This is a genomic window from Streptomyces sp. NBC_00448 (assembly GCF_036014115.1).
Classification (GTDB): Bacteria; Actinomycetota; Actinomycetes; order Streptomycetales; family Streptomycetaceae; genus Actinacidiphila.
In genome coordinates this window covers 9,453,817-9,511,487 of record NZ_CP107913.1, presented here as the reverse complement: position 1 = coordinate 9,511,487, position 57,671 = coordinate 9,453,817, and the positions used below count along the sequence as shown (strand labels likewise).

Here is a 57,671-nt window from a genome sequence, read left to right as displayed (position 1 = left end):
TTCAAGGCCGCCCAGGCCGCCGCCCAGGCCGCCCTCCGGCAGCTTGTCGGGGCCGTGCAGGTCGGGAAGATCCGGGACGTCCGGCAGGTGGAAGTCGAAGTCGTCGACCTTCGTCGGGTCCCCGCCGCCACCGCGCCGCTTGCCGCCGCCCCCGGCGATCGCACCTATCGCACCGGCCGCGCCGCCGAATCCGAGGTCCGAGGGCTCGCCGCTGCCGAACAGCGCGTTCACGGCCGCGGTGCTCGCCACCCCGGAGGCCCCGCCGAGGAACGCCTTGCCGATCAGCGAGCCGGCGAACTTCGGGACGAACGCGTCGCCCAGCCCGAAGGTGAGGCCGCCGATGGCACCGCCGATCGCCCCGCTCTCGATGGCGGAGATCGTGTTCTCCACGCTCCACGACGTACGGTCGCCCTTGAGCATCTGGATGCCCTGGATCACCGCGTCCATCCCCACCATCATGCCGATGCCGGTGGCGATCGAGGTGAGCAGGCGGCGCAGCAGCATCCGGACGATCAGCCGCGCGGAGGTGATCAGCGCGGGGATGGCCTCCGGTGCCCAGAACGCCATCTGGGCGATCTCGAAGGCCAGCCAGACGAGTTGGGCCAGGATCATGTACTTCGCGTACTCCAGCTGCACCCCGGTGTTCCGGCCGAGCTTGCCGAGTTGGCCCGACGCCTCGGCCATGTCCGGCACGTTGGACTGGAGTTGGCGGACGAACGAGGCGAACTCGTCCGCGACCGAGCCGCCGACGCTGTTGAGCACGCCCCGGGTGGCGGGGGTGATCTCCCGGCTGATGGCGGCGAGCGCCTGCGCGGCGTCCTCCCAGGCCAGGCCGAGGCTGTGCATCTTGTCCTCGTCGCCCTTGGGCCATGACTGGCCGACGGCGAGGCGGGCGACCCAGCCGAGCTCGGGGGGCAGGTTGATGCTCACGGGCGGCCGGACCCCTTGTGGCTGCCGTCGCCGCCCTCTCCTCCGCCCTGTCCGCCGCGCACGCCGCCACCAGGGACCGAGCCCGGTTCCAGCGACGTCCCGAGTTTCCGGGCGGACTCCGAGTTCTGGGACTCGATGTTCTGGTACCCGCGGGCCATGGTCTGCAGGCCGTCGCCGGTGCTGCGCAGCACGTCGCCCGCGTCCTCGGTCGCCTCGAGGATCTGCCCCTTGGGCTTGGTGTACTGCCGCAGGAACGCCTCGCCGGACGCGTCGTCGCCCCAGCACTCGCCGAGCGCGCCCAGCCGCGCCTCCAGCGCCTCGTGAACGTTCCGGAACCGCTGGGCCAGTTCCTGCATGTACGGCATCTGGGCCTGGAGACCGTCGGTGTCGACCGAGAACGACTCGCCTGACATGGGAACCCCCTGGGGTGGGCACGGTGCTGACGCGTGAGCGGACGGACTTGAGCGGACGTGAACGGACCTACGTGGAGCGGTTGTTGGGGCAGTGCGCGGCGGAACGGGTGACGGCTACGGGCGACGGGCGGCTCCTTCAGGGCGGCCGTTGTCGATGTAGTCCCGCACCGCGTCCGGCATCGGCGGGTCGTCGGGCAGGATCGCCGCCGGGTCCACCTCGCCGCGCAGCAGATCACCCACGGTCACGCCGGGCGGCAGCGCCAGCGACGTCAGTTCGACGACCTTCTCCATGGCTTCGGCCCGCGCCTCGCGGATCGTGGCCAGCAGGACGTCCGACAACTCCTTGGGCGCCATGCGGTGATAGGCGCCGGTCGGGAAGTCGATGGCCGTCACGTCGCCCTGCGCGCCCACGGTCACCTTCACCGTCTGGCGCGGCGCGGTCGCCGTGCCCGTCACCTCGTTGATCCTGCGCCGCGTCTCGACGGCCTCCTCCCGCTGCTTGCGGTAGAGCTCCAGCAGCCCTTCGATGTCCTGGTCGTACGGCGTGCTCACGGCTTCCTCTCCTCGCGTCGCCCTCGTGCCGCGCGATATCGGTGGCGGTTTCGGTGGCGGTGGCGGTGGCGACCGCCGTCGTACGGCTCCGTACCCCACCGGTCCGCGTGCGCGCTCCTCCCGGCGGGGGCCACTCAGAACACCCCGTTCGGGCCGTCGGCGACCGGCGGCGAGCCCCACGTGTCGCCCTCCTGCACCAGCAGGTCGGCGATGCCGCGCGCGGCGGGTTCCCCGTCGGCGGACTCGTCCTGGGCCCCCTCCGGTTCCTCCTCGTCCCACTCGTCGTCCGCGGACGCCGGGGCGCAGGACAGCGGCTGTTCGGCCGGTGCGAGAACGGCCGACTCGCCGTTCGCCGCGGGCCGGTTGGGCCGCCAGGTGGCCAGCGGCTGGTCCTCGCCCTCCGCCTGCGCGGCACCGTCCGCCCCGCGCGGGGCGCCCCCGGGGCTCGTGCCCCAGGTCCCCTCGTCGGCGGTCGCGTACCCGGGCGCGGAGATCTCCGCCTCCTCCTCGGGCCGCGGCGCCCACAGCAGCGGTACGAACGACGCGCCCGCCACGCCCCAGGCCGCGGTGTCCTCCTCCGACAGGTCGTCGTCGGCCGGCCGCAACACCACCAGCGGGTCGCCGAGTTCGCCGCCGCCCGAGGGGTCGTACCCGTCGTACGCCGCGTACTGCGGGTCGCCGCCGTGCGCCGGGGGCTCCGGTACGACCGGGGCCGGCGACGCGGTGAGGCCGGCCGCCAACGCGTCGGCGGCCAGGGCCTCGGGGACCGCCGGTTCCGCGAACGCCTCGCCGGTCGGCTCCACGAGGGTGCCGCGGTCGTCCTCGTCCCGGCGGCCGGGAGCACCGGCCGCGCTCATGCCGCCCATCGGCAGGAACGGGGTCGCCGCGGGTACGGCGGAGGCCTCGGCCGCGGCGGGCACCGCGAACCCTTCCGTGGTCCCGTCGGCCCCGCTTTCCTCGGCCGCGGCCGGTACGGGCGCGGCTCCGGTGCCCGTCTCCGTGCCGTTCGGCAGCCCGGACAGCGTGGCCGCTCCGGTACCGGCCGGCGCCGATCCGGACACCTCGGCCACCGGCGCTCCCGGTTCCGTCCACGGCTCGGCGCTCGGCGCGAACAGCCCCGACGCGTCGGACGACGCACCCTCCTCCCGACCCGCCGCCCCACCCGGCGCTCCGCCCATCCCCGGCATCATCATCCCGGGCATCCCGCCCTGCGCGGCCGCCTCCTGCTGCTCGGGCAGAGCGCCGGGCAGGTCGAGCCCTTCCTGCCCGCCGGGTACGGTCCCGGCTGCGGCGACCTCACCGGACGCCGGGTCGTCCGCCCCGGTCCACGGCTCGGCTGTCGGATCGAGCAACCCCGACGCGTCGCTGCGGTCCGCCCCACCGGCAGCCGCCTGCGCACCCCCACCCATCCCCGGCATGAACGGCGTCCCGCCTCCGGTGCCACCCAACTCCGACGAACCCGGAAACTCCGACGACTCAAACCCCGGCAGATCCAACCCACCACCCGCACCCACCCGAACACCACCCGACGGCAAAAACCCCTCCCCCGCCGTCCCCACATCCCCCGACCACGGCTCAGCATCCCCCTCCAACAACCCCGACGCATCACTACGATCCAACCCACCACCCACACCCGCCTGCGCACCACCACCCATCCCCGGCGTAAACGGCGTCCCGCCTCCGGTGCCACCCACACCGGCACCCTCCCCACCCAACCCCGACGAACCCGGAAACTCCGACGGCTCAAACCCCGGCAGATCCAACCCACCACCCGCACCCACCCGAACACCACCCGACGGCAAAAACCCCTCCCCCGCCGTCCCCACATCCCCCGACCACGGCTCAGCATCCCCATCCAACAACCCCGACGCATCACTACGATCCAACCCACCACCCACACCCGCCTGCGCACCACCACCCATCCCCGGCGTAAACGGCGTCCCGCTTCTGGTGCCGCCGGTGAGGCCGCCGCCGTTCGCGGACAGGCCGGTGGAGCCGGGGAAGGCGGACGGGGAGAAGCCGGGGGTGTCCGTCTCCAGGCCGAGGTCGGCGGCGTTGGGTGCCGAGCCGCCCGTGGTGGTGCTGCCGGGGAAGGCGGACGGCGAGAGGCCCTTGGTGTCGCCGAGGCCGCCGAGGCCGGAGCCGTCGCCGAGGCCCGCGGTCCCGCCGATGCCGGTGTCGCCGGGGAAGTCGGCCGCGGTCGCGCCGTCCTTCCAGGTGCTGGGGTCCTCGGCGAGGTCGGACTCGGGCAGGGTGCCGGTGCCGCCCAGTCCGGTGCCGCCGCCGAACGCGGACGGGTTCGCCAGGGGCAGGCCGCCGAGGCCGCCGCTGTCGCCCCCCAGGCCACTGTCGCCGCCGAGGCCGGTGTCACCGCCGAGGTCGCCGCTCCCGTCGACGCCCGTACCGCCGCTGAACGCCGTGGGGTTGAGCATCCGGTCGAAGGCGTTCGGGTCCAGCGTGCTGTTGTCCGTGCCGAGGCCGCCGTCCGGTCCCAGGCCACCCAGCCCGCTCAGGTCGCTGTCCCCGCCGAGGCCGGAGCCGGGCCCGTTGCTGTCCAGGCTGCCGGAGTACGGGCTGGGCATCGCGTCCTGGGCGGGGTCGTATCCGGCGGCGCTGGTCAGCGCGGCGTCGGGCGCGAGCGTGTCGAGGCCGCTGCCATCGGAGTTCGACAGGCCCGCGGGATCGGACGGGGTGTAGTCGGCGGGCTGGTAGTCGTCCGGCGGGGCGTCCGCGGGCGGCTCGTCGACCGGCGGCGGGTCGGTCGCGGCGGGCCCGGTGATGGTGCCGGGCGGGCGGACCGAGTCGATGGTGACCTGGTAGTCCGCGGCCAGGTTCTTCAGCACCGCGCGCATGTCGTGGTTGAGCATCTTGACCAGTTCGGGCTTCTTGCTCACCGGGATCAGGCCGTTGCTCATCGGCGTGACGCCCATCAGCGTGGCCTGGTTGGCGTACCAGGCGTCGATCTCGCCGATCTTGTTCTGCGCGTTGAGGAGGTTGACGGAGTTGTCCGCGAGCTGCTGCGGGACGGAGTTGCCCGAACCGCTGCCGCCGTCGGCGGTCTTGCCGCCGGACAGCACGTCGGCGGTCGCGGCGACCTGTTTGGAGAAGGTGCTCATCATGTCGTAGAAGGCGTCGGCGGCGTCGCCCTTCCACGGGCCGTCGTCACCGGCGAGCGCCTTGGCCTGGTCCTGGAGGGCCTGGGCGACGCCCGACAGCACCACCTGGACGTGGTAGAAGACGTTCGCCGCGTCCTGGAGGCTCTGCGGCGACGCGACGGACGCGGCACGGTCGACGTTGTCGGGGTCGTCCGTACCGGCGGACATGCCACGGATCGCGGCCTCGATCTGCTTCCAGTCCCAACTGTCGTAGTCGGAGATCTGGCCGGTGTCGGACGGGTCGCCGTAGATGGCGCCGTCGTCGCCCTGCGAGAAACCGTTGCTGTCGTAGTCGGTGCCCATGTGAGCAAGTCCTCCGTCATTGCGCCGTCGCTGGTCGCCGGTCCTGGCCGGCGGGGCGTCAGGTGATCCGAACCGCCCCGCCGGACAGGACACTTGCGCACGACCTGTCGTCCTCGACCCGCCGTGCCATCCGCTGGGTGACGCGTGTGCTGCCGCGTGTGCCGCCGCGTACGGTGAACGCGGCTTCTGCCGCGTGCGGTTACGCGCCCCCGCCGGATGACGCCCCGCCCGAGTCCGTCAGCAGGACGGAGAAGTCGCCGTCCGCCGACTGCATGGCCGTCTGCAGATCCTGGGACGTCATCTTGTTGGCGTCCTCCAACGTGGAGTAGCGCGACGCCAGTTGCCTGACTCCGTCCCGCAGGTCGCCGAGCCCCTGCACCAGATCCGCCAGGACCTTGCCGTACTGGGCCTTCAGCCCGGAGTCGGCGTTGAGCCCGTTGACCTTCGAGCGGATCTGGTCGGCGTGGTAGAAGGCACCCGGAGCCGTGCTGACCGGGTCCAGCTTCTTGGCTGCCGCCTGCGTGGGCGCGATGAGCTTGTCGATGTTGTCGGCGAACACGTCCATCGACGGGGTGTCCACGCTCGTCCCCTTGCCGCCGTCGGTACCGCCCGGCACCGACGGCGGGGTGAACGGCGTGTCGTTGCTGTACGTGCCCTGCCCGGCCGGCAGCGTCGTACCGCCGTCGTACGCCTGGGCGGTGTGCTTGGGCGCCGGGGGCGACGGGGGCAGGGTGCCGTCGAGGGTTCCGTAGGTCATGGCGGGTCAGCCCCAGAGTTGGACGCCTGCGCGCTCGCCCAGGGAGTAGTACTCGTTGATGTTGCCGAGTTGCTGGGTGGCCAGGGCGGCCTTCTGGGTCATGTCCGCGGCAGCGGCGTCCCACTGCGCCTTGACCTCGGCGTAGGTGGCCTGCGCGTCGCTGGTCCACTCGCTCAGGTTGATCCTGGCCTGGTTGTCGAGGTCGGACAGGGCCTGGTTGATCCGCTGCGTGATGGCGTTCATCTCGCCGACGATGACGTCGACCTGCTCCATCTGGACGGTGTACGTCGCCACGGGGGGCTCCTTGGAGGAAAGAGGGGGAACGGGCGGTGGTGCGGTGCGGCCGGTGCGGGTCAGAAGCCCGGGAGGCTGGTGACGCCGGAGGCGATGTTCTGGGCGACCGTGTTGGCGGTCTGCTGGGTCTCCTCATGGGTGTTGGCGTAGACCTGCGTGTTCTGCTGGAGCTTCTCCAGCATCGTCCGCAGCGCCTGGTTCACCTTGTTGAAGTCGTCCAGCCACGCCTGCATGGCGTTGCCGTAGATCGTCGAGGCGTCACCGGTCCAGCTCCCGCGCAGGCCGTCGATCTGGCCGGCCATCTGGGCGTAGGAGGTGGCGCCGTCGTCGAGGGCGGTCTGGAAGGTGCCCTGGGCGGCGGTCATTCCCTGCAGTTCGACTGATGTCAGTGCCATGGTCGGGCTGTCCTCTCGTCGGTGTGCGTCTGCTCTTCCATCCCGGTCCGCCGCGGGTGCCGCTCGAGGTCACGGCGGGCCGGAAGCTCACAGCCGGGCCAGCGGTTCCGGCCGCTGGTACGGGGGTTCGGGGGATTCGGGGGGCACCGCCGGGGGCGGGGCGCTCTCGTCCGGGGCGAGCACCGCCGCCCGCTCGGGGGCCTGGCGGGGCAGGTCGGCCGGGGTGACGGTGCGCGCCCGCGCGCCGGCGGCGAGGCTTTCGGCGAGTCGGTGCGCGCGGTAGGCGCCGGCTTGTTCGGGCGAGCGGGCGAAGGTCTCGGCCAGTGCCTGGGCGACGTCCTCGTCCATCTGGAAGCCGTAGCCGCGCAGCCGGCGCCGCACCAGTTCCACGGTCTGCTCCGGGGTGTACGGCTCCAGGCGGGCGTATTCGGCGAACCCCTGGGCGACGTCGGTGCGTTCGCGCATCAGGCCCATCAGGTGCTCGGGGGTGCCGATGAGCGCCAGCACGGTGTCGCCGGGCACGATGACGATCCGGGCGAGCGCGTTGAGCACGGCCTCGCGGGACTGCGGGCTGCGCTGCTCGAACGCCTCGGTCCACTCCAGTACGAGCACCCCGCCGGCGTTCTCCTCCAGCGCCGACGCCAGCCGCAGCAGGGGCTGTTCGGCCCAGCGGGCGGGCAGCGAGGAGAGCCGGATGTGCCGGGTGGCGCCGGTGGGCAGCAGCCCCAGCTCGGCCAGGCAGCGCCCGTAGAGCGCGGCGAGGGCGCGGCGGCCGCTGCCGGGCGGGCCTTCGAGCACGACGTTGGCCCGGGCGGACAGCGGTTCGGGGCGCGTGCCGGGCCGCTGCTGGGCGGCCGCCAGGGCGCGCAGCCGGGTGCGCAGCGCCGAACGGGCGGTGTCCAGGCCGGTGATGGCGGCCAGCCGGCGCAGTCCGGGCAGCTCGGGCAGCTCGGGGTCGCCGTCGCCGGCGGCCGGGGTGCCGGGCAGCTCGGTCACGTCCTCGCCGGTCAGGACGCTCAACGCGCTGTCGTCCTGGTGGGGTTGGGCGGACAGCCGGGTGGCCTGGCGGCCGATCATCTCCTCGAAGATCTTGCGGGCCACCCGGCCGTTGCCGAAGGTGTCGCCCTTGGGCACGTCCACGAAGTAGCGGTTCAGCGCCTCCAGGGCGCCGTCGTCGAGTTCGTAGTAGTGCTTGCCGCACAACCCCCGCACGATGGTGACGAGTTCGTCCGGTTCGTAGTTGGGGAACTCGATGGTCCGCGCGAAGCGGGACGCCATGCCGGGGTTGGAGGCGAGGAACTGGTCCATCTGCGCCGAGTAGCCGGCGACGATGACCACGATCTCGTCGCGGTGGTCCTCCATCAGCTTCATCAGCGTCTCGACGGCTTCCTGGCCGAAGTCCGGTCCCGAGCCGCGGGACTGGTTGGTCAGGGTGTACGCCTCGTCGATGAAGAGCACGCCGCCGAGTGCCTTGGTGAAGACCTCGGTGGTCTTGATGGCGGTGCCGCCGATGATCTGCGCGACCAGGTCGGCGCGGGCCACCTCCACGATGTGGCCCTGCCGCAGGATGCCCAACTCGGCCAGCACCGCGCCGTAGAGGCGGGCCACCGTCGTCTTGCCGGTGCCGGGCGGGCCGGCGAAGACCAGGTGCCGGCTCATCGGCGGCATGGGCAGGCCCATCTCCATCCGCCGCTTGGTCATCTTGTTGAGGTCGATCAGGCCGGTGACCTCGCGCTTGACGCTCTCCAGGCCGACCAGCGACTGGAGTTCGGCGAGCGGGCCGGCGCCCGTGCCGCCGGTGGCCGTCACCGCCGGACCCGGGCCCGCGGCGCCGCCGCCGGCGGCCGACGTGGCCGTCAGCTCCTTGCCGCCCGCGCCCGGGCCGCTGCCTCCAACGCGCCCGGTGCCCGAACGGCGTTCGCCCACCGCGGAGTTGTCGCGCACCTCGCAGTCGTGGACGCCGACCGGCTCGGCGGTCTCCGAGCGGATGCCCTCGCCGGCGTTGTCGAAGACGGTGCAGTTGCTCAGCTCCGCGCGGGAGGCGGCGGCGAGGTGCACGCCGTCGCCCCGGGCGCCGTGCACCCGGCAGCCGACGGCGGTGAGCGTGCCGCCTGCGACCCGCAGGCCGTCCCCGTCGGAGCCGCTGAACTCGCTGTCCCGGGCCGTCAGTTCGCTGTCCGCGCCGATGACGACGCCGCCGCCCTCGACGGTCGAGCCGTCCAGTTCGGCGTGGGCGGAGTCCGCCAGGGCGAGCGCGCAGCCGCCGCCCACGCGCAGCCGCACCTCGGACAGCCGGGCCCGTACCCCCTGCCCCAACTCGATGCCTACGGTCCCGCTCGCGGTGGCGTCGGCCTCGTCGACGTCCAGCCGCGCGCCGCCGAGCGCCTGCACGGCGGGGCCGCCGTCGGCGACCGACAGCCGGGTCAGCCGGGCCGCACCGCCGCCCAGCCGCACCGCGGCCGTCGCGGCGTTCCGCACGGTCAGTTCGGTCGCGGTGACCTCGGCGCCGTCCTCGGTCAGCACGCCCACCGGGGTGGCGTCGATCCGGCAGCGCTCCAGCACCGGCCGGGCGCCGGCCGCCGCGTGCAGAGCGACCTGGGCCGCTCCGGTGATCACGCAGTCGCGCAGGATCGGCGCGCACTCCTTGACGTACACCGACTCGCCCCGGGACCCGGTGAACACGCAGTCGGCCAAGGTGACGTCGGCGGTGCTGGCGAGGTACGCGTCCAGGCCGGCGCTGCCCGTCACCTCCACACGGCTCAACTCGGCCCGGCCGTCCTGCTCGACGGCGAGCGCGGGCTTGCCGCTGCCGGTGATCCGGGTGGCCTCGACGACGACGGCGCCACGGCCGTTGACGCACAGGCCGTTGCCCGCGGCGCGGTCCAGGGTGGACGAGCGCAGCGTGAGCCGACCCTGCTCGGCGACGACCACGGCCGACGAGCCGGCCTCGGAGATGGTGGTCCGCTCCACGACGTTGCCGCCACCGGACGTCAACACCACACCCGCGCCAAGGGAGTTGGTGACCTGGCAGTCGCGCAGCGCCACCGTGCCCGCGTCCCACGCCAGCACCGCCGTCCACGCCTCGCCCGCCACCCGGCAGCCGTCCAGCGCGGCCTGCCCGCGGCGCACGTCGAGCACCGGCGCGTCCGGGTCGGCGCCGCTGAGCAGCAGCCCGGACATCTGCACGGCCTCCGCGTCCACGACGACGGTGCTGCCCGCTGGGGCGTGCACCTGGGCCGTGCCGCCGGCGCCGTCGGCGGCCAGGGTGACCGTGCGCACCAGGTGCAGGGCCTCCTCGTAGCGGCCGGGGCCCACCGTGATCAGCGCGCCCTCGGCGGCGTCCGCGAGCGCCTCGGTCAGCGACCGGTACGCGCCCGGCCGGTCCGGGGAGACCACTAGCACTTGCCGGTTCACAGCGTCGCTCCCTCGTGAGTCGCGCCCTGCGCGGGTGCATTCGGGCCGGCTCCGGCGCGCGGCCGGGGCGCGGCGGCCATCAGGCCGGGCGGAGTCTGCGGCTGCGGGGTCCGCGGCCCCGGGGCCCGGCCCGCCTCGGCCGGGGACTTCGGCGACGCGCCTGCCGGCGTACTCGCCGATGCCTTCGCCAGCGCGGCGACGGCTCGCTCCAGGCTCTCCAGGGCGAGGTCGTCCAGCGCGGAGCGCCCGGGCTTCACCCGTCCGTCCGCGCCGATCTCGGTCGCCGCCATCTCCCGGATCAGAACCGGGTCGCCCGCGGTGCCGGCCGGGCGCAGCACCTTGAACGTCGTGCCGGGCAGGAACACCACCCGGTCGGGCACCGCGGCGTCCAGCAGGCCGGTGCGCCGCGCGGTCATCGACCAGATCACGAACCGCGGCTCCGCCGGGAGGTCCGGCGACGGCAGCGCGAACGCCGGGCAGAACGACCACTCCGTCACCAGCCGCCCGTCCCGGTACCAGCTCCGTTCCGCGTCGGTCAGCTCCGCACCCAGCACGGCCGCGCCCCGGTACGACGGCAGCCTGCGCAGCCCCGAGGCCACGCAGCGCGCCAGCGGCACATGCGGCCCGACCCGCGCGGACCGCACGGACTCGTCCACACCCGCGCTGTTCCCGGTCAGGTACAAGCGCACGGCGACCAGGTCGATCAGCGCGTCCGACGCCTTCTCCCGGCTCGCGCTGCGCAGCCCGGGCACCTCCGACATCACCCGCGCCACCGTTCCCGCGGCCACGTCGTACTGCGCCCGGAACGTCTTGCGCACCCAGTCCCGCTCCCGCTCGATCCCCCGCTCCGGCGGCACCGCGCACGCGGCCCCCTTCGGCACGGGCTGCACGCGAACCCCCACGGGCGCCTGCGCGGCGGGCGGTTGTACGGGGGCGGCCGCGACGGTCATCTGCGGCGCCAACGCGCTGACGGCGGGCGGGGGTTCGGCCACCACCGGAGCCGCCGCGTACACCCCCGCGGACTCCAACCGCAGCCCGACCGGCCGCGGCGCGGCAGGCGGCGGTACGGGAGCGGGCCCAACGGCGCCCGACGGCGCCGGAGTCGGCGCGCCGCCCGATGTGGACGGCGCGGGCTGCGACGCCCCCGGCGCCACTGGGACCTGCGACGGCGCACCGGACACGGACTGCGGCAACCCCGGCGGCAAGGGCGCCGCCACGGACGGAGGCACGGCGCCCGGCCGCGGGCGCAGCCCAGCAGCGGCTGGCGGCGGCGCAGTTGACGTCCCAGGCGGTGCGGCGGACGCCGGCGTGGGCCCACCGGCGTCGGGAGCAGACGGCACGGGTGCCGCGGCTGGCGGCACCAACGGCGCGACCCGAGACTCCGGGCCAGCAGCGGTCGGCGGCAACGCAGTTGACGCACGTGCCGGTACGGCCGCTGACGACCCCGACCCACCGACGTCCGAAGCAGCCGGCACTGGTGCCGCGGCCTCCGGCGCCACCCGAGGGGACCCAGCGGCACCTGGCAGCACGGCAGTTGGTGTACCCGGCGGGGTGGGCTCCGGCGGCGGTACGAACCCGGGCGCGGCACCCGGCGCGGGCACTGCGCCCCGGGACGTACTCACGGACGGGCCCGAGGCCGGGGGCACGGGTGCGGGCGCGGCGCCAGACACGTGCAGCGCACCGGAAGTCGAAGGCGCTACAGGGGGGACGGGTGCGGGCCGCGGGGCCGGCGCCGGCTGGGTCGCCGAGGGCATCGCGGGAGGCATGGGTCCAGCGGCGGCGGGCGGCGGGCTGTCGCTCGACGGCGGGAAGATCGTGGTCGGATGGGCCAGCGGAAGAGGGAGCCGGCGCACCGACGGGTGACCGTCCGCCCCGGATGCAGCGGGCAACGGCGCCGGCGGTACGGAGGCGGAGCCGTTTGCCGGGCGGGCGGGCCCCTCGGGCCCAGCGCTCCCCTCCACACGCGGCCCCCGTTCCGAGCCCGACGAGCGCGAAACCGCGACAGCACCAGCAGCCCGGCCCGCAAACCCCTCGGGCCCAGCACCCCCACCCGCAAGCGACCCACGCTCCGAATCCGCACCGACCCCCGCGCGCGAACCCGACACCGCCTCCGACTCCGTCGCAGCGGAACGCGGAATCCCCGCCGACCCAGGCACACCCCAACCGTCAGCGCCGGCTACGGTCGCCAAGGCGCCCGCTACACCTGACGCGTCCGGCTCACCCGAACCCGCGCGCCCCGCAAGGAGAGGCGTTACCGAAGCTTCCGGCCGTATGACCGTAGGAACGGGAGAAGCGGCAGCCTGCTGCGGCGCCCCAACTTCCGCTCTTCCAGTGCCTGTTGGGTCAGCCGACACGGAAGTGGCCGTCTGAAGAGCCCCGTCGGCGGTCGCGGCGCCCGAAGAGGTCGCGGCGGCCCCGGCCGTCACCGTCGCCTCGGCGCGCGCCGCGACGGGAGGCGCGGAAGGCATCGCCGGGATCGCCCCCTCGGCCGTGGCGGACTCGGTGGCGGTCGAGGTGACCCAGCCGTCGGGCAGGGCGAGTTCGGCGGTCAGGCCGCTCAACGGCCGCGGACTCGACGGCTCCTCGGCGACGGCCCGGGACGCAGATGCGGACGCGGGTGCGGACAGATCCTCGGCAGCGGACGCCCACACCTCCGCCTGGAAGGGAGTGGCCGGAGCGGCCGGAGCGTGCCGCGGCTCAGCGGCAGGAGCCACGGCGGACTCGTTCGCCACAGCCCCAGGAACGCTCTCGCCGGCCCCGACACCGGCCCCGACCCCGAGCCCGCCACCACCACCACCACCACCGACAACGTTATCAACCGCACTGCCCACCGCACCGGTTGCCGCCTCCGCAGGCGCCCAGGGCGCGGTGCCGGCGGGCCGGGTGGTCGGCGGGATCGCCGCCGTCACCGCTTCGTGCGGGTCGGACACGGCGATCGGCTCGGCGTACCAGGCGCCGGTGTCGACGGCAGGGTCGTCGGCGGGCCGCAGGACGAAGTCGCCGCGGGCGTCGGCGCCGAGCCGCCACAGCGCGTCCTCGGCCAGCGCCCGCATGCGCGCGGCCATGTCCGGGGTGCCGCGGTGGTAGAGGAAGAGCCGGTCGCCGGGGGCGGCGGCGATCCTGCGGACGTCGTCGCCGTCGTCGGGTTCGGTGTGCGGGCGCATCCACAGCCCGCTCTGGACGACCTCCAGCACGGCGTCGAAGGCGTACTCGTAGACACCGGGGGCGACCGGCTGGAAGCCGGGCAGCGGTTCGCGCACTCCGACCAGCGCGGGCGGCGGGGCGCCTTCGGTGCCGCGCGGGCTGTAGAGGAGTTCGCGGACGAAGGCGGAGCGCCCGCCGGTGCGTTCGGCGCCGTCCGGCGCGGCACCGTTCGGCGAGGTGCCCGACGAATCGGACGGGCCGGCCGGGTCGGACGGCGCGCGGTCGTCGTCGGTCATGCCGGTGTAGAGGACGACCTGGTGCTCCAGCGCGTCGGCGAGCTGCTGGCCGAGGGCCTCGCCCTCCTGGGGCAGCGCGACGGGGCCGAAGTGCACGAAGCGGATGCGCGAGCGGGTCGTCGGCATCACGGTGTCCCAGAACCGTACGACGTCCGCCAGCGGTACGGCCGGGCCGCCGGGGCAGCCCAGGACGACGGTCATGACGTCGGGGTCGATGGCGAGGCGGCCGAAGAGCCGGCGGCGGTTGTCGTCCGCCGCGTCCGGCAGCGCGCCGCGCACCCACACTCCGCAGGGCAGCGGCTCGACGACGGCGTACGGGCTGGTCACCCAGGGCCGGTCCATCATCGAGAACTGCCAGCGCGGCTTGGGGAATCCCATGGAGTCGTGCTCGAAGGGGCGGCCGGGCCGCAGCCGCAGCCAGCCGGAGCCGTGGCCGCCGGGGATGTAGAGGCCGCCGCCCGCGGTGGGCAGCACCTCGCCGTCGGGGACCACCACGACCGTGCCGAGTTCCTCGGCGATCCGCCGGCCGGCCCTGCGGATCTCCGCGGAGGTGCCGCCGCCGAAGACCAGGCGCAGGCTGCCGGTGCTGTCGGCGAGCGCCCGGGCCATCGCGTCGGCCGCGGTGTCGGGGGCGACGCCGGGGACGTCCACGACCACGACGGTGTGCTGGTCGTCGCGGGCCAGGGCGTTGGCGAACCGCCAGGCGGACTGGTCGGTCCTGCCCCTGGGCTGGATCAGCAGGGCGTCGCCGACGGCGCGGCACTGGAGCGACTGGCCGGGCGGCAGCAGCGCGCGGATGCCCTTAAACACGGCCGCCTCCCGCGCTCGTCGAGCCGGGCATCGTCAGGAGGGGGCCGGTCGGCAGCAGGGCGATCATGTCGTCGGGGAGCAGGGAGACCAGTCCCGACAGTCCGAGGGCGGCGGTGACGTCGTCGCTCGCCAGCCGGTAGGCGGTGCCGTCGTCGGTGACGAGGTAGGTCCTGGGGTGGGTGACCTTCCTGAGCGTCTCCTCGCGGCTGCTGACCACGAGGCCGTGGCCGGGCGCGACGAGGACGGCGCGGCTGCCGGTGGCGGCGTCCCCGCGTTCGAGGACGACCTGCGTGCCCAGGGCGCTGCCGTCGACGTGCTGGGCCAGGCACACCGTCTGGCCGTCGGTGGACACCGCGGGGGCGCCGGTCACGTCCGGCAGCGCGCCGGCCATCTCGGGGTCGTCGGTGAGGCGGACGGCGGCCAGTGCGGAGGAGGGCACCTGGAGGGGTGGGGGAACGTGCGGCTCGGCGGCGAGCAGCGCGGACTCGGTGGCGTTGGTACGGGCCACCCCGCCGCGGGTCATCACGTAGTAGTGCCGCTCGCCCGCCGTCGTGGTGGTGGTGAACAACTGGCCGACGGTGACGCCGTGTCCGGCGACCGTGCCGGCGGGCTTGCCCTGTCCGGCGGGGCGGACCGCGGTCAGCGCGCGGCCGGTGGGCACCGCGGCGAGCCAGTCGCCGGGGGCGGCGGTCGGCTGGTCGGTGTCCAGGCCGAGCGCGACCAGCGTCGCCTGGTCGGGGACGCGGTACTTGGTGCCCTTCCACAGCAGGTAGCGGGTGCCGTCGGCGGCGACGAGCAGCGTCTGCCGGTCGGCGGGGAAGGCCGTGGTCCGGCCCGCGGGGCTGAAGTCGATGCTCTGCCCGCCGGCGAACTGCGGCCGCAGGCAGCGGGTCCAGGCGTCGCCGATCACCTGGGAGGGGGCGGGGACCTCGTCGGGCGCGCCGGGGATGCCGACCGCGGTGCCGTGCGGGATGCCTTCGAGGTCCTGGCGGGAGACGGTGTGCGCGGTGGGGTTGCGGGCGAGCAGCAGCACCGAGGAGTAGTTGCGGACCGGGCGCAGCTCGCCGTCGACGTACAGGTAGCGGTTGCCGGTCTCCTTCTCCACGATGTACGCGCCCGAGGCGCGCCAGGAGTGGTCGGGGGCCGGCGCGATCAGGCCGTAGACGCCGAAGCCCACGCACAGCAGGATGACGATGCCCACGCCGAAGAAGGTGCCGAGCGACGCGCGGCGGGTGGGGCTGTCGCCGCGGCCGGGGTCGCCGCTGACGAGTGCGGTGGCCAGCCGGCCGACGGCGAACTGGTACGCCTGGACGTGGTCCCGTCGGGTCTGCATGGGGGTCCTCCTCTCGGTTCCGGTCCGTCAGCTCGTCAGTCCGCGCACATGCGAGTAGACGTGCAGGAGTTGGAGGAGCAGGGGCAGCAGCGACATCGCGACGAGCATCTCGGTGATGTCGCCGCTGTGGCCCCAGACCGGCAGCAGGCGGCTGGAGGGCAGTCGCCAGGCGCCGGCCAGCAGGGCGACGGCGGTGAGCACCAGGAGCGCGGCGGCGATGCCGCGCTCGCCGGGGCCGCCGGTGGTCCACTGCTGCAGGAGCAGCAGGGCCAGGCCGACGCCGCCGGCGATGACGGTGGGCACCCGCTGGAGGGTGCCGGCCAGGCCGCGGGCGCGCAGCAGCACCGCGGCGCCGAGGACGAGCGGCAACGCCCAGCCGATCCAGCCGTGTTCGCGGATCATGAACCAGAAGACGACGGCGAAGGCGAGCGAGAACCCGAGGCTGAGCGCGTCCAGGTAAGACGTGGCGGCCCGCACCCGGCGCTCCACCCGCTCCTGCGGCTCGGGGTCGACGTCCTCCTGCAACTCCGCTGCGTTGTGAGGGAGTTGGGGCACCCGCAGCCGGGCGGCGCGCAGCGAGAGCCGGGGGGCGAAGTGGCCGAGGACGAACAGGCCGACCCCGACCACGGCGACGGCCTGGCCGGCCCGCCAGTCGAAGGCGGCGCGCAGCCCGATGGCGGCGGCCGCGGCCGCGGCGACGACGACCGCGGTGCCGGGCAGCAGGAACGGCATGGCGCGCAGGGCGACCAGCGCGACGGCGACGGCGGTGACGCAGCCGGTGGCGACCAGCAGGCCCGGCACGCCGGGGTCGAAGCCGCCGTGCGGGCCGGCGCGGAAGGCGAGTCCGGCCAGTCCGCCCATGGCCATCGCCGCGATCCCCGCGGTCACCACCGCGGCCCGGTCGGCGGCCAGCCGGGCGCCGGTGGCGCAGGCGGCGGCGAACAGCACCGCGGCGACGCCCGCGCCGTAGCCGGCGAAGTCGCCGGGGCCGGCGCTGAGCAGGGCCAGCGCGAGCATGACGACGGCCAGGGCGGCCATGGTCAGGGCCAGCGCGCGGGTCAGCTCGGGCCGCCAGCGGCCGGGCAGCGAGCCGACGACGTGCGCGACGCCGTCGGCGACGTCGTCGAAGTGCAGGGTGGGCAGCGGGTCGTCGGCCGGGCGCAGGTGGAGCACGTCGCCGTGCCGCAGGCCGAGCCCGGCGGGGGTGCCGTCCGGGTCGAGCGGTGCCTCGCCGAGGCGTTGCAGCGCCCATGGCGCACCGCGGTCGCGCACGTCGGAGACCACGTGCTCGACGAGGACGGGCAGCAGCGCCGACACCGGCAGCGTGACCGGGATCGCGAGGTCGGCCTGTCCGCCGGGGCCGACGACGGTCACCCGGCACACCTCGGTGCCGGTCCCGGCTCCGGGAACCACGGAGGCAGTGGTCATCGGGTCGCTCCTGTGCGGTGGGGGGCTCGGTCGCGCGCGGCGGCGGTACGGCCGCCGCCGGCGCGCCCAACGGTGGTACGGGCAGCGGTGGTTCGGGCGCCGGTCGTACGGACAGTGGTCGCACGAACGGTGGTCGCACGGGTAGCGGCCGTACGTTCGCCCGTCGTCCGTTGACCGGTCGTACGTTCACCCGTCGTACGGTGACCGGTCGTACGTCCGGTGGCGGCGCGGAACCCGGCGGCGGCGGTACGGGATCTCATTCCGCGGCCACCAATCCGGTCTGCATGAGCTTGACCGAGCGGCGGGTGACGAGCTGGGCGCGGCCGGGCGGCAGGGTGCGCGGCTTCGCCTCGCCGATGAACTTGCCCTCCTCCTTGGGGTAGGAGAAGAGCAGGGCCGGGTTGCCCAGCTCCCACAGGCGGCGCAGCACCGGGTCCATCATCGCCCGCATCGCGCCTGAGGTGCTGCGGGACAGGACCAGGTGGAGTCCGATGTGCGGGGCCTGGGCCAGCAGCGGCACCAGGGGCGTCATCGGGGACGGCGAGCCCGGTGCGCCGGAGAACAGGTCGAAGTCGTCGATGAGCACGAACAGCAGCGGGCCGCTCCACCAGTCGCGGCGGGCCAGGTTCTCCGGCGAGATGTCGGCGCCGGGCACCCGCTTGCCGACCGACACCGCGGCGCTGGCGGCCAGTTGGCCGAGCGCGTCGCTGTCCACGACGTAGCCGACCCGGTACGCCTCGGGGACCGCGGTGAGCAGGCCGCGGCCGGGGTCGGCGACCATGATGCGGGCTTCCTCGGGGGTGTAGCGGGAGGTGATGGCGGCGACCATCAGCCGCAGCATGTTGGTCTTGCCGGTCTCGTTGTCGCCGAACACCATCAGGTGCGGGTTGACGGAGAAGTCGTGCCAGGCGGGTTCCAGGCGCTGCTCGTCCCAGCCCAGGCAGACCCGCAGGTCGCCCTCGGCCGGCGGGAGTTGGGCGGTCGACAGCCGGCCGGGCAGCAGCCGCACGCCGGGCGCGGGGCGGCCTGTCCAGAAGGTGTCGATCTCCGCGACGGCCTCCTTGGTCGCCGCGGTGAGGTCCTCGGTGTGCGGGGAGCTGTCCAGCCGGGGCAGTGCGGCCAGGAAGTGGTGGCCGGTGGAGGTCAGGCCGCGGCCGGGCTGGTGCGGCACGGCCGCCGCGGCCCGCGCGCCGACCTCGGACTCCAGCGTGTCGCCGAGCCGCAGTTCGAACTTGGTGCCCAGCAGGTCCCGCAGCCGCGGCCGGAACTCCGACCAGCGCACCGCGGAGCCGATGACGTGGATGCCGAAGGACAGTCCGCGGGCGGCCAGGTCGATGACGCGCGGCTCGATGTCCTCGTAGTCCTGCCGCAGCGTGCCCCAGCCGTCCACAACGAGGAACACGTCGCCGTACGGGTCGTCCAGTTCGCCGGTGGCGCGCTGCGCGCGGTAGCCGGCCATGGACTCCAGTCCGCGCGCGCCGAACTCGGCCTCGCGGCGCTCCAGGAGCTGGGTCAGCTCGGCGACGGTGCGCTGTACCCGGTCCCGGTCGAGCCGGGTGGCGACCGAGCCGACGTGCGGGAGCCCGGAGGTGGACACCAGGCCGCCGCCGCCGAAGTCCAGGCAGTAGAACTGGATCTCCTGCGGGGTGTGGGTCAGCGCGAGGGACAGCATCAAGGTGCGCAGCATCGTGGACTTGCCGGTGCGCGGCGCGCCGACCAGGCCGACGTGCCCGTCGGCGCCGGACAGGTCCGCGGTGAGCAGGTCGCGGGACTGCTCGTAGGGCTTGTCCACCATGCCGAGCGGGAAGCGCAGCGAGGCGAGCCGGGGGTAGTCGGCCGCGCTCATGCCCCGGTCGGGGTCCGGCACGATGGCGGGCAGCACCTGGTCGAGGCTGACGGAGGAGTCCAGCGGCGGCAGCCACACCTGGCGGGCCGGCGGGCCGGCGTCCTCCAGCCGGCCGACGAGCACCTCCAACAGGCTCTCCTCGCTGAGGGGTTCGCCGTCGGGGCCGGTGGTGGCGGCCGCGCCGCGGTCCGCCTGCGCGGCCTGGGCCGCCTCGGCGAGCGCCGCGGTCTGCTCGGCGCGCGCGGAGAGCAGTTCGCCGCTGCGGTCGAGCCCGAAGACGGTGACCTCCTGGGCGGCGCGCTGCTGCTGGGCCGGGTCGTTCTCGGCGGCGGGTTCGGGCGCCGGTCCGGAGACGTAGGCGGCCTTGAAGCGGACCAGGTTGGTGGTGTCGACCTTCAGGTAGCCGTTGCCGGGTGCCGACGGCAGCTCGTAGGCGTGCGAGACCCCGATGACACTGCGGGACTCCATCGAGGAGAAGGTGCGCAGGGCCAGCCGGTAGGACAGATGGCCCTCGACCTTGTGGATACGGCTCTCGTCCAGCCGCTGCGAGGCGAGCAGCAGGTGGACGCCCAGGCTTCGGCCGAGCCGGCCGACGGAGACGAACAGGTCGACGAACTCCGGTTTGCTGGCGAGCAGTTCGGAGAACTCGTCCACGATGATGAGCAGCGAGGGAAGCGGGGCGAGGGTGGCGCCCGCGACGCGTGCCTTCTCGTAGTCGAAGAGCGAGGAGTGGCCGGACTCGCGCAGGAGTTCCTGGCGGCGGATCATCTCGCCGTTGATGGAGTCCCGCATCCGGTCCACCAGGTGGATCTCGTCGGCGAGGTTGGTGATGACGGCCGAGGTGTGCGGCAGCCGGTCCATGTTGAGGAAGGTCGCGCCGCCCTTGAAGTCCACCAGCACGAGGTTGAGGACCTCGGAGGAGTGGGTGGCGGCCAGTCCCATCACCAGGGTGCGCAGCAGTTCGCTCTTGCCGGAGCCGGTGGCGCCGATCAGCAGGCCGTGCGGGCCCATGCCGCCCTGCGCGGACTCCTTGAGGTCAAGTTCGACGACCTCGCCCTCGTCGGTGACGCCGAGCGGAACGCGCAGCCGGGCCGACTGGGTCTGCCGGGGGCGCCACTTGGCGGCCACGTCGAACGTGCGGGGGTCGCGGATGCTCAGCAGCGACGTCAGGTCGAAGTCGGACTCCAGCGGGCGTTCGGTCAGGTCCACGCTGCCGCCGGTGCGCAGCGGGGCCAGGCCCCGGGCGAGGGTCTCGGCGGCGATGGTGCTGAGCGCGTCGGCGGTCGCGGACGCGGAGGCGTCGTCGCCGGCCGGGAAGCTGACGGTGCCGTCGCGGACGGTCAGCCGCAGGACGTTGTCGCCGCCGCGCAGGGCACCGGTGGCGTCGAGCAGCAGGGTGTTGCGCATCCCCTCCCCCAACAGCCGTGAGCTGTCCGGCAGATGGGCGCCCTGGGCGATGACCACCAGGTAGGGCTCGGTGACGTTCGGGGAGGCGTCCGGGTCGTGGTCGGGGCGGTCGCGCACCTCGGGGCCGAGCAGCGCCATCAGTTCGTCGTGGTCGCCGGCGGCCAGCCGGAGCGCGCCGGCGTCGTCCTGCTCGTCGGGGTGGGCGTTGTGCGGCAGCCACTTGACCCAGTCCCACTCGGCCCGTGCGCCCGGATTGCCGAGCACCGCGACGCGCAGTTCGTCGGGGGCGTGCAGCACGGCGAGTTGGGCGAGCATCGCCCGCATCAGGGCCAGCGCCTCCTGACCGTCGCCGGCGAACTCCACCCGGGTGAAGCGGCGCAGCGCCACCGGGATGGGCAGGTCGGGAACGGTCTGGTGGGCCTTGGTGAAGCGGCGCAGCGAGATCGCGGTGAGCGGTTCGAGGTCCTCGACGGGCTTGGTCTGCGGCGGCAGGAAGACCAGTTCGGCGCGGCGGATGCCCATGCCGATCCGGACCCGGCCGAAGTCCTCGTGGCTGGGGCGGCGTTCCCACAGCCGCGGCCCCATCGCGAACGCCCACAGCTCGCGTGGGTCGGGGTTGTCCCACAGCAGGGCGGCCCGCTGCTCGGCCGCGGCGGTCCGGGCCTGGCGGCGTCGCTGCGCCAAGTACCGCAGGTAGTCGCGGCGTTCGGCTTTCATCCGGCGGCGGCGCTCCGAGCTGCTGCGGCCCACCTGGGTCAGCGTCATGCTGATCATGGCGACGCCCATCATCCCGGACATCATGTAAGTGGTCGGGCCCATGCTGCGGACGCTGAACATGAGCACCATCGCACCGGCGCCCAGCCCCATCGGCAGGTACAGCAGCGCGGAACCGAAGTCCACGCCGGCGGGTTCACCCAGTACCGGCGGCTCGGCCAACTCCACCTGCCCGTCGGGCATCGGCGGCCCGTCGCGGCGAGGTGAGCGCTTCACCGGCTTAATGCTCAAAGCGGTGACTCCCGATGCAGTGTGCATGTCACTCGTTACCGCAGCGACTATAGGGAATCCTCCCCGCCTTGCAACAGCCCCCATTTTCCTTTCCGTTCGCCGCGCCCGGCCACGGTAACCGGTCGCGGGACCGCTTCCCCGATCGTCGAGCCGCACCGGCACAGCGGCATCGGGCCGAAGGAACGCCATTCCCTACGGTCCCGTAGGTTAAGACCCGCCGTTTGCGGCGGTCCATTATTCCCCGGCAATTCATCTTTAGTCCTTCACGCGTCGGTTTTCTCGGAGCCTCCCGGTAACGAAGCGGACACGATCCGCCGTGCCCGGCGTCGTCCGCGGCCCCGCCCGACGCGTCGCCGCAGGTGGCGGGCACGGCACGGCGAGCACCGCGGCGCGGGACCCGGGCCCGCACGGCGCCGCGAGGGCCGGCGAGGGCCCCGCGACGGCCAATGCCCGCCGCCGCGCGGCCCGTCGGCGCCCGCTGTTTCATCGACCGTTTCATCCTGCAACCGGTCAGCCGGGAGGAGTGGAACGGGCACCCCCGGGCCCGAATCGGGTGAGATCGGCCGAGCCCCCGTCACCACTCCCCCGCCTGTCGCGCACGCGGGATGATCCGCCGAACGGCATGTTCCCCGACCAAGGCCGCAGCCAGGACAAAGAGGGGCGGTCCGCGCGATCGGTGTCGAAGTGGTCGGAGCGGCTCGAGCAGTCCCGAGCCGTCGGGGCGGACTCGCGTAGGGCCGCGCGGCGGCGGGGCCCCCGGCGGCGGCGCTCGCACCGGGGGCGGGCGGCGGTACGAGATCGGAGCCGAGCACCGTTACAAGGCAGCGCCCCGCCGTCCGCGACCCGGCCGCCCCGCGCGGCGAACGGCGCCGTCACCCCCGCGCACCTCGAATTCCCCTTCACCGAATGCCGGAACGCCCCAACAGGACACCATCGGGGAACGCCACGACGGCCGGGAGGTCACCGTTTCCGGAACAACGCGCTTTTCCTTTCCGATAGGCTGTCAGGGTCGCCAGTGGATTCCGCACCCCACCCCCGTACGTTCCGCATTGCGTACGGAATTCGGCCGCCGTCAATGCCGGGATTTCACGGTGCCGGCCACCGCCCGCCGAGATGCCGCTCCCGGGAACCGTCACCGCGCGGCGAAACGGCAAAGCTCGGGCGTCCTCGCAGGCAGCGGCGTACCGGCCGGTATCGGAACGCGCGCCCGGGCGCCGCACCGCTCCACCGCGCCGCGCCCGCCCGTAAGGCCGCCGTCCGGCGGGCGGTCCGTACCAATTGCCGTGCACCGGGCGGCCGGTGAGGAGCGTGTACCGTCAACCGACTTTCCTGACGACCGGACGTTTGGTCGGGCGGCGGCAATTCGCCGACCGGACGGCGACCGCGCGATCGCGGATGGTCACCGGAATTGTGGGCGGACGCCGAAGAGCGGAGCAAGCCACCGGACCGATATCCGGAGGCGGAACGGGCGGCCGAAACGGAGTCGTCCGTGGAAGGCGGGGCCGAAAGCGGAATCACGGAGGGCCGGTTGGCGCTCGCGCGTGGCTGCTGCGGCGCCCGGCGTATCGCGGTGGCGGTGAGGTCGCCGAACCGGGTGGTCGTCGATCAGGTGTCCGAGGCGACGCCGACCCGTTCCCGGGCGGAACCGGAGTCCTCGACGCCCGCGGCGGTCCCGAGGGTCGAGCCCGGTCGGCGGTCACCGTGCCACGCCTCGGGAGCGTGCAACAGCCCGTCGCCCCAGGCCGGTTCGGCGGGGACCCGGCAGTTCAGCGGGGACCCGGAGCTCAGGGCAGGCCCGTCAGCCCGGCGCGAACCGTCATGGTGCGTCGCGCCGTTGGAGGAGGTACACCGCGGTCAGTGCGACGGCGCGGTCCGCGTCATGCGACAGCTCCATCAGCGCCGCGGTCACCGTCGTCCCGGGGATGCCCGCGAGCGCCTGGGTCAGCCGTCCGCGTGCGGGTGCCTGCTCCGTGCCCGGGGCGAGGCGGTCGACGAGGCCGGTCGCGATCCGGTCGGCCGTCGCGGTGTCGCCCGCGCCCATGCCCATGCCCATGCCCGATGTGCTCAATCTGCTCAGCGCGTCGGCCGCGTCGGTGTCGTTGCGGCCCGCCACGATCATGTCGACGAGCGTCGGGACGGCATCGGCCACACCACGTGTGCCGAGTTCCAGCGCCGCATGCCCGCGGACCGCCGGGTCGGGGCTCGCCAGGGCCTCCCGCAGCCGGTCGGTGGCCTCCGCTCCGGGCAGCTCGGCGAGGGCCCGGACGGCGCGTTCCCGCACCGCGGCCAGCGGCGAGTCGAGGCCTTCCGCCAGCAGCGCGGGAGCGCCGTCGTCCGATCGCGCCAGCGCCCATCGAAGGGCCCCCGCGACGTTCGGGTCCGTCTCGCTCAGTACCGCCTGGACCAGGGCCTCCACCGGCACCTGGACCTCGCCGGCCGAGGAGAGCGCCGCGCGTTGGCGTGCGTCGGCGCTCTTCGAACCCAGGGACCGCAGGAGCGCGATGACCCGCAGGACGTCGTCCCAGCCGGCGGGCTCCGCGGCATCGATCCGGCGCAGCCGGGTGAGCAGTTCGGTCTCTGCCGCGATGCGTTCGCGGGTCTGGCGGATGAGGTCGCCGACGAGCGCGGAGGGGGTCAGGCCGGGGTCGTCGAGCGCGCGGCCGACCTCGCGCAGCGGAAGGCCCAGCGAGCGCAGGCTCTCGATGTCGAGGACCCGCCGGACGTCCTCCCGGGAGTACTCCCGGTAGCCGGAGCCGGTACGGCCCGTCGGGCGCAGCAGCCCGAGCGACTCGTAGTGCCGCAGCATGCGGGCGCTCACCCCGGAGCGCCGCGCCACCTCACCGATCAGCACGTCCTACGGTCCCTCCTGGCCGGCCCGACCCGAGGCGCCGGAGTCGCCGGCATCACCGGAGTCGCCGGAGTCGCCGGAGTCGCCGGAGGGACCCGACCGGCCCGACGGACCGGCCTCGACGGCCTGGCCGGCCTGGTCCGCCTCGCCGAGCGCCACCGCGCGCTTCGCCTCCTCGACCGCGAACTCGAACCCGGATTCCGGGTCGCGCAGCAGCCGCTCCGTGGCGAGGGCGTGCGTACGCGTGCGCGGGTCGGGGTCCGCCGTCGCGACGCGCAGCGCCGGCAGCGCCGCTTCGTCCAGCGCGACCAGCGCCCGGCTCAGGCTCAGCCGGGTCTCCCGCCCGCCGCGCCTCAACTGCGTCACCAACACCGCGGCCAGCGCGGCCTCCTCGCCTTCCGGCACGAGCACGACCGCGGTCCGCCAGGCGCACCGCGCCACCTCGTCGTCGGCGTCGGACAGGACCTCGCGGGTGATGGCCGGCCACGCCCGCCGGTCGCCGATCTTGGACAGCGTGTGCAGCGCCTGGCTCCGCGCCTGCGCACGCTTCGAGCGGAGCTCGCGGAGCAGCCCGGGAAGCGTCAGGGACACCGGGTGCCGGGTGAGCGCCCAGGTCAGCATGTCGCGGACGAAGAACTCGGGCTCGACCGCGCACCGCTCGACGAGCGGGCCGACGAAGCGCGGGTCGGGCGTCGTGCCGGCCGCGAGAGCGGCGCGCAGCCGCACCGACGAACGGTCGTCCGCCAGGCCCTCGATCGCTCGTACGACATCCGCGTCCCCTGCCGTGATCGTCATCGCGACCACCTCCTCGGCAAGGAGTGAAGACCTTGTCACCATGTCAAGGTCAAACCGTCCGGGCCGAACGGGCCCCGCGGCGCGAGCACCCGCCGACGCGCCGGGACGCCCGGGTGCCGGGGCGCCTGCGTGCCGGGCGCCGTCACGACTCCGCATCCGGGTCCGGGTCCGGGTCCGCGTCCGGCAGGGCGAGGACGCAGAACTCGTGACCCTCCGGGTCGGCCAGGCACGTCCACGGGACGTCGCCCTGCCCGAGGTCGAGGTCGGTGGCGCCGAGCGCCCGCAGCCGGGCCACCTCCGCGGCCTTGTCGTCACCGGGGTACGGCAGCAGGTCGAGGTGGAGGCGGTCCGGCACGGTCTTGGCGTCGGGCCCGCGCAGGAACTCCAGATACGGGCCGCCGCCCCGGGCCGAGCGCAGCACCGCGTGGTCGTCGTCCACCTCGTGCACGGCCCAGTCCGTCGCCGCGCCCCAGAACCCGGCCATGGCCCACGCATCGACGCAGTCGACCACCACCGCGGCGATCGGGCCGGTGTCCCGGTAGACCTCCCGGGGCTCCAGCACGCAGAACTCGTTGCCCTCCGGGTCGGCGAGGACCGTCCACGGCACCTCGCCCTGGCCCACGTCGGCGGGCGTCGCCCCGAGCGCCCGCAGCCGCGCGACCAGCTCCGCCTGATGGGCCGCGGAGGTGCTGGCGAGATCGAGGTGCACGCGGTTCTTCGTCGCCGTCTTGGGTTCCGGCACGGGCACGACCTCGACGCCGAGCACGACCGGGTCCGGCCAGATCAGGTCGCCGGACGGTCCGGCGTACGTGGTCACGCCGCCGCTGTGGGCGCTCCAGCCGAGCGCCTCCGCCCAGAACCGGCCGACCGCCGAGGCGTCAAGGGCCTTGAAGTTCACCTGCACAGGTCGCAGCGCCATCCGGCGATCCTATCCACGCGCCCTCGCGCCCCACGCGGACGGCCGCAGGCACCGCCCCGCCGGACCGGCGCTCACCGCCCCCGGCCCGGTGCGCCTGCCCCGCCTGCCACCCCGCTCCCGCTCGCGGCTACCGCGCCGCCGACCACGGACCGGAACGCAGCTCCGCGACGCTTCGCCGCTCGCGGCCCTCCGGCGGCCCGCCGGCAGCCTTGCCCACCGCGACCATCGAGACGATCGCCCAGCCCGGCTGCGGGTCCAGCTCCTTGGTGAGCCCTTCCAGGTCGAAGGCCCGGAACTGGTGCGAGTCCAGCCCCAACGCCTGGGCCTGGATCGTCATGTGCGCCACCGCCTGGCCCAGGTCGTAGTCCGCGAACTCGGAGTAGAGCAGTTGCTGCGTGGCGTCCACGTGGCGGCGCGTCAAGGTGACGACGAGCAGGCCCGCGTCCGTCGCCCACCGTGCGGAGCTCGGCGCGAGGTGCGGAACGATCCGCTCGTGCTCCGCTTCACCCGGCCTGCCGGTGAAGAACCCCCACGGCTGCGAGTTCCCCGCCGACGGCGCCCACCGCGCGGCTTCCAGCAGCAGCCCGAGAGCCTGGTCGTCGACGGCAGCCGACGGGTCGAACCCGTAGGGGCTGAAGCGCCCGGCAAGCAGCGGGTGTATGCCCCCGCTCGGCTGGAGAGATCCCTTCACGTCCTGCCCCAACCGGCCACCAGGTGCGCGTATTCCTGCGGTGCGGAGCCCGAGCCCCGCACCGAGCCCGCACCGAGCCTGCGGCGCCCCCTCGTTGCCGGCATCGCGGCCCTGGACGAATCCGTGGTCGGTCGTCGCCGTCGCCGGGGTGAGGAACGGCAGGCCCTAGCCGGCCACGGGTGTCAACTGCTCATCCGCCCACTCGGCGAAGGTGGTGAGCGGGATGCCCAACTCCTGGGCGAATGCGGGCCGGGCGGGCTGCAGGACCGCGTTGTTCCACTCGTGTCCGGCTCCCCACTTCGGCATGCCCGCGTCGAGGGCCTCTTCCACGTTCATGGAAGGCGCGGTCACGGGCACGCCCCAGGCGGCGGACAAGGTCTGCGCGACCTGCTCCATCGTGCGCAGGTCACCGGCCAGTTCCAGTTCCACCTGGTGGAACCGGTCGGGGTCTTGGAGGGCGTGCGCCGCGGCCGCGCCGATGTCCCGCACGGCCACCAGGGCCAGTTCGGTGTCCGGCTTCAGTACCGTCAGCAGCCCGCCGCGGGGCCCCTTGGGCGCCAGCAGGGGCAGGTTCTCCATGAAGAAGGCGGGCTTGACCACCGTCCAGCGGGCGAAACCCGCATCCCGCACCGCCTCCATGATCGCCTGCTTGGTGTGGAAGTAGTCCGCCATCGCCGCCCAGCGGCCCTCGGCCCAGCCGGCGACCCGGGTGTGTTCACCGACTCCACTGGTCGAGGACTGTACGAACTGCCGTACTCCTCCGGCCTTCGCCGCGTCCACCAGGTTGGTGGCCTGGGCGAGTTCGCTCGCGAAGTCCACGCTGGTCTCGGTCATGGGCGGCATCTGCACCGAGAACACCGCGCGGACCCCCTCGACCGCCGGGTCGAGGGAGGCCCGGTCGGAAAGATCCGCCCGCACCAGTTCGGCGCCCAGCGCCTCGATCGCCTGGGCGGGCCGCGCCCCCGGATCGCGTACGAGCGCACGTACGGGCACGTCGGCGGCCAGAAGTGCGCGAGCCGTGGCCCCGCCTTGCTGGCCGGTGGCGCCGGTGACCAGGACGATATCGCTGCTGCTGGGCATGGTTGGTGCTCCTCGCGGACCGGAGAGAGAAAACGGCGGGCCCCGCCGTTTTGCGTACCGCTAAGATATGGCGTGGCCCGCCGTTTAGCAATGAGGGATCATGACCGGACAGCGCTCGGACGCCCGACGCAACTATCAGCGCATCCTCGCCGTCGCCGAAGCCGAGGTCGCCGCGCACGGGGCCGAGGCATCCCAGGAGCAGATCGCCCGCACCGCGGGCGTCGGTTCGGCGACGGTGCGCCGTCACTTCCCCACCCGCCGCGCCCTTCTCGAAGCCGTCTTCCAGGAGCGCATCGAGGGCCTGTGCGAGCGCGCCCAGCGGCTGAGTGCGACCGAGGACAGCCGGACCGCACTCCTGGAGTGGCTCCACTCCTTCGTCCTCTACGCCGTCTCGGCCCGCGGATTCGCCCATATCCTCAGCTACGAGCCCCCCACCGAGAATCCCGCCCCGAACAGCTGTGGCAGCAGAATCGAGGCGGCCGGAACTCCCCTGCTCCAGCGGGCCGTTCGCGACAAGGCGGTCGCACCGCACGTCACCTTCCACGACCTGCTGACCCTGTCCGTCGGCATCGCCCTGGCCACCGAGCACCACCAGGACCCCGATACCCAGGCCGGCCGCCTCTTCCGCCTCGCTGTGGAAGGGCTCAGCCCTGAACAGGGCACAGCCAAGGCGCCCGGGAACTCCGGCTCATCCGGCGTCGCCGGTGACGACTCCTGAGCTTCGGCCCACCGACGCCGCGCCGACGCCCACGCCCTGACCGGACGGGGGCTCAGAAGTCCAGTTCCACGTAGTCGATGTCGGTGAACTCGACCTCCAGGTCGTGGGCGCGGCGGCCGCGGTCCTTGAAGTAGACCTCCTGGAGACCCTCGGCGGCGATCGCCTGGAGCTGCTGCTCGGTGGCACCGGTGGACTGCGCGTCGAACAGGCGGGCCGCGTAGGCGGGGGGCAGGTGCTGGGTGAGGCGGCGCATCCGGCCGTCGTCGGTGGAGCCGGGGGCCGCGGTGAACCCGAACCGGGCACGGGTCTCGATCACGATGCCGCCCGACGTGGCGGCCCGCTTCCGCGCCCGCTGCCGCACGCGGGGCTGCCAGTCCTTGCGGACCTCCTGCTCCAGGCGTGCGGCGAGGTCCTTGCGCGGCCGGCGCAGCGTGCCCTTGACGTAGCGCTCCACCGTGCGCTGGGAGACCCCGAGCCGGGCGGCGACCGCGCGGGTGGAGCCCTTCTCCGTCCTGAGCAGGAACCGCATCCGCGCGCCCGCGCTCTTCGGCAGCGGGCGGGTCGCGGTGGCCGCGCTCGCCCGGTCCAGGCTGTCCTGGATGACGCCCACCGGCTACTCCCCCTCGTCCAGGACCGCGTCGCCGCCCTTGACGTGCCGGGCGGGGTTGTGCTGCTGCTCCAGCAACTCCACTGCCCAGTACAGCGGTTGGGTGCCCTCGTGCTTGACCATCCCCGGGGACACCCCGAGCCGGAAGGTGCCCGGCGCGGGCTTGCCCGCGGTGTCGTAGGGCAGCACGTCCAGGGGCGACGGCCCGGCCGACGGGTAGACGGCGCAGTCCGACAGCACCGCGATCGGCAGCACCGCGTCCGCGCCGAACACCACCGCTCCCGACGGCGGCGGGCCGCCGCTCGTGGCCAGCGCGGTCCTGACGAGCTTGCGGTGCATGTTGACACGGGCGGCGGAGATGACCGCGGCGCGGATGTCGGGCCGCCAGCTCGGGCGTTCCAGCGCCGGCCAGCGCTCGCCGGGCCGGTACTTCGCGCCCTGGGGGCGTTCGCGGAGCTTGCCGATGCCGCCCTTGACCGTCGACTTGATCGCGGACAGCACCGCCGCCATCCCCGGGTCGCCCGCCTTGTGGGTCGCCATCGCGGCGAGGAAGTCGCCGGGTGCCAGGTCGGCGGTCACCCCGAGGTCGGCCATCGTCGCCTTGTACGCCTCCGCCAGGTGCTTGTACCAGGGGTCGAGGTACGGGCCCGCCGCGCGCCGTACCCACGCCTCGACCGGGTCGAGCCGCACCGGCAGCCGGTACGTGTCGATCAGCTCCTGCGCGTACGCCACCGTCGGGGTGGCGTACCAGGCAGGGCCCTCGGGGCGCCGGCCGTGCGGGGTGAACGGTGACGGCAGCCGCGGGTCCAGCTCGATCCCGGACAGGTCCACCAGCCAGCAGCCGGGCACCGTCTTGTCGAACCGCGGCGACCGTACGTACTCGGGTCCGGACAGGCCCACGACCAGGCGGTTGGCGGCGGCGAGGAACGCGGTGTTCACGTCGATGCCGACCGCGAACTGCCGCGCGCACTCGGCGTCGGTGAGCAGTTCGGTGGCGCGGACCCAGTCGTACGCCTCCTCGTCGAGGACCTCGGCCGGGGTGCGCTCGTGGGTACGGGGGTGGAGCGCCGCGACGACCGGGTGTTCGTCCGGGGCCTCCGGCGGCGCCGGGTCCACCGCCACGGTCAGCGAGCCCGGTACCGGACCCGACACCCATGCGCCGGTCGCGTCGTCGCGGACCGCCCGCGTCGGCGGCCGCAGCGCCGCCATCAGTTCGAGGCCGGCGACCGCGGTGGACCCGCGCGGGGTCAGCACGCGGGCCGCGTACGCCGAGAGCGCCCGGGCGAGTTCCGCCGGCGGCAGTTGGTCGGCCTCGCCCCAGGCACGCGCGTCGAGCGCGCCCCACGGCAGCACCGCGAACTGCACGCACTGCCGTTCGCCGCCCACGGCCGGCCGGTAGACGCGTGCCCACGGCCCGAAGCCGCGCTGGGTGAGCCGCCACTTCGCCTTGCCGATCTGCCGTACGACCTGGTGGTCCTCCGGCAGCCGCATCGAGCGCCGGTCCTCCAGCCGCTCGGGCAGGCCCAGTCGACCGGCCGCCTCGGTGGTGAGCACGACCAACGGGTCGGAGTCCTTGCCCGAGTGGTGCAGTCGGGCCGCGCCGAGCCTGGCCTCCGCGAGGGTCCACTCGACCAGTTCGGGCAGCGTGCCCGCAGGGCACTGCAGCACCAGCCCGCCGGCGCAGTACAACTGGCCGTCGCCGTCCAGGACACCGAGCGGGCCGTGCGCGAAGCGGGGGTCGGCGGCGGCCCGGGCCGGTGCCGGGGCTGTCGCGGGCGTGGCGGGTGGCCGCTTCGGCGCGGGGCGCCGCGCGGGCGCCGACCGGGCCATGGGAGTGCGCGGCGCGGGTGCGGGGGCGGCGGCCGGGGCAGGAGCCGGCGCGGGCGGCGGGGTGGGCGGCGGCGCGGCGGCCTCCGGGCCGGCGGACGCCTCCAGGTCGCCCGACGAAGCGGGCGCGGGTGCGGGGAAACGAGCCGCGAGGCCCTCCAGCAGCCGGGCGTACGCGGCACGCTGCGGCGGACGGGGCTCGCTCAGCCCGGCCTCCCAACGGCCCACCGCCTCCCGCCGGGTGTCCACCGCCCCGGCGATCTGTGCCTGGCTCAGCCCGGCCGCCTCCCGCAGCCGCTTCCGCTCGGCGGGCGGCGGCAGATCGTCCGAGGGGACACGCTCCAGCAGCGCGTCGACCGCGCTGAACAGCTCGTTCTCCGTGGGCACAGGACTCACCTCCGCGCCCACCCTAGCCACACCGCACACCGGATCGCGTCCGAATCGCTCAGCGCCCGCCGAAGATCCGCCCCCGGCCGCCGAAGATCCGCCCCCGACCGAGCCAGGGCGCGCCCCCATGGGGCCGTGCGGCGGTGAACCGGGGCGTGCCGTGGGTGGGGCTCTCGGCATCTCGACTCGCCGGTTCCGCTCCGCCTGCCACGAACCCCAGATCCAGTGCTCAGGCCGTTGCCTTGTCCGGCAGGCCGAAGAGCGGCAAGCAGGGCCGGAGACCGGCGACCGTGACAGAGACACGCTGGTGCATCTCCCACCTGGCCCGGGTCAGCCGCAGGCGGCGCATCGTCATGCGGCGACCTCGAACCGCCAGCTGTTCAACGCCGTCGGGTTCGTATCCCAGCTTCTCGGACACGGTGAACGATGAGGCGTTGTCCTCGAAGGCCCCCGACAGCGCGTCGGCAGCACCCAGCCCGACGAACGCCAGATGCAGCGCGGCCGCACGCATCTCGGTTCCGATTCCCTGCCGCTGATGGCGCATGCCCAGCCAGGAGGCGGTGCTGACCTGCCTCAGCGCAGCGAAGTCACGGGCGGCGATGGACTGCAGGCCGACCACCCGGCCGTCTTTGAAGACGGAGAGGTTCAGATCCCAGTTGTCCCCGGTCCAGTTCCCCCGCCGCAGCCAGTGGTGCCGCACTACCGAACGCGCCCTCTCGGCAGGCGGCAGATCCGTCCAAGGCACGATGAACGGCATCCTGTCGGGCTCGTGGATGCCCCCGGCCGCCAGGTCGGCCAGTTCACCCAGCTCCTCCTCGGAGGGCAGCCGCAATTCCAGGCGGGGAGTGGTCAGCCGCAGGCCCAGCAGGGGCCAGTGATCCATCAGCATGGTCCAGTGTCCGGTTCCGCCAGGACCGAACGCATCCCGTTTTCCGCCTCGGTCGTGGTCCTCCGCCGAGCGCCGGCCGGCCACCTGGGTCACCGGCGGAGCCGGGGCGCGAGCACCGCGCGCACGACTTTGGCCACGCTGCTCGTGTCGGGTCCGTCCCCGTCGCCGGGTCGTCCCCGGCGCCGGGTCGTCCCCGGCGCCGGGTTCGGGTTCGGGCACGCACTGAAGCTGCGACAGCAGTTGGTCGGTCGACCGGCAGAGCGGGACGAACACGCCGGCCACCGGGTCGACCAGCTCGAACTGCGGCCGGCGGTGCTGGAGCGGCGGAAGCGACCGGCACGGGCCGCACCGTGCCGTCATCGAGGCGGGACGGTGCCGCCGGTGCCGCCGGCGCCGTCCGGTCGGCCCGAACGTCCTTCGGGTAGGCCGGTCGGGCGGCCGGTCGGCGGAAGGTCGGGCGTCGTACGGTCAGCCCCCGACCCAGCCCTGTCGCTTGCCGAACTGCACCAGGCCCTCCCGCACCGCGACGATCTGCCGTCCCGTCAACTCCGGTACGCAGCCCAGCAGAAGCTCGGTCAGCTCAGCGCCGTACTCGGTCGCGCCCAGCACGTCGCACGTCTTCTCCTCGCCGTCCGGGGCCGGCGAGCCGGTCGCCGTGCTCGCCTGCGCGGGCGACGTCCGCTGCCCCGGCACGAGTGCCCGCACCGGCGGGCTCCCCGCCTCCCGCGCGAGCCGCACCTCGGAAGCCTTCGGCCCGCGCTCGCCGTCCTCGACCTCGAACTCCACGGCCAGCCCCGAGTGCACGGACGACTCCGGAATCAGCAGGTCGTTCACGTGCAGGAAGACGTCGTCGCCACCGCGGTCCGGGGCGATGAAACCGTACCCGCGCGTCCCGTCGAACCGGATCACCCGACCGACAGCCATCCTCTGCCCCCCATGACCGAGATTCCACCGGTGTCCCGCCCGACACACTAGGCGAGTTCCCGACCGCACGTCCGCCACTTCACCGACGCGGCTCAACACGGCGGCGGGCAGCGGAAATCCGACGAACGGGCCGCGGCCACCCCGGTCACTCCGGCTCGATGAGCTGATCCGCCTCCGCCCGGTAGCTCCTGAGGTCCTCCGGATCGAGGAAGGCGGTCAGGGCACCGCAGGACAGGCATGCCCGGCCCCGGCGCGCCATGTACTCCGGGCGCGGCCTGAGCGCCCCGGGCCGCCGGAACCGCAAGGTGGGGTGGCGCTGGTCACCGACCCTGTTGTCCGTCATCAACTCACCGAGCGGCCCCAGTTCCCCCGCCCCGCACACTCCACATCGCAACATGCCACCGAGCCTACGTACGTCCGCACCCGCGCCTGAGGCCGCCGGGTCCAGCTACGGTTCCGGCTTCAGCTACGGCTCCGGCTCCCGCGTGGCTGTGGACGTTGATGACGGTTCCGTCCGGTGCTCGGACGAAGAAGCTCCGGCCCTCCGCGATGTCCTCGGCCACCACGTTTGGGCATGATCCCGCGGATCGTCATGCCCAGCACTGTAGTGGGACGCCCGCGGGCCGTCGCCGCACCCAGCCGGTGCTGCGCGCCGCGCGGGGAGATCCCGGTACCCGGCCGGGTCCGCCGCCGCGGCAATGTCCAGTCAACTGCCCAGTGTGCGACCGAGGACCGTCTTGTTATGTTCGGCGGAAGCCGAACTCGACGTTGGAGCAGCATGTCTTCCGTGGAAAGTCAATGGTGCCGCCGCTATGTCCCCGCACAGAACCCGACCGCGCGCCTCGTCTGTCTCCCCCACGCCGGCGGATCGGCGCCCTTCTTCCACCCGGTGGCGACGGCGCTCGGCCGCGAGGTCGACGTGGTCGCGGTGCAGTACCCGGGCCGCCAGGACCGCCGTACCGAGCCGCCGATCACCGACATGTCCGTGCTCGCCGACCGGATGGCCGAGATCCTGCGCGAGGACGACGGACTCCCGCTGACCTTGTTCGGACACAGCCTCGGTGCCGTCCTCGCCTTCGAGACCGCCCGCCGGCTGGAGGCCGAGGGCCGGCCGGTGGCGCGGATCGTCCTGTCCGGGCGCCGCGGGCCGTGCACGCACCGGGACGAGGCGCTGCACCTGCTCGACGACGCCGGGCTGATCGCCGAGCTGCGCTCGACGAGCGGCACCCTGTCCATCCTGCTCGACGACGAGGAGCTGATGCGGGCCGCGCTGCCGGCACTGCGCGCCGACTACCAGGCCGTCGAGTGCTACACCTGCGATACGGCGGCGAGCGTCAACTGCCCCGTCACGGTGCTCACCGGTGATCAGGACCCCAAGGTCACGCTCGACGAGGCGCGCCAGTGGGCGCGGCACACCACCGGCGGGTTCGAGTTCGAGGTGTACCCGGGCGGGCACTTCTTCCTGACCCGGCACATCGAGCCGATCCTCGGCCTGCTGCGCGGGCACCTCACCGGGACGTCCGCGACCTTGTCGTAGCCGCGGCGCGGGCGGCGATCCGGACGGCGCCGACCGCCGAAGGGGTCGCGGAGCAGCTTCGCCACCCCCCGTGGTGGCTTCTGGCCAGAGAGTGGCCGGTGAAGCTAAGGTGATCCGCGCTTGTTCACCGGAGCAGATCACCATGGGGGCTTCACCGTATGACTGACTCGCCTGAGGTCTCCGGCGCCGTACTGCCCGGCTATCCCGAGCCGTTGTGGATTCAGGCGGTCAACGTGATCCGCGGCGAGATCGACCGCGGGGTGCTGCAACCCGGCGGCCGGCTGCCGCCCGAGCGCGAGCTGTGCCGCCAGTTGGGTATCAGCCGGGTGACCTTGCGCAAGGCGCTGGGCAGCCTGGTCGAGGCCGGTGTGCTGAACCCGTCGCACGGGCGCGGCTGGTACGTCGCCCGGAACGCGCAGAAGAAGGAGTGGCCCAACAGCCTGGAGTCGTTCAGCGAGACGGCGACCCGGATGGGCCTCACCCCGCACTCGAAGGTGCTGCGCGCCGAGACGAGTCCGGCCAGCATCGACGAGGCGGAGCAGTTGGGCATCGCCCCGGGCACCCCGCTGTTCCGGCTGGAGCGGGTGCGGTTCCTGGAGGGCGTGCCGATAGCGCTGGACCTGACCCGGCTGCGGCGGGCGCTGGTGCCGGACATCGAGGAGGTCGACTTCCAGGACCGTTCGCTGTACTCGACGCTGTCGGCGGCCGGGGTGGAGCCGGTGCGCGCGGACAGCACCATCGAGGCGACGAAGGCCGACGAGCGGGCGGCCGAGCACCTCGATCTGGCGCCCGGCGACCCGGTGCTCGTGATGCGGCAACTGGCGCTGAGCGCGCAGCAGGAGCCGCTGTTCGTCTCCACGATCCAGTACGCGGGCGACCGCTACCGGCTGCGCACGTCGTTCGCCCGGTCGTAACGGCGCCCGCCGCGCGCGCCTCGTTCACGAGGACGTAGCCGCGTACGTCGTCCGCGCGGTGGTCACACGTACGTCGTCCGCGCGGTCGCCGGCGAAGGACCCGGCCACGGCCGCCCGGGTCAGAACAGCACGACGCCCTTGACGAAGTCGGGCCCGGCCTCCTCCATCATGCGGAACGCCTCGTCCACGTCGTCGAGCCCGAACCGGTGGGTGATCAGCGGTTCGTAGCTGAAGCGGCGCTCGGCGACCAGGTCGAGGGCCTGGCGCATCGCGGCGAGCAGGCGGGTGCGGTCGGGGCAGAAGCCGTTGACGACGGTGACGGCCTTGTACCAGAGGTCCATGTCCATCTTCGCGTCGCCGGTGTGGTGGTAGCCGACGACGCACAGGGTGCCGAACGGGCGGACCAGGCTGCCCGCGGTCTTCAGCCCGCCGGTGGCCCCGGTCGCCTCCAGGACGATGTCCAGCCGCGCGTCGGTGGCACGGCTGGTCCCGGTGCGGTATTCCGCCGGCAGTTCGTCGGGGGCGAAGACCAGGTCGGCGCCGAGGGCGAGCGCGCGCCGGCGGCGGGCCGGGTCGGGGTCCACGCCGACGAGCAGGCCGGGGGCGTGCCGTTTGGCGAGCTGGACGAGGCCGAGCCCCATGAAGCCGAGGCCGACCACGGCGACGTGGGCGCCGGGGGCGATCGGGGTGCGGGACAGAGCCTCTTCGAGGGTCGCGACGGGTTCGCCGATGGCGTGCGCCGGTTCGATGCCTGCCGGTACCGGCAGGACCGCGTTCGCGTCCAGCACCGCGCGGGTCGCGAATCCGTCGCCGCCCAGCCCGGTCACCAGGTCGCCGGGCTGCCAGCGGGCGGCGTCGCGTCCCGTGGCGACGACCCTGCCGACCATCTCGTGGCCGAGCCGCACCGGCGGGCCGGCCGGGTCGTGGGTGAGCCACGGCCCGATGTCCGAGGTGCACACTCCGCAGGCCAGTACGTCCACCAGCACCTGACCGTCGCCGGGGGCCGGGTCGTCGGCGGTGACGACCTCGGAGGTGCGGGGGCCGATCAGTTGACTGAACTTCATACGAGTCTCCTGTCTGAGTGGTGCGGGTCAGTGTAGCCATCTGGTTCTAAGTGGTAAGCCCCCATGCAAGGCGATCATGGCCGAATCAGCCATCCCACTTGTCCGGTTTTTCGACCAAACATCATGATTATGGGTCGAGTTCCCGCCGCGTTACCCGCTGTTCGACCCCTAGACAGGGCCGCTCTTCGGAATAAGATGTCGGCAAGTGGTATGCGTTTGGCACACCATCATTGGCGTCCGGAGAAGGTGAGGTATGCATGGACGACTCCATGCGAGTCTCCAGTGCGGACCTGTCGGCGGTTGTCGTCGGGGCCGGCTCGCAGGGCAGGGTGCACGCCCTCGGCTATCTCGCCACCCCCGGGGTGGCGCTGACCGGTCTCGCCGACGTGGACACCGCGTCCGCCGAGGCGCTGGCCGCCGAACTCGAAGTGCCCGCCGTCCACCGCGACTTCCACGAACTGCTCGCGGCCACCCGGCCGGACCTGGTCAGCGTCTGCACGCCGCCGGCGCTCCACCTCGAAGTGGTGCGGGCGGCGATCGCGGCGGGCGCCCGGGCGATCCACTGCGAGAAGCCCATGGCGCTCAGCTACGGCGACGCCGTCGCCATGGTGACCGCCGCCGCCGACGCCGGGGTGCAGCTCACCTTCAACCTCCAGCGGCGCTTCGAGGCGGTGCATCGGCAGGCCCGGGAGTGGATCGCGCAGGGCGAGATCGGCGACGTGGTGACCGTCGAGGGGTACTGCCCCAACCTCTTCGACTGGGGCACCCACATCCTCGACCTCATCCTCTTCCACCGGCAGGACGCCGCCCCGGAGTGGGTGCTGGGCCAGATCGACGTCTCGGTGAACCGCTACGTGTACGGCGTCTTCACCGAGACCGCCTCACTGACCCAGGTGGGCTGGGCGGACGGGGTACGGGCGGTGGTCTCCACCGGCCGCGAACCGCACACCTCCGCGCTCAACCTGGAGAACGGCCTCGGACTGATCGTCCAGGGCACCCGGGGGCGGGCCGACATCCGCGGCGCCCGCACCCTGCTGCGGCGCTTCGGCAAGGACGACCTGCTGCGCGAGTCGCCGTTCGACACCGACTCCCGTACCTGGGACCGCGGTGTGGACCCCGCGATCGTCGCCGGGACCGCCGACGCGATCCGCGACCTGGTCGCGTCGCTGCGGACCGGCAGCCGGCCGGCGCTGCACGCCGAACACGCGCTGCGCGGGGCCGAGTTGATCTTCGCCACCTATGAGAGCAGCAGGTCCAGGCGGCGCGTGGCGCTGCCGCTGGACCGGATGGACAACGCCCTGACCAGCGGGCGCGCAGAGGGCTTCTGGAGCCCTACCGGTGAATTGCGCTCCACCTACTGAATCGAGCCTGCGCATGCAGATATCCCAGCCCCGCCATGTCCGGGCCGGCCACCCCGCGAGGCCCGCCGCCCGGGCCGCCGGGCACCGCGCCCGTGCCGCGGCCCCGGCCGGCCGCCCCGCAGGGCCGACCGCCCTCGCCGTGATCAGCGGCGACGACGTGTACGAGGACCTGTTCACCGCGGCCTCCGTGCTGCAGAGCACGCTGACCGAGGAGGGTTTCGCGACCCGCACCGGGCTCGGCACCGCCCCGCTGGACGGCGCGGCCGACGCGGACGTGATCGTCCTGTACACCGCGCTGGGCCGTTTCACCACCGGTCAGCGCCAGGCGCTGGCGCGGGCGGTGCACGGCGGCTGCGGCCTGGTCGCGCTGCACTCCACCACGGTCCTCGCCTCGCCGCCGGACCGGTTGGACGCGGGCGACCGGCTGCTCGCCGAGCTGATCGGCGGCCGCTACCTCTCGCACGGGCCGCTCCCGCACGAGAGCCGGTTCGAGGTGCGGCTCGACCCGGACCACGAACTGACCGCGGGCATACCGCCGTTCGAGGTGACCCACGAGCACTACGAACTGGCGACGGCGGACGACGCTCAGGTGGTCGCCTGGCGCGAGACCGCCACCGGCACCGAACCCCTGCTGCACACCCGGCAGTACGGCCAGGGCCGGGTCTGCTACCTCCAACTCGGCCACGACATGCGGATCTGGGGTGAGCCCGCGATGCGCGAGCTGGTGCGGCGCGCCGCCCGCTGGGCCTGTCGACCCGATCGTGAAGGCGAGTGACCGGTGCGCACGCTGCTACGGAAGATCGCCTTCTACCTGCTCACCGCCTGGGCGGCGATCAGCCTCAACTTCCTCATCCCGCGGATCATGCCGGGCAACCCGGCCGACAACCTGATCCAGCAGTTCCACGGCAAGCTCAGCCCCTCCGCGGTGCACGCGCTGCGGGTGCTGTTCGGCCAGTCCGACCAGAACCTCTGGCAGCAGTACGTCAGTTACTGGCACAGCGTCTTCACCGGTGACTTCGGCACCTCCTACGCCTACTACCCGTCGAAGGTCAGCACGGTGCTCGGGCAGAGCATGTACTGGACGCTGATCCTGGTGACGATCTGCACGGTGCTCGGCTTCGTCATCGGCACCGCGCTGGGCATGCTGGCCGGCTGGAAGCGGGGCAGCTGGCTGGACTCACTGGTGCCGGTCACGACGTTCCTGTCGTCGATCCCGTACTTCTGGTTCGCGATCATCATGGTCTATCTCTTCGCGATCACCTTCAAGTGGTTCCCGCTGTCCGGCGGTTACGCGCTCGACCAGCACATCGGGCTGAACAGCGGCTTCATCGGCAGCGCGATCAACTACGCGGTGCTGCCGGCCGTGACCATCACCGTGGCGTCGATCGGCGGCTGGCTGATCGGCATGCGCAACATGATGGTCACCACGCTCAGCGAGGACTACGTCCGGCTCGCCGAGGCCAAGGGCCTGTCGAAGCGGCGGGTGATGTACACCTACGCGGCGCGCAACGCGATGCTGCCGTCGCTGTCGGGCTTCGCGATGTCCCTGGGCTTCGTCATCGGCGGCTCCATCGTCACCGAGGTCGTCTTCAACTACCCCGGCATCGGATCGGTGCTCTTCAAGGCCGCGCAGGCGGCCGACTACCCGCTGATGTCGGCGATCTTCCTGCTGATCACGGTGCTGGTACTCGTCGCCAACCTCGTCGCGGACATCGCGTACGTCTTCCTCGACCCGAGGACAAGGGAGAGCTGATCATGGCCCTGCAACCCGCTGCCCTGGCCGAGTCCGACGCCGCTGTCCCCGACACCGCCGGCACCGACCCCGCGGCCGAGTCCTCCGGTGGTCCCGACCGTCTCTGGCTGCGCCTGCTGCGCTCACCGCTGACCCTGACCGGTCTGGTGATCGTGCTGATCTTCGTGGTGCTGGCCGTCGTCGCGCCGTGGATCTCGCCGTACGACCCGTCGTCGGTGAGCGACACCACGCTCGCCGGGCCGTCCGGCTCGCACTGGCTGGGCACCACGCAGAACGGCCAGGACGTCCTGTCGCAGATGCTCTACGGCGCCCGCGCCTCGATGCTGGTCGGCATCGGCGCCGCCGTGCTCACCACCGTGCTGTCGGTGGCGGTGGGCGTGACCGCCGGCTACGTCGGCGGGCTCGGTGACGAGGTGCTGTCGCTGCTGGCCAACGTGTTCCTGGTGCTGCCGAGCCTGCCGCTGACCATCATCCTGGCCGCGTACCTGCCGCACAGCGGCTCGCTCGGCATCATCCTGGTCATCACCGTGACCGGCTGGGCCTGGGGCGCCAGGGTGCTGCGCGCGCAGACCCTGTCGCTGCGCAAACGGGACTTCGTGGAGGCCGCGCGCGCCACCGGCGAGCCCACCTGGCGGATCATCGTCAAGGACATCCTGCCCAACCAGGTGGCGGTGATCGCCGCGTCCTTCCTGGGCACGGTGACGATGGCCATCCTCACCCAGGCCAGCCTGGCGTTCCTGGGCCTGGCCGACGTCACCCAGTGGTCGTGGGGGACGATCCTGTACTGGGCGCAGACCGGCAGCGCGCTGCTGACCGGTGCCTGGTGGTGGTTCGTACCCGCAGGGCTGGCGATCGCGGTGCTCGGCACCGCGCTGTCCCTGGTCAACTTCGGCATCGACGAGTTCATCAACCCCCGGCTGCGGCAGGCCGGCATCGGCACCAAGAAGGCCCAGCGCGGCCAGGTGTCGGCGAAGCGGACCCGCCGCGTCAAGCACCAGGGCCCGCGGGTGCGCCGGCCGGCCCCCACCCCGTTCACCCAGGACAGCACCGACGTCGTGCTGGACGTGCGCAACCTGCGGGTGGAGTACGTCGGCGAGGGCGGCGCCCGCACCCCGGCGGTCAGCGACGTGTCGTTCCGGCTGCGCCGCGGCGAGGTGCTCGGCATCGCGGGCGAGTCCGGCTCCGGCAAGTCCACCCTCGCCTACGCCATCACCCGACTGCACAAGCCGCCGGCCGAGATCAGCCAGGGCGAGGTCCACTACACCGGCCCGGACGGCGGCACCGTCGATGTGCTGGCCATGGACGACGCCGAACTGCGCGGATTCCGCTGGGAGGAGCTGTCCATCGTCTTCCAGTCGGCGATGCACGCGCTCAACCCGGTGCTGCGGATCGGCGCGCAGATCGAGGACGTCATCGTCGCCCACCGGCCGAAGATGAACGCGCCCGAACGCGCCGCCCGGGTGATCGAGTTGCTCGGCATCGTCGGTATCCCGGCCGACCGCGCCAACTCCTACCCGCACGAACTTTCCGGCGGGATGCGGCAGCGCGCGATGATCGCCGTCGGGCTGGCACTGGACCCCGAGATCATCGTGATGGACGAGCCGACCACCGCGCTCGACGTGGTGATCCAGCGCCAGATCATCGAGAAGATCATGGAGCTCAAGGACCGGCTCGGCTTCTCGGTCGTCTTCATCACCCACGACCTGTCGCTGCTGATCGAACTCTCCGACACCATCGCGGTGATGTACGGCGGCAAGGTCGTCGAGATGGCGCCGGCCGACGACTTCTACCGCCGTCCGCAACACCCCTACAGCCGCGGGCTGCTGGCGTCCTTCCCCACCCTCGGCGGGCCCAAGCGGGAGCTGACCGGTATCCCCGGCTCCCCGCCCGACCTGCGCCGGCTGCCGACCGGGTGCGCCTTCCGGCCGCGCTGCCCACACGCGTTCGACGCCTGCGCCACGCAGGTGCCGCCGCTGTACCAGGTGGGCGGACCCGGCGGCGGCACCGGGCTGGCAGCCTGCCTGCTGCACGCCGACGCCGCATCCGGGGCGAAGGCCGGCGCCGCGGAACCCGGTGCCGCCGGCCCCGGCACGGCGCGGCCCGCGCACCCCGAGACGACCCCGAACGAACTGGCGACAGGTGAGACCCGATGAGCGCTGAGACCACGGCCACGGCGGCCACCGGCGCCGGTGGCACCGGCGGCACCGCCGCCGAGCGGCCCGTGCTGGAAGCCGTCCACGTGACGAAGCACTTCCCGGTGCGCGGCGGACTGCCGGTGCGCGGCGCCGAGCGCAAGGTGGTGCACGCCGTCGAGGACGTGTCCTTGCGGCTGTACGCGGGCCGGATCACCGCGCTGGTCGGCGAGTCCGGCTCGGGCAAGTCCACCCTCGCCCGGCTGCTCGCCCAGCTCTACCCGCTCACCAGCGGGGAGGTGCGGCTGCACGGCGAGCCGGTCCGGGCGCTGCGCGGCCGGGCCTTCCGCGACCACGTGCGCAAGGTCCAGCTGATCCTCCAGGACCCGTTCGGCTCGTTCAATCCGGTCGCGACGATCGCCGGCACCCTGAAGCGGGCGGTCGCGCTGCACCACCCGGGCAAGCACGGCAAGGACCGGACCGCGGTCATCGACGACCTGCTGACCCAGATCAACCTGGTGCCGCCGCGGCAGTTCACCGCGAAGTACCCGCACGAGCTGTCCGGCGGGCAGTTGCAGCGGCTGTCCATCGCCCGCGCGCTGGCGGCCGACCCCGAGGTGTTCCTCGCCGACGAGCCGGTCTCCAGCCTCGACGTCTCCATCCGGCTGGGCATCCTCAACCTGCTGCGCCGCCTCACCGAGGAACGCAACGCGGCGATGCTCTACGTCACCCACGACATCGCCTCCGCCCGCTACTTCGCCACCGACACCGCGGTGATGTACGCCGGCCAGGTGGTCGAGTCCGGCCCGTCGGAGGCGGTGACGCAGCAGGCGGCGCACCCGTACACGCAGTTGCTGATCGCGTCCGCGCCGGACCCGTCGCGGGTCGGGGCCGACCGGGTCCGGGACATCGGGCAGCCGCCCAGCCTCATCAACCCGCCGTCCGGCTGCCGGTTCCACCCGCGCTGCCCGTACGCGATGGAGCGGTGCGCCGGACAGGTGCCGGAGCCGTTCGAGCTCTCCCCCGGCCACACCGCCCGGTGCTGGCTGTACGCCGACGACCCCGAGGCCCGCGCCAGGCGCGCGGACAACGCGGAGGCCGTCGCGAACCTCACCGCACCCGTGGCCGAGGTCGCCACCGCGACCGGCAGCGCCACCGCCACCGCGCCCACCCCCGCCACCGCACCGGCGCCGGCGACCGCCGCCACGCCCGACTCGCCGGACGCATCCGACACTCCGGACGCACCCGCCTCCTGATCTCCCCAGGGCCGCACCCCGCCGGCCCGCACGTAGCTCATCCGCTGTCCCTACTTCCAAGGAGCAGACGCACGTGACCACTTCACAGTCGCCCCTCGCGTCCGGCATGACCAGACGCGGCGTCCTCGCAGGTGCGCTGGCAGGCGCCGGCACCCTCGCGCTGTCCGCCTGCCAGCCGTCCGGCGGCGGCAGCTCGGGCGGCAGCGACACGCTCACCGTGGCCGCCCAAGCCGACAACCTCACGCAGGTCTTCAACCCGTTCCTGGAGAACACCGCCCAGGGACTGACCTACACCAGCCCCGGGTCCGGCGGCTTCATCTACGAGCCGCTCGTCCAGATCAACACCGTCAACATCGGCCATGACCTGCCCTGGCTGGCGAAGTCCTGGCGCTGGTCGAACAGCAACAAGACGCTGACGCTGGAACTGCAGACCGGTGTGAAGTGGACGGACGGCACGGCGTTCTCCGCCGACGACGTGATCTTCACGTACACCCTGCTGAAGCAGAACGGGGCGCTCAACCTGGGCGGCGTCAAGTTCAGCACGGTCACCTCGCCGAGCCCCGCGCAGATCGTCTTCACCTTCGACGTGCCGTCCGAGCAGTTCTTCACCGAAGTGGTGTCGGTCCCGATCGTCAGCAAGCACATCTGGTCGACGGTCAAGAACCCGGTCACGTACACCGACAAGAACCCGGTCGGCACCGGCCCGTACAAGCTCGACGAGTTCTCCCCGCAGAGCTTCACGCTGGTGCGCAACGAGGAGTACTGGCAGCCGAAGGCGCAGATCAAGTCGCTGCGGTTCGTCGCGTACAAGGACAACGAGAGCATGACGAACGCGCTCGTGCAGGGTCTGGCGGACTGGGGCGGCACGTACATCGCCAACGCCGACAGGACGTACCTCAGCCGCAGCAAGCACAACAACTACTGGGCGCCGCTGGCCGGGACCGACGGCCTGATCCCCAACCTGGAGCGCTGGCCGCTGAGCGACATCGCGGTCCGCAGGGCGATCAGCCTCGGGGTGAACCGCAAGCAGGTCGGCGCGGCCACCGCCTCCCCGCCGGCCACCAGCGTCACCGGGCTGCCGATGCCCGCGTACACCTCGTCGATCGCGCCGCAGTACAAGGGCGTCGACTTCACCCAGGACGTGGACAAGGCGCACCAGACGCTGGCCGGCGCCGGCTACACCAAGGGCGGCGACGGCTACTACCGCAAGGGCGGGAAGCGGCTGGAGTTCTCGATCACCTTCCCGTCGGCGTACACCGACATCGCCTCCCGGGTGCAGGTGCTGATCTCCCAGCTCAAGGACATCGGCATCAAGCTCACCATCGACACCACCACGGTGAACGACATCAACACCCGCACCGCCAAGGGTGACTTCGACTCCACGATGGGCTACCCGGTGAACTCCGCGCCGCGGGCGTTCTCCTACTACTACGACACCATCAACCCGAATCTGTACTTCCCGATCGGCAAAGCGACGCCGACGTACCAGAACATCGAGCGGTTCCAGAGCGCGGAGGCGGCGGAGCTGTTCAAGGAGTACCCGAAGGCGACCACGGACGCCCAACGGCAGCAGATCCTGGACGGGATCGAGAAGCTCTTCGTGGAGAACCTGCCGTGGATACCGATGTTCTACTGGGGCAGCTACGGCAACTGGAGCACCGCGAAGGCGACCGGCTTCCCCACGCCGCAGGACCCCTACTTCAGCCCGGTGCCCAACCCGGTGGTCGCGCTGCGGCTGAAGCCGGTCTGATCCGCCGCGGCCCGCGCACCGCACCGCGGGCCGCGCACCCGCACCGCCCACCCGGCCCGCACCGCGCGCCCACTCCGATCCACCCGCCCCGTGCGATGGCGCCGGGCACCCCGATCCCGTTTTCTGCCGCACCCCCGCGAGGAGAGCCATGTCCCACCTGACGACGCCGAGAGCCATGGTCGTCGTGAACGGCGACGACACCCACCACGACCTGCTCAGTGCCGCCGGAGTCTTCCAGCAGCTCGGTGTCGAGGCCGGGTTCGCCACCCGCAAGGCCATGGGCACCAGCCGGTTCGTCGATCCGCGGCCGGAGACGGCCGAGGCGGACGTCTACCTCTTCTACACCGCGGGCGGGCACTTCGCGACCGGCCAGCAGCAGGCGCTGGCCGACGCGGTGCGGGCCGGCAAGGGGCTGGTCGGGGTGCACGGCGCCAACATCCTCGGCTGGCAGGGCGACGGCCTGGACCCGGCCGACCGCCCGCTGTTCGAGTTGCTCGGCAACCGCTACCTCTCGCACGGGCCGGGCCACCACGAGGGCCGGCACACCATCGAGATCGTCGCGGAGCACCCGATCACCGCGGGCGTCACCGACTTCGAACTCTTCGACGAGTACTACGAGTTCGAGCTCGCCGACGAGGACGTGACGGTGCTCGCGCAGCGGCACCGGGCGGACGGCGCGGTCATCCCGGTGCTGTACGCCCGCGAGGTCGGGGCCGGCCGGGTGGTCTACCTGGCGCTCGGCCACGACATGCGTTCCTGGGGCGAGCCGCCGGTGCGCGCCCTGGTCCGGCAGGCGCTGCTGTGGGCGGCCGGCCGTGACTGAGACGACGAGCGCCGGCCCCGCGCGGCCGGCCGGAGGAGGAGACATGGCAGCCGGTATCGGCGTCATGATGTACACGGTGCTCGACCAGGCACGCGCCGACCTGGAGGGCACCCTGGCCCGGCTGGCGGAGCTGGGCTACCTGGGCATCGAGACCTACGGGCTGGTGGAGCACTTCGGGTCGGCCCGGGTCAGGGACGCCATCGCGGCGGCCGGGCTCACCCTCACCAGCGCGCACACCCCGTTCCCGGCCGGAGCGGACGCCGAGCGGCTGCTGGACCAGAACCAGGAGCTCGGCGCCGAGGTCCTGGTGTGGAGCATGGAGCGCGAGGAATTCGACTCCCCCGACGCGATCCGGCGCGGCGTGGCGCGGGTCAACGAGGCCGCCGAGCGCGCGGCCGGCCGCGGCATGCGGATCGCCTACCACAACCACTTCGCCGAGTTCAGCCAGGAGTTCGGCGGCCGCTCGGCGTACGACCTGCTGCTGGAGCTGCTCGACGACCGGGTGCTGGTCGAACTCGACGCCTACTGGACGGTGATGGGCGGCGCCGACCCGGCGCAGGTGCTGGCCGGGCTGGGCGAGCGGGCGCGCTTCGTGCACGTCAAGGACGGACCGGCGCTCTCCTACGAGGACGACGTGATGGTGCCGATCGGGGAGGGCCGGATCGACTGGACCCGCACCCTGACGACGCCGTCGGGTCCGCGCTGGCACATCGTCGAGCTGGAGCGGCTGCACATCGACACGTTCGAGGCGCTGCGCCGCTCCTACGCCCATCTGGTCGGCCACGGGCTGTCCCGTGGCGCGGTCGTCCCGGCGCCGACCGAGGAGCAGGCATGAGGGTGCTGTTCCTCGGCGGTGCCGGGATGATCGGTTCGGCGGCGGCCGCACGGGCCGCGGCCCAGGGCGCGGACGTGACGATCGTGACGCGCTCGGAGCCGGTGCGGGCGGTCGCCGACGGCGTACGGCAGTTGCGGGCGGACGTCCGCGATCCGGCGGCGCTGAAGGCGGTGCTGCGCGACGAGGAGTTCGACGCGGTCGTCAACTGGGTCGGCTTCACCCCCGACGACGTGCGGGCGCATCCGGAGCTGTTCACCGGCCGGACCGGGCAGTATGTCTTCATCAGTACCTGCTCGGTCTTCGGCCGGCCGGTGCCGCACCTGCCGATCACCGAGTCCAGCCCGCGCCGCCAGCCGGTCTTCGGCTACGCGCGGGACAAGATCGCCTGCGAGCTGCTGCTGGAGGACGCCTACCGCGACACCGGCTTCCCGCTGACGATCGTGCGGCCCTTCCACACCTACGACCGCACGGTGGTCCCGGTGCTCGCCGGGTGGACGGCGATCGAGCGGATGCGCGCGGGGCGGCCGGTGGTGGTGCACGGCGACGGCACGTCGCTGTGGTCCCTCACCCACGCCCGGGACTTCGCGCGGGCTTTCGTGGCGCTGCTCGGCCTGGACCACGCGGTCGGCGAGAGCGTCAACGTGGTCAGCGGCGACATCCTCACCTGGGACCAGATCCATCTCACCCTGGCCACGGCGGCCGGGGTGCGCGACCCCCTGCTGCGGCACCGCGCCAGCGAGTCGATCGCCGAGCGGGTGCCGGGCTGGGGCGAGGTGCTGGAGCACGACTTCCGGCACTCGATGCTCTTCGACACCTCCAAACTGCGCGCGCTGGTACCGGGGTTCGCACCCGAGGTGTCGTTCTCGCAGGGCGCCCGGGAGGTGCTGGCGCACTACGACTCCCACCCGGAGCTGAAGTCGGTCGACGAGGAGCTGTCCCGGGCCTTCGACGTACTGCTGGAGGGCTGATGGCGACCGCCCGCTTTCCCCCAGTGGTATTGCGTGGTCTATATTTAGTGGACCCCTGACATACCATAAGCAGACCAAAGAACTAACGTGAGAGTCCGGCTGCGGGCACTGCCCGCGGCCGGCCACCGCAGGACGAGGGAAGAGGAACGCGTGATCGGCGTCGGTCTCATAGGTTCGGGATTCATCGGCGACACATACGCGGACGCGCTCCAGGACGTGAGGAACGCGACGCTGGTGGCAGCCTGTTCGCGCGACCTCGCGCGCGCCACCGCGCTGGCCGCCAAGTGGGCCCCGGAGGCCCGCGCTTACGACGACATGGCCGCCCTGTGCGCCGATCCGGCCGTCGACCTGGTGGTCGTCGCGGTGCCCAACGAGGCGCATCTGGACGCGGTACGGACCGTCGCCGCCGCCGGCAAGGGCGTGGTGTGCACCAAGCCGCTGGCCCGTACCGGCGCGGAGGCGGCACAGATCCTGGACGTGGTCCGCGAGGCGGGCGTCTGGCACGGCTACGCCGAGAGCTCGGTCTTCTCGCCCAACATCGCCAAGGCGCACGACATGGTCGCGGCCGGCGCGATCGGCGATCTGCTCACCATGCGGGCCCGCGAGGCCCACTCCGGGCCGCACGCCCCGCACTTCTGGGACGCGCAGACCGCCGGCGGCGGCGCCCTGCTCGACATGGGGTGCCACACGGTGGAGTCCGCCCGGCACTTCTTCGGCAAGGACAACCCGATCACCGAGGTCTTCGCGTGGGGCGCCACCCTCGCCCACGCGGACCGGACCACCGGCGAGGACACCGCGATCGCGCTGCTGAAGTTCGCGGGTGGCCAGCTGGCCACCGTGGAGTCGTCGTGGATCGAGAAGGGCGGCATGCAACTGCGGCACGAACTCGTCGGCAGCGCCGGCCGCCTGGTCACCGACACCTCCGCGACACCGGTGTGGGGCTTCATCGAACGCCCGGCCGGCTACCTGGTGGAGAAGGCCGACGCCGACACCGGCTGGGTCTACCCGGTGCCGGAGGAGGCCCGCGCCTACGGGTTCAGCCAGCAGATGCGGCACTTCGTCGACTGCTTCGCCCGCGGCGAGGTGCCCCGCGAGACCTTCGAGGACGGCGTCGTCGTCAACCACGTGCTGGACGCCTGCTACGCCTCGATGCGCTCGGGCACGTGGGAGAAGGTCCAGGAGCCGAAGGTCCAGGCGCAGGCATGAGCACGGATCACATGAGCGCGCGCCGGCCGGACCCCGCGGCGGCACCGCGAACACCGGCGGGCCAGGCACCGGCACCGCGAACACCGGCGCCGGCGGTGCCCGCCGTGCCGGTAGGACCCGCAGTGCCCGCGGTGCCGGCCGCGCTGACCGGCGGCTACCCGGAGCCGCTGTGGATGCAGGCGAAGGAGGCGCTGGAGAACCGGATCGCCGTCGGCGAGGTCAAGCCCGGCTCCCGGCTGCCCCCGGAGCGCGAGTTGTGCCGGATGCTCGGCATCTCGCGGGTCACCCTGCGCAAGGCGCTCACCGCGCTGGTGGAGGAGGGAGTGCTGCGCGCCGCGCAGGGCCGCGGCTGGTACGTCTCCGCGGCGGAGCGCAAGGAGTGGCCCAACACCCTGGAGTCGTTCTCCGAGACCGCCCGCCGGATGGGCCTGCTGGCCACCTCGGAGGTGCTGCGCCGCGAGACCGGGCCGGCCAGCTTCGACGAGGCGGAGGCGTTCCAGATCGCCCCCGGCACCCCGCTGTACCGGCTGGAGCGGGTCCGCATGCTCGACGGCGTGCCCATCGCGGTCGACCACTCGCTGGTCCCCACCGACGTCGCCGCGGGCTTCGACGCGGTCGACTTCACCGTCCGCTCGCTCTACGACACGATCGCCGACGCGGGCTTCGAGCTCGCCCAGGCCGACACCACCATCGAGGCCCGGCCCGCCGACGCCGCGCTCGCCGGCCACCTCGCCATCGCGGCGGGCACCCCCGTCCTCGACATGCGGCAGATCGTCCGCGACCGCGCCCAGCGGCCGCTGCTGTCCTCGTCGATCCGCTACGCCGGCGACCGCTACCGCCTGCGCACCTCCTTCATGCGGAACGCCGGCCAATGACCCGGCGCCGCCCGAACCCCCTTCGCAGAAGCGGAGCCCCCGTGACCACAGCAACACCACCGCCCGCGCGCGGCGGCCCCGACGGCAGTGCCGCCGGCGCCACCGGCCGCGCCGACGCCTACGACGCGCCTGCCCTGGCCGGCGCCCTCGCCTCGCCGCGCCCCGACGAGATCACCGCCTGCACCGCGCTGCTCCGGCGCGAGGGCCTGATCGGCCCCGACACCCACGTGTCCTACTTCGGCCTCGCCGAGCAGGACAAGCGCGAGCTGCTCGCCGGCGCGATCGCCCCGCGCCGCTTCCGCGCCATGCTGATCGACCTGCGCACCGGCCTGTCGCACGACGTCGTCGCCTGCCCCGGCGAGGACCGGATCGTGTCGGCCCGCGTGCTGGACACCGCCACCGACGGCCATGTCCCGGTGGTGCTCGCCGAGTTCCCGCTGGTGGAGGAGATCGTGCACCGCGACGAGCGCTGGCTCGCGGCGATGCGCAGGCGCGGCCTGACCGACGTGACGCGACTGCGGGTCAACCCGCTGTCCGCGGGCGTGCCCGGCGCGGGCGAGGACGGCCGCCGCCTCCAGCGCTGCTTCACCTTCGTGCAGAAGACTCCGGACGACCTCGGCTGGGCGCACCCGGTCGACGGCGTCACCGTCGTCGTGGACGTGGTCACCCGCGAGGTCCTCGACGTGCTGGACGTCGCGCAGCTGCCGGTACCGGAGGAGGACGGCAACTACCACGACCCGCGGTGGGTCGGGCAGCCGCCGCGCGCCGGGCTGAAACCGATCGAGATCACCCAGCCCGAGGGCCCGAGCTTCACCATCGACGAGAACGGCGTCATCGACTGGCTCGGCTGGTCCCTCCAGGTCGGCTTCGACCAGCGCGAGGGCCTGGTGCTGCACAACATCGGCATCGACGACGCCGGCCGCCGCCGTCCCGTGCTCTACCGCGCCTCCCTGGCCGAGATGGTCGTCCCCTACGGCGACCCGAGCCCGCAGCGCTGGTTCCAGAACTTCTTCGACTGCGGCGAGTACCTGCTCGGCGGGTTCGCCAACTCCCTGGAACTGGGCTGCGACTGCGTCGGCGACATCACCTACCTCGACGCGGTGCTCGCCGACAGCGAGGGCGGCGTCCACGTCGTCCCGCAGGCGATCTGCATCCACGAGGAGGACACCGGCATCCTGTGGAAGCACTCCGACAACTGGAACGGCTCCACCCAGTCCCGCCGGGGCAGGCGCCTGGTGATCTCCTTCTTCGTCACCGTCGGCAACTACGACTACGGCTTCTACTGGTACTTCTCGCTCGACGGCGCCATCGAGCTGGAGGTCAAGGCGACCGGTGTCGTCTTCACCTCCGGCTACCCCGGCCCCGGCTACGCCTACGCCTCCGAACTCGCCCCCGGCCTCGGCGCGCCGTACCACCAGCACCTGTTCAGCGCCCGGCTGGACATGGCGGTGGACGGCACCGGCAACGCCGTGGACGAGGTGGAGTCCGCCGCGGTGCCGCGCGGGCCGAGCAACCCGACCGGCACCGGCTTCACCCAGACCGTCACCCGGCTGCGCACCGAGTCCGGCGCGCAGCGCCTGGCCGACAACACCCGCAACCGGTCCTGGGTGGTCACCAACCCCTCGGTCACCAACCGGCTGGGCAACCCGGTGGGCTACCAACTCCACCCGGAGGGACGGCCGGTGCTGCTCGCCGACGCCGACTCCGACATCCACCGGCGGGCCACGTACGCCACCCGGCACCTGTGGGTGACGCCGTACGCGCCGGACGAGCGGTACCCGGCGGGCGACCTGGTCAACATGCACCAGGGCGGTGGCGGGCTGCCCGCATGGACCGCCGCCGACCGGTCGGTGGACGACACCGACATCGTGCTGTGGCACACCTTCGGCCTGACCCACTTCCCGCGGCCCGAGGACTGGCCGGTGATGCCGGTCGACTCCGCCGGGTTCGCGCTCAAGCCGTACGGCTTCTTCGACCGCAACCCGACGCTGGACATCCCGGCCCCCACCGCCGCGCACTGCCACGCCGGCGGCCACCACCCGCCCGGGGAAGGCGATCCGGGCGAGCGGCACGGCCCGCACCACGACCACGGAACCCACCACGACGACCACGAGCACGACCATGACCACGACCACGGAAAGGCCGGCGCATGACGACCGCGCAGCCGCTGGGAATCCAGCTCTACAGCGTGCGTGACGACATCGGACCCGCGGACCTCGACCGTACCCTCGCGCGACTGGCGGGCTTCGGTTTCACCCACGCGGAGCCGTACGACATCCTCGGCGACACCGAGCGGCTCGGCGCCGCGCTGCGGGACGCCGGGCTGAGCGCGGCGACCGCCCACGCGTCGGTGCTCCGGCACGACGTGGCGGACATCCTGGACGCCGCGCAGGCGCTCGGCATCGGCTGCGTCATCACGCCGTACGTCGACCCGGGCAGCATCGCCGACCGTGCGGGGGTGGAACGCCTCGCCGACGCGCTCAACGCCGCGGCCCAGACCGCCGCCGCGCGCGGCATCCGGATCGGCTACCACAACCACGACTTCGAGTTCGCCCAGCGTATCGACGGGGTGCCCGTCTACGACGTGCTCACCGGGCTGCTCGATCCCACGGTGGTGCTGGAGGTCGACGTCTACTGGGCGGGGGTGGGCGGTGCCGACGTGTTCGAGCTGCTGCCGCGCCTGGGCGACCGGGTGCGCCATCTGCACGTGGTGCACGAGCGGGAGCCCGGCAACGACCGCCCGGTGCTGGGCGTCGACACGGCCGGCCGGATGGACGAGGTGCTGGCGCTGACCGCTGCGCACGTGGAGCTGCCCGTCGTCGAGGTGGTCGCCCACCACAGCGACGTCTGGCCGCTGGTCGAACGCAACGCCGCGTACTTCCTGGCCGGGGGTGCCGCATGAGCGCGCCCGTGCGGGTCGCGGTGGTCGGCGCCGGCGACATCTCCGCCCAGTACCTCGATGCCTTCACCGGCTACCCCGACCTCGCCGTCACCGCCGTGGCCGACCTGGTGCCCGCCCGCGCCCGCGCGCAGGCCGAGGCGTACGGCGTACCGGCCTGGGGCACCACCGACGAGGTGCTGCGCCGCGACGACGTGGACCTGGTGGTCAACCTGACCGTCCCCGCCGCCCACGCCGAGGTCGCGCTGGCCGCGATCGCGGCGGGCAAGCACGTGTGGGGCGAGAAGCCGCTGGCCCTGGACCGGGCGAGCGCCCGCGCCGTCCTGGACGCCGCGGCCGCCGCGGGCGTCGTGGTCGGCAACGCCCCCGACACCGTGCTCGGCCCCGGCGTGCAGACCTCCCACCGGCTGCTGGCCGAGGGCGCGATCGGCACGCCCAGGACGGTGCTCACCCTGATGCAGGGCCCCGGGCCCGATCTGTGGCACCCGCGGCCGCAGTTCCTCTTCGCCAAGGGCGCAGGCCCCCTCTTCGACATCGGCCCCTACTACGTGACCGCCCTGGTCCAACTGCTGGGCCCGGTCGTGTCGGTGAGCGCGAGCGGCCAGAGCCCGCGCCCGCAGCGGATCATCGGCGCGGGGCCGGACGCCGGCACCGCCTTCCCGGTGGAGGTGCCCACCCACGTCAGCGTCGTGACCACCTTCGCCTCCGGGGCGGTCGGCACCTCCGTCTACAGCTTCGACTCGCCGCTGCGCCGCCAGCTCTTCGAGATCACCGGCTCCGACGGTGTCATGGAGGTGCCGGTGAGCGGCTTCGACGGCGACACCCGGCTGCTGACCGACACCACGCCCGGCGCGCCGTGGACCACGGTGCCCGCCGTCGGCGTCCCGAGCGGCCGGGGCGTCGGCGTCCTCGAACTGGCCCGCGCCCTGCGGTCCGGCACCCGCCCGCGCGCCAGCGGCGAGTTGGCGTACCACGTGCTCGACGTGATGCTCGCGGTCGAGGAGTCCGTCGACCTCGGCGCACCCGTGCGGGTGGCGAGCAGCGCACCCGAGGTGCCCCCGATCCCACCGCAGTGGGACCCCACCACACGGACCTACGACGGAACGGAGCAGACATGAGCGAGGGATACCTCCCCTACGCCACGGCCCGCGCGACCCAGGGCGAGGAACTGGAAGCCGCGATCGCCCGGCTGACCCCGTCGGTGGCCTCGCTCGCCACGGCCGGGCTGCTCACCGGCCCGGGACCGGTGTTCGTCGGGATCGGCGCCAGCCTGGCGGCCGCCTGCGCCCCGGTGTGGTCGCTGCGCAGCCGGGGCGTGCACTCCTGGCGGCTGGGCGCCGGCGACCACCCGCTGCCGTTCCCCGCCAGCCGGCACCCGGTGTTCGGCGTCTCGCAGAGCGGCCGCAGCTCCGAGACGCTCGCCGTGCTCGAATCCGTCGAGCCGTCGCTGCGGCACGCCGTGGTCAACATGACCCCCTCGCCGATCGCGGACATCGCCACCGGCGTGCTCGACATCGGCAGCGTGCCCGACAGCTACGCCTCCACCATCGGCTACACCGCGACCGTCGCCGCGCTCGGCATGCTCGCCGACGCGTGGGACGGCGGCGCGCCGGACGAGGGCTGGGCCCGGCTCGGCGCACTGTTCGCCGCGACGGAGAAGGAACTGCGCGAGCAGGTGCGGGCGCTGGCCCCGCTGTTCGCGACCGCCACCTCCGCGGACTTCGTCGGCGCCGGCCCCGCGGTGGGCTCCGCCGAGGCGTCCGCGCTGCTCTTCCGCGAGGTCGTCCGTATCCCCTCGACCGGGATGAGTACCCGCCAGTACCTGCACGGCGCGATGGAGTCGGCCGGCGGCGGGGTGCACGTGGTCTTCGGCGACGAGCGCGAGCACACCGTGGCCGACACCCTCGCGGCCGCGGGGCACCCGGTGGTGCTGGTCACCTCGGCGCCGCCCGAGAAGCGGCCGAGGCTGCACCCGGTGCGGGTGCCGCGGCTGCCTGCGGCGCAGCGCGCGGTGCTGGAGATCCTGGTCGCGCAGATCCTCGTCGAGGCCGTCGCCGAGGTCCGCGCCGTGGACATCGAGGAGTTCGTGTTCCACAACGCCGACATCAAGGTGACCGGGGGGCCGACGGTATGAGGGTCCTGGTCGGCGCCGACATCGGCGGCACCAAGGTCGCGATCCGGGTCGCGGCCCCGGACGGCACGGTCCGCGCCGACGTCGAACTGCCCTCCACCGGTTGGGAGGCCGCCCCGGTCCGGCACGCCGCGCGCTGGCTGCTGGACCGGGTGCGCACCGTGCTGCCCGCGGGCGACGAGGTCGCCGCCCTCGGCGTCGGCGCGCAGGGCTGCGACACGCAGGAGCACTGCGCGCACCTCGGCGCGGCCCTCGAAGCGCTCGCGGTGCCCGCGAGCGTCGTCAACGACGCCGCGCTGCTGGTGCCGGCCGCCGGTCTGGAGCAGGGGATCGGCGTCATCGCCGGCACCGGCTCCATCGCGGTGGGCACCGGCGCCGACGGCACCGTCCTGTTCGCCGGCGGCTGGGGCTGGGTGCTCGGCGACGAGGGCAGCGCGCCGGCGATCGTACGGGAGGCGGCGAAGGCGGCGCTGGCCGCACACGACATGGGCCTGCCCGACGACGGACTGCTCTCCGCGCTCCTCGCCCACTACGGTGTGGCCGACGCCCCCGGGCTCGCCCGCGCGGTCAACGACTCCCCCACGCCTGCGACTTGGGGCCCCGCCGCGCCCGCGGTCTTCGCCGCGGCCGCCGCGGGTTCCTCGCTCGCCGCCGAGGTGGTGGACGTGGCCGCGGCCGAACTGGCCTCGCTCGTCTACCGCTTGCGTGCGCGCGGCGCCACCGGCCGCACCGTCGTGGCCGCCGGCGGCGTGGTCCTCGCCCAGCCCCTCCTCGCCGACGGCCTACGCTCCCACCTCGCCGCGGCCCAACCCGATCTGACGCTCCGTCTGCTGGAAGTCCCCCCGGTCGCCGGCGCGGTGGCGCTGGCCAAGTCCCGGCTGACGGCCCCCTGACCCAAGGGGCGTGCCCGGCGACCAGGGGCGCGGGGAACTGCGCGACAAGCCACTCCCCGGGCACAAGGTCCCGGAACCGAGAGAACGGGGCACCCCGGAGGGTCAGGGGCACAGGGCACCCCGGAGCACGTATGAACCCCGAAAGGAGCCGAACATGGCAACGCACAACCCCCCATGGTCGAAAGCCATTTACACGGACGGACGATTCCACCCGCCCACCGCCGGAGGCACCCTCCAGGTCCGCGACAAGTCCTCCGGCGAGCTGCTCGGCGTCGCCGGCGACGCCGGCACCTCCGACGTCGACGCCGCCGTGGCGTCATCGGTGACCGCGCAACGCGCATGGGCGGCGCTCCCGTACACCGAGCGCGCAGCGATCCTCCGCGGCGTCGCAACGGCCCTCGAACACGCCGACGGCTTCCGCGAGTTGATCGTGCGGGAGACCGGCAGCATCGCCGGCAAGGCCGACTACGAGATCGCCTCCGCGGTCGGCGAGCTGACCGAGGCGGCGGCGCTGGCCTCCCGGCCGGTCGGCGAGGTGCTGCAGACCGGGCACCCGGGCCGCTTCTCGGTGGGCGAGCGCGTGCCGGTCGGCCTGGTCGCCGCGATCACGCCGTGGAACTTCCCGCTGGTGCTGGGGATGCGGGTCATCGCACCCGCGCTCGCGCTCGGCAACACCGTGCTGCTCAAGCCCTCGCCGGAGACGCCGCTGTCCGGCGGCCTGGCGATAGCGGAGCTGTTCGAGCAGGCGGGGGCGCCGGCCGGCGTCTTCCAGGTGCTGCCCGGCGGCGAGGAGGTCGGGCGGAGGCTGGTCGAGCACCCGGACGTGGCGATGGTGCACTTCACCGGTTCGACGACGGTCGGGCGGCAGATCGCGAGCACCGCAGGGTCCCTGCTCAAGAAGACCTCGCTGGAACTCGGCGGCAACAACGCCCTCGTCGTCCTGGCCGACGCCGACGTCGATCAGGCCGCGATGATCGGGGCGTGGTCGAGCTTCCACTACCAGGGGCAGACCTGCATCAGCGCGGGGCGGCACATCGTCGATCGCGCGGTCGCCGACGCCTACCTGCGCAACCTGTCGGAGCGCGCCGCGGCCATCACCGTGGGCGACACCTTCCGGGACCAGACCGGTCTCGGTCCGATCATCAACGACGTCCAACTGGCGCGCGCCAGGCGGCTGCTCGACGAGGCGGTGGCCGGCGGTGCGCGGGTGCTGACCGGCGGCACCAACGAGGGCCGGTTCTTCCGCCCGACCGTCGTGGTGGACGTCGATCCGGCCTCCGCGCTGTGGACGGAGGAGATCTTCGCGCCCATCGCGCCGGTCGCGGTCGTCGACGGCGCCGAGAAGGCGGTCGAACTCGCCAACGACACCCGCTACGGCCTGGTCTCCTCGGTCGTCGGCTCCGACATCCACCGGGCCACCGAGGTCGCCCGCCGCCTGAACTCCGCGATGGTCCACGTCAACGACGCGACGCCCCAGGACGAACCGCTCGCCCCCTTCGGTGGGATCGGCCACTCCGGGCTGGGCGGCCGGGCCGGGGGCGACGCGAACCTGGAGGAGTTCACCGAGCGCCGCTGGCGCACGGTCGCGAGCGAACCGGTCCACTACCCGTACTAGGGCCTGGCCGGGCCGACGGTCCTCCGGGGCCGGCCCTTCGCACCACCACCGGCACGGGCCCGCCCGGAGACCCTCCGTAGGTCAGGCGTAGGCCCGCCGTCGGTCGGGCACCGCTGAGTTCCGGGCCGCCGCGACGTCAACAGTCACGACGTCGACGGTTCCGACGTTCCGCGTGCGCGGGCGGTCCGTCGTCCGCGTCGCCGGTCCCTCCCACCCAGCGGAAGGCACGATGAGTGAAGTGGCGATGGCCGTCGGGCTCGTGGGAGCGGGGATGTGCCTGGCCGAGCGGCTCGCCGCCCGGGCCCGGGCCTGGGGGCCGGCCGCGGTCGTCGCGGTGGTGATGGCGCTGATGGCCTGCGGGGTGTGCGGGACGCCGCTGGTGGCGGGGGCCTGCGCCGTCGCGGGGGCCGGGGTGTGGACCGCGCTGGCCGGCCCGTGCCGCGGCCGGACCGCGGCCGTCGTGGACCTGGCCACGATGGCGCTGCTGACCGC

The 57,671-nt window shown here is 73.4% G+C and carries 44 protein-coding genes and 1 pseudogene (2 of these 45 only partly in view); 22 read left to right on the top strand and 23 right to left on the bottom strand.

What is annotated here, in order from left to right:
* From OG370_RS40820 to OG370_RS40740, 17 genes are all read right to left on the bottom strand, one after another.
* Positions 1-930: the 5' end (the start) of a WXG100-like domain-containing protein gene (locus OG370_RS40820; RefSeq protein ID WP_328473527.1), read on the bottom strand. 10,089 nt of this gene lie to the left of the window's left edge; only the first 930 of its 11,019 coding nucleotides appear in the window; it begins with the start codon at positions 928-930; its stop codon lies off the left edge, out of view.
* Complete coding sequence (locus OG370_RS40815; protein ID WP_328473525.1) at positions 927-1,343, bottom strand: WXG100 family type VII secretion target; 417 nt, start codon at positions 1,341-1,343, stop codon at positions 927-929. The genes OG370_RS40820 and OG370_RS40815 overlap by 4 nt, the downstream gene beginning before the upstream one ends.
* A 114-nt stretch (positions 1,344-1,457) precedes the next feature.
* Entirely contained in the window at positions 1,458-1,895 is a 438-nt protein-coding gene (locus tag OG370_RS40810) for a YbaB/EbfC family nucleoid-associated protein (protein ID WP_328473523.1), read from the bottom strand.
* A 134-nt stretch (positions 1,896-2,029) separates the two neighbouring features.
* Positions 2,030-5,353 carry a WXG100 family type VII secretion target gene (locus OG370_RS40805; RefSeq protein WP_328473521.1) on the bottom strand — a complete coding sequence of 1,108 codons (3,324 nt, stop codon included), beginning with the start codon at positions 5,351-5,353 and terminating at the stop codon, positions 2,030-2,032.
* Between the two features lie 199 nt (positions 5,354-5,552).
* On the bottom strand, positions 5,553-6,110 hold the full coding sequence (locus OG370_RS40800; protein WP_328473519.1) for a hypothetical protein: 558 nt from the start codon (positions 6,108-6,110) through the stop codon (positions 5,553-5,555).
* Between the two features lie 6 nt (positions 6,111-6,116).
* The gene (locus OG370_RS40795; RefSeq protein WP_328473518.1) at positions 6,117-6,404 is read right to left on the bottom strand and encodes a WXG100 family type VII secretion target; all 288 of its coding nucleotides are present in this window, start codon (positions 6,402-6,404) and stop codon (positions 6,117-6,119) included.
* Between the two features lie 59 nt (positions 6,405-6,463).
* Entirely contained in the window at positions 6,464-6,799 is a 336-nt protein-coding gene (locus OG370_RS40790; protein WP_328473516.1) for a WXG100 family type VII secretion target, read from the bottom strand.
* Between the two features lie 87 nt (positions 6,800-6,886).
* Positions 6,887-10,213, bottom strand: a complete 3,327-nt coding sequence (locus OG370_RS40785) for a right-handed parallel beta-helix repeat-containing protein (RefSeq protein WP_328473514.1) — start codon at positions 10,211-10,213, stop codon at positions 6,887-6,889.
* On the bottom strand, positions 10,210-14,463 hold the full coding sequence (locus tag OG370_RS40780; RefSeq protein WP_328473512.1) for a hypothetical protein: 4,254 nt from the start codon (positions 14,461-14,463) through the stop codon (positions 10,210-10,212). The genes OG370_RS40785 and OG370_RS40780 overlap by 4 nt, the downstream gene beginning before the upstream one ends.
* Positions 14,456-15,796 (bottom strand): type VII secretion protein EccB, encoded by a 1,341-nt coding sequence (eccB, locus tag OG370_RS40775; protein ID WP_328473510.1) that lies wholly within the window; start codon positions 15,794-15,796, stop codon positions 14,456-14,458. Before eccB ends, OG370_RS40780 begins: the two co-directional genes overlap by 8 nt.
* A gap of 27 nt (positions 15,797-15,823) precedes the next feature.
* The gene (gene eccD, locus OG370_RS40770) at positions 15,824-17,224 is read right to left on the bottom strand and encodes a type VII secretion integral membrane protein EccD (protein ID WP_328473508.1); all 1,401 of its coding nucleotides are present in this window, start codon (positions 17,222-17,224) and stop codon (positions 15,824-15,826) included.
* A 256-nt stretch (positions 17,225-17,480) separates the two neighbouring features.
* The gene (eccCa, locus tag OG370_RS40765; RefSeq protein ID WP_328474870.1) at positions 17,481-21,434 is read right to left on the bottom strand and encodes a type VII secretion protein EccCa; all 3,954 of its coding nucleotides are present in this window, start codon (positions 21,432-21,434) and stop codon (positions 17,481-17,483) included.
* Between the two features lie 1,864 nt (positions 21,435-23,298).
* Entirely contained in the window at positions 23,299-24,333 is a 1,035-nt protein-coding gene (locus OG370_RS40760; protein ID WP_328473506.1) for a MerR family transcriptional regulator, read from the bottom strand.
* Positions 24,334-24,336: 3 nt separating this feature from the next.
* Positions 24,337-25,125: a HEAT repeat domain-containing protein gene (locus tag OG370_RS40755; protein ID WP_328473504.1), complete on the bottom strand. Its 789-nt coding sequence runs from the start codon at positions 25,123-25,125 to the stop codon at positions 24,337-24,339.
* Positions 25,126-25,267: 142 nt separating this feature from the next.
* Complete coding sequence (locus OG370_RS40750) at positions 25,268-26,044, bottom strand: VOC family protein (RefSeq protein WP_328473501.1); 777 nt, start codon at positions 26,042-26,044, stop codon at positions 25,268-25,270.
* Positions 26,045-26,171: 127 nt separating this feature from the next.
* A complete protein-coding gene (locus OG370_RS40745; RefSeq protein WP_328473499.1) occupies positions 26,172-26,735 on the bottom strand; it encodes a nitroreductase family protein in 564 nt (187 codons plus the stop codon).
* Positions 26,736-26,900: 165 nt separating this feature from the next.
* On the bottom strand, positions 26,901-27,815 hold the full coding sequence (locus tag OG370_RS40740) for an NmrA/HSCARG family protein (RefSeq protein WP_328473497.1): 915 nt from the start codon (positions 27,813-27,815) through the stop codon (positions 26,901-26,903).
* Positions 27,816-27,915: 100 nt separating this feature from the next.
* Here OG370_RS40740 and OG370_RS40735 point away from each other — a divergent pair, with 100 nt between their 5' ends.
* The gene (locus OG370_RS40735) at positions 27,916-28,533 is read left to right on the top strand and encodes a TetR/AcrR family transcriptional regulator (protein ID WP_328473495.1); all 618 of its coding nucleotides are present in this window, start codon (positions 27,916-27,918) and stop codon (positions 28,531-28,533) included.
* 52 nt (positions 28,534-28,585) lie between these two features.
* Here the strand turns inward: OG370_RS40735 and tpg are convergent, their stop codons facing one another.
* The 5 genes from tpg to OG370_RS40710 all read right to left on the bottom strand — a co-directional run bounded on the left by tpg (position 28,586) and on the right by OG370_RS40710 (position 33,510).
* Positions 28,586-29,143 (bottom strand): telomere-protecting terminal protein Tpg, encoded by a 558-nt coding sequence (gene tpg / locus OG370_RS40730; protein ID WP_328473493.1) that lies wholly within the window; start codon positions 29,141-29,143, stop codon positions 28,586-28,588.
* Positions 29,144-29,146: 3 nt separating this feature from the next.
* Complete coding sequence (tap, locus tag OG370_RS40725) at positions 29,147-31,354, bottom strand: telomere-associated protein Tap (protein ID WP_328473491.1); 2,208 nt, start codon at positions 31,352-31,354, stop codon at positions 29,147-29,149.
* A gap of 229 nt (positions 31,355-31,583) precedes the next feature.
* Positions 31,584-32,336, bottom strand: coding sequence for a GNAT family N-acetyltransferase (locus tag OG370_RS40720; RefSeq protein WP_328473489.1), 753 nt, complete (start codon positions 32,334-32,336; stop codon positions 31,584-31,586).
* Positions 32,337-32,711: 375 nt separating this feature from the next.
* Complete coding sequence (locus tag OG370_RS40715; protein ID WP_328473487.1) at positions 32,712-33,167, bottom strand: cold-shock protein; 456 nt, start codon at positions 33,165-33,167, stop codon at positions 32,712-32,714.
* Between the two features lie 145 nt (positions 33,168-33,312).
* Positions 33,313-33,510, bottom strand: coding sequence for a hypothetical protein (locus OG370_RS40710; protein WP_328473485.1), 198 nt, complete (start codon positions 33,508-33,510; stop codon positions 33,313-33,315).
* 435 nt (positions 33,511-33,945) lie between these two features.
* Between OG370_RS40710 and OG370_RS40705 the strand changes: the two genes are divergently transcribed.
* Together OG370_RS40705 and OG370_RS40700 are read left to right on the top strand one after the other, a co-directional pair.
* On the top strand, positions 33,946-34,704 hold the full coding sequence (locus tag OG370_RS40705) for a thioesterase II family protein (RefSeq protein ID WP_328473483.1): 759 nt from the start codon (positions 33,946-33,948) through the stop codon (positions 34,702-34,704).
* 158 nt (positions 34,705-34,862) lie between these two features.
* The gene (locus OG370_RS40700; protein WP_328473481.1) at positions 34,863-35,618 is read left to right on the top strand and encodes a GntR family transcriptional regulator; all 756 of its coding nucleotides are present in this window, start codon (positions 34,863-34,865) and stop codon (positions 35,616-35,618) included.
* A gap of 119 nt (positions 35,619-35,737) precedes the next feature.
* Here OG370_RS40700 and OG370_RS40695 read toward each other — a convergent pair whose 3' ends face one another.
* Positions 35,738-36,682 carry a zinc-dependent alcohol dehydrogenase gene (locus tag OG370_RS40695; protein ID WP_328473479.1) on the bottom strand — a complete coding sequence of 315 codons (945 nt, stop codon included), beginning with the start codon at positions 36,680-36,682 and terminating at the stop codon, positions 35,738-35,740.
* A gap of 257 nt (positions 36,683-36,939) precedes the next feature.
* Between OG370_RS40695 and OG370_RS40690 the strand changes: the two genes are divergently transcribed.
* The 19 genes and pseudogenes from OG370_RS40690 to OG370_RS40600 all read left to right on the top strand — a co-directional run.
* The gene (locus OG370_RS40690; protein ID WP_328473477.1) at positions 36,940-38,043 is read left to right on the top strand and encodes a Gfo/Idh/MocA family protein; all 1,104 of its coding nucleotides are present in this window, start codon (positions 36,940-36,942) and stop codon (positions 38,041-38,043) included.
* Between the two features lie 13 nt (positions 38,044-38,056).
* Positions 38,057-38,818 (top strand): ThuA domain-containing protein, encoded by a 762-nt coding sequence (locus tag OG370_RS40685; RefSeq protein WP_328473475.1) that lies wholly within the window; start codon positions 38,057-38,059, stop codon positions 38,816-38,818.
* Positions 38,819-38,821: 3 nt separating this feature from the next.
* Positions 38,822-39,796: an ABC transporter permease gene (locus OG370_RS40680; RefSeq protein WP_328473473.1), complete on the top strand. Its 975-nt coding sequence runs from the start codon at positions 38,822-38,824 to the stop codon at positions 39,794-39,796.
* A gap of 2 nt (positions 39,797-39,798) precedes the next feature.
* Positions 39,799-40,659, top strand: a pseudogene (locus tag OG370_RS40675) (ABC transporter permease); the annotation flags it as partial.
* 144 nt (positions 40,660-40,803) lie between these two features.
* Positions 40,804-41,949: an ABC transporter ATP-binding protein gene (locus OG370_RS40670; protein ID WP_328474868.1), complete on the top strand. Its 1,146-nt coding sequence runs from the start codon at positions 40,804-40,806 to the stop codon at positions 41,947-41,949.
* Entirely contained in the window at positions 41,946-43,184 is a 1,239-nt protein-coding gene (locus OG370_RS40665; protein WP_328473470.1) for an ABC transporter ATP-binding protein, read from the top strand. The genes OG370_RS40670 and OG370_RS40665 overlap by 4 nt, the downstream gene beginning before the upstream one ends.
* 73 nt (positions 43,185-43,257) lie before the next feature.
* A complete protein-coding gene (locus OG370_RS40660) occupies positions 43,258-44,934 on the top strand; it encodes an ABC transporter substrate-binding protein (RefSeq protein WP_328473468.1) in 1,677 nt (558 codons plus the stop codon).
* A gap of 148 nt (positions 44,935-45,082) precedes the next feature.
* The gene (locus OG370_RS40655) at positions 45,083-45,757 is read left to right on the top strand and encodes a ThuA domain-containing protein (RefSeq protein WP_328473466.1); all 675 of its coding nucleotides are present in this window, start codon (positions 45,083-45,085) and stop codon (positions 45,755-45,757) included.
* 43 nt (positions 45,758-45,800) lie between these two features.
* A complete protein-coding gene (locus tag OG370_RS40650; protein ID WP_328473464.1) occupies positions 45,801-46,592 on the top strand; it encodes a sugar phosphate isomerase/epimerase family protein in 792 nt (263 codons plus the stop codon).
* Positions 46,589-47,560 carry an NAD-dependent epimerase/dehydratase family protein gene (locus tag OG370_RS40645; RefSeq protein ID WP_328473462.1) on the top strand — a complete coding sequence of 324 codons (972 nt, stop codon included), beginning with the start codon at positions 46,589-46,591 and terminating at the stop codon, positions 47,558-47,560. The genes OG370_RS40650 and OG370_RS40645 overlap by 4 nt, the downstream gene beginning before the upstream one ends.
* Positions 47,561-47,647: 87 nt before the next feature.
* Complete coding sequence (locus tag OG370_RS40640) at positions 47,648-48,766, top strand: Gfo/Idh/MocA family protein (protein ID WP_328473460.1); 1,119 nt, start codon at positions 47,648-47,650, stop codon at positions 48,764-48,766.
* Between the two features lie 122 nt (positions 48,767-48,888).
* Positions 48,889-49,641, top strand: a complete 753-nt coding sequence (locus tag OG370_RS40635; protein WP_328473458.1) for a GntR family transcriptional regulator — start codon at positions 48,889-48,891, stop codon at positions 49,639-49,641.
* Between the two features lie 41 nt (positions 49,642-49,682).
* Positions 49,683-51,794, top strand: coding sequence for a primary-amine oxidase (locus OG370_RS40630; RefSeq protein ID WP_328473456.1), 2,112 nt, complete (start codon positions 49,683-49,685; stop codon positions 51,792-51,794).
* Positions 51,791-52,543 (top strand): sugar phosphate isomerase/epimerase family protein, encoded by a 753-nt coding sequence (locus tag OG370_RS40625; RefSeq protein WP_328473454.1) that lies wholly within the window; start codon positions 51,791-51,793, stop codon positions 52,541-52,543. Before OG370_RS40630 ends, OG370_RS40625 begins: the two co-directional genes overlap by 4 nt.
* On the top strand, positions 52,540-53,658 hold the full coding sequence (locus OG370_RS40620) for a Gfo/Idh/MocA family protein (RefSeq protein WP_328473452.1): 1,119 nt from the start codon (positions 52,540-52,542) through the stop codon (positions 53,656-53,658). The genes OG370_RS40625 and OG370_RS40620 overlap by 4 nt, the downstream gene beginning before the upstream one ends.
* Entirely contained in the window at positions 53,655-54,674 is a 1,020-nt protein-coding gene (locus OG370_RS40615) for an SIS domain-containing protein (protein ID WP_328473450.1), read from the top strand. Before OG370_RS40620 ends, OG370_RS40615 begins: the two co-directional genes overlap by 4 nt.
* Positions 54,671-55,564 (top strand): BadF/BadG/BcrA/BcrD ATPase family protein, encoded by an 894-nt coding sequence (locus OG370_RS40610; protein ID WP_328473448.1) that lies wholly within the window; start codon positions 54,671-54,673, stop codon positions 55,562-55,564. Before OG370_RS40615 ends, OG370_RS40610 begins: the two co-directional genes overlap by 4 nt.
* A gap of 154 nt (positions 55,565-55,718) precedes the next feature.
* Positions 55,719-57,179 (top strand): aldehyde dehydrogenase family protein, encoded by a 1,461-nt coding sequence (locus OG370_RS40605; RefSeq protein WP_328473446.1) that lies wholly within the window; start codon positions 55,719-55,721, stop codon positions 57,177-57,179.
* A gap of 229 nt (positions 57,180-57,408) precedes the next feature.
* Positions 57,409-57,671 carry the 5' end (the start) of a hypothetical protein gene (locus OG370_RS40600; RefSeq protein ID WP_328473444.1) on the top strand. The gene runs 325 nt beyond the window's last position, so only the first 263 of its 588 coding nucleotides appear in the window; it begins with the start codon at positions 57,409-57,411; the stop codon falls past the right edge of the window.

Bases quoted from the DNA above. Each gene is read 5' to 3' on its own strand.
- OG370_RS40815 (WP_328473525.1), bottom strand. From the start codon at position 1,343: ATGTCAGGCGAGTCGTTCTCGGTCGACACCGACGGTCTCCAGGCCCAG.
- OG370_RS40805 (WP_328473521.1), bottom strand. From the start codon at position 5,353: ATGGGCACCGACTACGACAGCAACGGTTTCTCGCAGGGCGACGACGGC.
- OG370_RS40800 (WP_328473519.1), bottom strand. From the start codon at position 6,110: ATGACCTACGGAACCCTCGACGGCACCCTGCCCCCGTCGCCCCCGGCG.
- OG370_RS40790 (WP_328473516.1), bottom strand. From the start codon at position 6,799: ATGGCACTGACATCAGTCGAACTGCAGGGAATGACCGCCGCCCAGGGC.
- eccB (WP_328473510.1), bottom strand. From the start codon at position 15,796: ATGCAGACCCGACGGGACCACGTCCAGGCGTACCAGTTCGCCGTCGGC.
- eccD (WP_328473508.1), bottom strand. From the start codon at position 17,224: ATGACCACTGCCTCCGTGGTTCCCGGAGCCGGGACCGGCACCGAGGTG.
- eccCa (WP_328474870.1), bottom strand. From the start codon at position 21,434: ATGCCCGACGGGCAGGTGGAGTTGGCCGAGCCGCCGGTACTGGGTGAA.
- OG370_RS40755 (WP_328473504.1), bottom strand. From the start codon at position 25,125: ATGACGATCACGGCAGGGGACGCGGATGTCGTACGAGCGATCGAGGGC.
- OG370_RS40750 (WP_328473501.1), bottom strand. From the start codon at position 26,044: ATGGCGCTGCGACCTGTGCAGGTGAACTTCAAGGCCCTTGACGCCTCG.
- OG370_RS40740 (WP_328473497.1), bottom strand. From the start codon at position 27,815: ATGCCCAGCAGCAGCGATATCGTCCTGGTCACCGGCGCCACCGGCCAG.
- OG370_RS40735 (WP_328473495.1), top strand. From the start codon at position 27,916: ATGACCGGACAGCGCTCGGACGCCCGACGCAACTATCAGCGCATCCTC.
- OG370_RS40715 (WP_328473487.1), bottom strand. From the start codon at position 33,167: ATGGCTGTCGGTCGGGTGATCCGGTTCGACGGGACGCGCGGGTACGGT.
- OG370_RS40710 (WP_328473485.1), bottom strand. From the start codon at position 33,510: ATGACGGACAACAGGGTCGGTGACCAGCGCCACCCCACCTTGCGGTTC.
- OG370_RS40705 (WP_328473483.1), top strand. From the start codon at position 33,946: ATGTCTTCCGTGGAAAGTCAATGGTGCCGCCGCTATGTCCCCGCACAG.
- OG370_RS40700 (WP_328473481.1), top strand. From the start codon at position 34,863: ATGACTGACTCGCCTGAGGTCTCCGGCGCCGTACTGCCCGGCTATCCC.
- OG370_RS40695 (WP_328473479.1), bottom strand. From the start codon at position 36,682: ATGAAGTTCAGTCAACTGATCGGCCCCCGCACCTCCGAGGTCGTCACC.
- OG370_RS40690 (WP_328473477.1), top strand. From the start codon at position 36,940: ATGGACGACTCCATGCGAGTCTCCAGTGCGGACCTGTCGGCGGTTGTC.
- OG370_RS40685 (WP_328473475.1), top strand. From the start codon at position 38,057: ATGCAGATATCCCAGCCCCGCCATGTCCGGGCCGGCCACCCCGCGAGG.
- OG370_RS40665 (WP_328473470.1), top strand. From the start codon at position 41,946: ATGAGCGCTGAGACCACGGCCACGGCGGCCACCGGCGCCGGTGGCACC.
- OG370_RS40655 (WP_328473466.1), top strand. From the start codon at position 45,083: ATGTCCCACCTGACGACGCCGAGAGCCATGGTCGTCGTGAACGGCGAC.
- OG370_RS40650 (WP_328473464.1), top strand. From the start codon at position 45,801: ATGGCAGCCGGTATCGGCGTCATGATGTACACGGTGCTCGACCAGGCA.
- OG370_RS40645 (WP_328473462.1), top strand. From the start codon at position 46,589: ATGAGGGTGCTGTTCCTCGGCGGTGCCGGGATGATCGGTTCGGCGGCG.
- OG370_RS40625 (WP_328473454.1), top strand. From the start codon at position 51,791: ATGACGACCGCGCAGCCGCTGGGAATCCAGCTCTACAGCGTGCGTGAC.
- OG370_RS40620 (WP_328473452.1), top strand. From the start codon at position 52,540: ATGAGCGCGCCCGTGCGGGTCGCGGTGGTCGGCGCCGGCGACATCTCC.
- OG370_RS40615 (WP_328473450.1), top strand. From the start codon at position 53,655: ATGAGCGAGGGATACCTCCCCTACGCCACGGCCCGCGCGACCCAGGGC.
- OG370_RS40610 (WP_328473448.1), top strand. From the start codon at position 54,671: ATGAGGGTCCTGGTCGGCGCCGACATCGGCGGCACCAAGGTCGCGATC.
- OG370_RS40605 (WP_328473446.1), top strand. From the start codon at position 55,719: ATGGCAACGCACAACCCCCCATGGTCGAAAGCCATTTACACGGACGGA.